This window comes from Dickeya sp. NCPPB 3274 (genome assembly GCF_000406205.1).
GTDB classification, from domain to species: Bacteria; Pseudomonadota; Gammaproteobacteria; order Enterobacterales; family Enterobacteriaceae; genus Dickeya; species Dickeya fangzhongdai.
The window spans coordinates 895,202-951,784 of the sequence record NZ_CM001979.1; the positions used below are offsets into that span (position 1 = coordinate 895,202).

The window sequence follows — 56,583 nt, forward strand, 5'->3', positions numbered from 1 at the left end:
TATCAGCCGGATGAGCTGCGCTGGAGCGGCAGCGTCGGCCCGGACAAGCTGGACGCGCTGTTGCATCTCTATCATGCGATGAATCGGTCGGCCGCTATTGATGAAAACGATATGCGCGACAGCCTGTCGGTGCTGAAGCGGCAGCAGGTTACCCGCGAGCAGAGCGTTGGCTCCCGGCGGGAACGGGAGATCACCGAGTTGCAGTTCGGCAACGCGCCGACGCCTTTCCCGACGCCGACGCAGCTGGATAGCGTCACCACCGAACAATTGGCGGATCAGTGGCGGCAGACCGTGGCGGCGCCGGTGACCTATTACCTGCTGGCGGACCTGCCGGCGGAACAGTTGCGCCCGCTGGTGGAGCGCTATCTGGCTTCACTGCCGCGTCAGGCTGGCGCGGAAAGCCCGCAGCATCTGGCGCTGGCGGGGAAACGCGAGCGCGTCTCCGCCATCAATCTGGAACCAAAGGCGGATATCTACCTGTGGAGCTTCTCGCCGCAGACATGGACGCCGCAGCAGGCGGTGCAGGTGAATATCGCCTCCCGGCTGGCGGCCCGTTATCTCAAGGCCAGCCTGCGTGATGACGCGCAGGGGATTTATAACCTGAAGATGGAAAGCCGTCTGAATGACAAAAGTCAGCGTATTGAGACGTTGCTGCGCTTTACCACCTCGCCGCAGCGAGAGCAGGAACTGAGACGCAGCGCGCAGCAGGTGCTGGAAACGCTGGCGGCGCGCATCACGCCGCAGGATGTGGAGCAGGAGCGCAAGCAGTTTATCCACAGCGAGCGCTCCCGCCAGCAAGACAGCACCACCCTGATGTCGCGGCTGATGCTGAGTTACCGGAACTATCATGATCCCCGCTATCTGACCCAACTGGATAGTCTGGCGCCGGCGATTACGTTTGAAGCGGTGCGCGATGCGGCGTCCCGGCTGTGGCATCCGCAGAATCAGGTGCTGTACGTCACCTTGCCTAAACACACCGCATTGCCTCTGCCGCAGGAGAAAAAATCGTGAAACCGTTCCTGCGGGCGTTTGCCCTGTTGTGTCGTCCGTTCTGGCTTAACCGGCGTTACTGGCAAAGCTGGATGCTGCTGGCCGCTATCGTGGCGATGGGCGGCAGCATTGTTTATCTCAACGTCCGCATCAATGACTGGAGCAAAACCTTTTATGATGCGCTGGGAGCATTCGATAGCGGCCTGCTTTACCGCCTGATCAAGGAATATTGCTTCTATATCCTGATTTATATCGGCGTCTTCGTGTATCAGGAATGGCTGACCAAGCTGCTGATTATTCGCTGGCGCGAACAGATGACGGCGGCGTTTATCGACAGCTGGCTGGCGAAACGCGCCTTTTATCGCCTGTCGCTGAGCGGCCGGGTGGATAACCCGGACCAGCGTATCGCGCAGGATGTCGACCTGTTCGTTACCCAAACGGTGCGGCTGTCGGTATCGTTCATCATCACCTTCGCCCAGTTGTCCTCGTTCCTGCTGATCCTGTGGGACTTGTCCGGCGTGCAGCAGTTCACGCTGTGGGGGCACAGCGTGACCGTCAGCGGTTATCTGGTATGGGTGGCGGTGCTCTATACCTTGCTGGGCAGCCTGATTACCCAGTGGATCGGCAAACGGCTGCATGGCATCAATTACCATAAACAGCAGGCGGAAGCGGATTTCCGCGCCTCGCTGCTGCGCAAGCACGACAGCGCGGAGCAGATCGCGCTGTACGGCGGCGAACGGCAGGAAAAGCGTCAGCTGGGCGGCTATTTTTCGTCGATCGTCAGCAACTGGCGTTCACTGATGAATGCCGAGCGCAACCTGGGCCTGTTTACCGTCGGGTATACCCGCGTCAGCCTGATCGTACCGGTGTTCGCCGCGCTGCCCGCGTTTCTCAGCAAAACCGTCACGCTCGGCGGGCTGATGCAGATTCGCAGCGCGTTCGGGCAGGTACACAGCGCGCTGAGCTGGTTTATTCGGGTGTATTACTCGCTGGTGGAGCTCTCCGCCAGCATGACGCGTCTGGATCAGTTCCGGCGGGAAATCGAGGCGCATCAGGATACGGCGATACCGGTCGTACAGGGTGAACTCCTGCAGGTGGAGCGGCTCAGTTTCTCCACGCCGCAGGGACAACCGCTGCTGCGCAATGTGACGTTCCAGTGCGCGCCCGGCAGTTGGAACCGGCTTTCCGGCCACAGCGGGCTGGGGAAATCGACCCTGCTGCGCACGCTGGCCGGGTTGTGGCCCTATTACAACGGCGCCTGGCAGGCCGGGCGCGGCCATTCGCTGCTGTTGCCGCAGCAAAGCTATCTGGGGCAGGGGGCGCTGGCGGAGGTAATTTGTTATCCGCGCGCGCCGCTGGAAGATGAAGCGGCGTTGCGTCAGGTGTTGGAGCAGGTTGGACTGGGCGACTGGGGCGACCGATTACAGCAGCAGATGAACTGGGATCGGGTGTTCTCCGGCGGCGAGCGGCAGCGGCTGGCGCTGGCGCGGGCGTTGGTCAATCGCCCGGATCACCTGTATCTGGACGAAGCCACCAGCCATCTCGACCAGCATGCGGCCCGGCACCTGTTGGGGGTGATCCGACAGGCATTGCCGGATTGCACCGTGATTGCGGTAACTCACCAGCAGGAACTGGCCGATCTGTTCCATTATCACATCGATCTGGCTGCTTTCCGCTAGCCCTTTTCCCTTCGGCCGGGTGACGTTTTTCTCTGAATGAACGTTTCCCCGGCCCGTCTGAACAATGGTAATCTTGACGGCATGTACGCGCCGCGGATTAACCGGCGCGAATTTTCACGGCACTTTCTGCCGGCGGCGCACTCAAAGAGCCAGCGCTATGGCAGGGTCGGCTCTGTGAGTCGGCGCCGTTTTATGTTGAGGAGTCGAGAGTGACAAAAGTGCGTCCGTTGTTTCTGGCTTTCCCGTTATTGCTGGCAGGGTGCAGCACGCTATCCAGTTTTTCCTGGTCCAGTTTGTCGCCGTTCAACTGGTTCGGCCATCGTCTGACGGTATCGGACGCCGGCGTCGGGGACATTAATGCCAAAACGCCGATGCTGGAGTCGGTGTTAAACGACGCGCTGAACGGCGATTATCGCCTGCGCGGCGGTATGGAAACCCGCAACGGCAAGCTGGTATCGATCTATGAAGCGCTCAAGGATGACAGCGTCAGGTTGGAAATCAGCGGCGAGTCGAAAGGCCAGGTCAAACAGGTGGCGGTGATGGATAAGGCGATCGCCAGCGAGTGGGGCGTGAAAATCGGCGATGAATTCAGTTCGCTTTACAGCAAGGCGTTTGGCCTCTGCCAGCCGGGACAAGGCGCGGATGCCCGTAGCGTCGAATGCGTGGCGCCGCAGGGTAAACACGTCAGCTACCTGTTCTCCGGCGACTGGAGCGGTCCGGAAGGGCTGATGCCGTCCGACGATATTCTCAAGAACTGGAAGGTCAGCAAGATCGTCTGGCATGCGCAGGAACGAGAATAATTCATCAGTATGATTTATTAATGCACGAACCGGGATGAGGTTATCCCGGTTCGTGCCGCCGCCACGTTTGGCGCTGTAATGCAATTTTTTATCAGATTTATTGTTGAAGTTGGTTAAAGAATTTGGTGCTTATTTTGTGCTGAATTACTGAAAAATTCCCTGATGACTCACTGCCTTTATTACCTTTCATCATCGTTCCATCCACTGCTTGCTCCATTGATTTGTCATTTCTTCTGAATATGATCCGGCTCGCATCCGATACTGTATCTACGCTGTCCTGACGCTAACATATAAATCTGCATACAGATTGCCGACATGAGGCGCTGTGTGCGGCTGGCAGCCGACAGCGGTACCGTTGGCTGCGGATATCACCTGTACAGGAAGTCTGGTGTGTGCATTCGCATCGCGTCTGGATCCGCACACCGATAATGATCAATAAGGAGTTTTGATGTCCCACATCCTGATGGCCGCGGTGGCAACGCCGGGGCATGTTTATCCTATGCTGACCATCGCCCGTCATCTGCTGACCAAAGGGCACCGGGTAACCCTGTTCAGCGGCGCGCTGTTTCGCGAGCAGGCGCAGGCCGCTGGCGTCGGGTTTGTCGCGTTCGACGAACAGATCGATTTTGACTACCGTTACCTGGAGCGTCATTTTCCCAAACGCGCCACTCTGCCGCCCGGCAACGCACAGATGGCGCTGGCGTTGCGCGAATTCTTCTCCGCGCCTATCCCGTTGATCGACCGCCAGTTGCGCGCGGTGCTGGCGCAAACCCAGCCGGACGTAGTGATGGCGGAAAACTGTTTCTACGGCATTCTGCCGCTGCTGGCCAGCGAGGATCGTCCGCCGGTGATCGGCATCGGCGTGACGCCGCTGTCTTTCTCTTCCCGCGATTCGATTTTCTACGGGCCGCGTATTCCGCCCGCGCTGTTGCCGCCGGATTTGACCCGCGAGCAACTGATCGACGAAGAAACCCGCGGGCTGATCGCCGGCGTGAAGGAGGCGTTTGATACGGTGATGGTGCAGTCAGGGCAACAGCCGCTCACCGCACCCTTCACCGACGCGCTGATCAGCGGCTGCGACCGCTTCCTGCAACTGTCCACCACCGAACTGGAATATCACCGCGATGATTTGCCGTCGTGCGTCCGTTTTGTGGGGCCGTTGCCGTTGAAGGTGACCGAAGAGCAAACGGAGCAGGCGCTGTGGGAGGAGCAAGATACCCGGCCGCTGGTGATCGTGTCGCAGGGAACGCTGGCGAATGTGGATCTGCAGCAGTTGATTGGCCCGACGTTACGCGCGCTAGCCAATCTGCCCGTTCGGGTGCTGGCGACCACCGGCGGCCGACCGGTGGAAGCGCTGGCCGCTTCGGCGCCGGAAAACGCGCGGGTGTGCCGCTTTGTCTCGCTGGAGCACTGGCTGCCGCGGGCGGCGCTGTTGATTACCAACGGGGGATACGGTTCGCTCAACGCGGCGTTGTCTCACGGCGTGCCGTTGATTGTGGCTGGTACGGGAGAAGACAAACTGGAAACCGCGGCGAGAGTGGTGTTTGCCGGCTGTGGGTTGAATCTCGGCACCAGCACGCCGGGCGAGCAGCAGATTGCCGATGCGGTGATGCGCATCCTCGAACAACCCGGTTATACCCAACGGGCGAGTTGGGTTCAGGCCGATTGCGCGCGTCATCATGCGTTGGAGGCGATCGCGGAAGAAGTGGGGGCGATCGGGTAAGCGCTTGCCTGTGTATACGGCTGGCCTTGATTGACTGATATGTTTGAGTAACTGATATTGACGACAAAACCACCGCCATCCGCGCGGTGGTTTTTTCACCCCGATGCGGCGGTATGGCGAATTATCTCTGTCTGCGTGTCGGCGGATATTCAGGCTGAGGGTTGTGGTTTATTGGCTGAATTGCGCATCAGTTTTTTACGATCAACCCAGGTATTGGTTTGGGGATCATAATAACGGCTCGGCCATATTTCTTCAGGTTTAACGCCTAATGCGTTGGCAATCAATAATTCCCCTTTCGGCCAGGGGCGATATAACGCGTTTGCCAGTGTGCTTGAACTTAACCCTGCTTCTCGTGAGACCGCTGAGAGTGATGTCCCTTTCTTCCTCAATGCAGCAATGATATCGGCGGAATGCCAGTCCATTCTCCTTGATCGCATGACTTATCCTCGATGCTTGTGGCTGATTGCTATTTTGTTTGTGACAGACTTTTACTATTACACACTTTTATAGGTAAAAAATACTCTTGAATTAAATTTCATTTAACAAAATTAGGGATATTATGTGCCCGAACGGGATGATCAGGTAGTTGCTAATTACATTAATGAACCAGGAAATGATGTGTTTGATATGTTTCATGAATAAAAACATGTTGAATGCGACTGGTTGTGAAAATATGAGAGGTGAAATAAATTCAATAATATATATTTAATTTCAAATTAATTATCGAATTAATAATTGGTGTTGCTGAATGCCAATCCCATTATCATGTTTGGCAAATGATGTTTGATAAACAGGATGTCGCTTGTAATGACAGCTAACCACGATTATTTACGCTCGTTTATTCCCTTGCTGAACGGGCTGAATGAGCCATGGGGAATCAAGGATCTGGCGTCTCGTCATGTGTATATGAACACGCCGGCATATAGTTACACCAATACGCCGGTGAATTTTGATATTGAGGGAAAATTCGACGAAGAATTTCCGATCGCCTGGGCGGAATTATCAGGTGATTTTATTGAGCACGATCGTCGAACAGAGACCTGTGCCGAGCGAGTTACCGTCATTGAAACCCATTACTGGTTTGGTAAAGCAGAGCTGTCGCCGTTTATCAGTGAAAAAATTCCTCTTTTTAATCCGGCAAAAGAGTGCGTGGGCATTTTGTGGAATGCCCGTCCGATGACCACATTGTCACCGCTTATTCATGTTGATCGACGTAAACCCACGGTACTGAAAACCGAAATAGCGATCGACCTGTTCACTCGCGCTGAACTGGACACGCTCTTTCTGGTGTTGCGGCGTTTTTCCAGTAAGGAAATAGCAAGGACGTTTAACCTGTCCAGCCGGACGATCGAAAACAGAATACAAAACATGTACCAAAAAGCCGGCGTGCATTCGTTCAATCAGTTTGAAGAGTTCTGTTATCAACAGGGACTGGACGGCTTTATACCTCACTCATTGCTGACCAAAGGCATTTTATTTATCTAGCAAGGGCAAGGTGCAATGGAAAACATTGATGATTATCCGGTAAGCCGGGTGCCGACGTCGGTGCGGCTGCCATTTTTCAATGTGGCTTTGGTTCATATTGGCATGCTCACCGCACTGGACCAGTTTATGTTGGGGGCGGTGCTGGGTCATTCGATGACGCTCGGCGAGGCTTTTCTGGCGATAGCCATCGGCAGCGCGATTTTCGGCGTCGTCACGCTGGGGTTGGGTTACGCGGGCATGAAGGAAGGATTGTCCGGCAGTCTGTTGGCGCGCTGGTGCGGGTTTGGCCGGATGGGCGCGGTGTTTATCGGCGCGATTATCGCCGTCAGCCTGTTGGGCTGGTTTGGTGTACAAAACGCGGTGTTTGCCAAATCGCTTAATTTTGCGTTGGGCGATCGGCTGGGATTTAGCTGGTCGGCGGCGCTTTCCGGCTGCGCGCTGACGCTACTGGTCACCTTCGGTTTCAGTGCCTTACGCTATACCGCCAGAATTGCGGTGCCGCTGTTTATCATGGTGGTCGGCTATATTTCGACCATGACGCTGACCGGGCACAATATTACCGAGTTGCTGCAAAAGAGCGTATCCGGCGAGGCTATTTCGGTGAGCGCCGGTGCGACCATGGTGGTCGGCGGTTGTATTGTGGCAAGTCTGATTACTCCTGACATGACGCGTTATTCTCGCCGCGGGCGGCATGTTTTCTGGATCACGATACTGTCGATCAGTATCGGCGAATTTGTCGTCAATGGGCTGGCGATCCTGATTGCCCGCGCGCTTAATACCGCCGATATCGTGACGATCATGTCGCAAACGGCAGGCGGTATCGGGCTGATTACCGTGATTTTCTCTACCTTGCGCATCAACGATATCAATCTGTATTCATCGTCGCTGGGCATCGCCAATGCGGTGGAAGGCATCACCGGCAGAAAGCTGAGCTACAAGTCCACCACATTGCTGATCGGTTTTATCGGCACTTTTCTGTCGGTTATCGGCATCCTGGATCGGTTTGTGGATTTCCTGACATTGCTGGGGGTGTTCTTCCCGCCGGTTATCGGGGTCATGCTGGTGGATTACTATGTTCTGCGAACCAGCCGAAGGTTGCTGGACGAGAGCCGCCGGCATGGCGAACTGCCGGATGCAGGCAGCACGCCATACATCGGTTGGTCGGCGATTATCGCCAGTCTGGCGGGGAGCGCCGTTGGGTTGTTCACCGAATGGGGGATCCCGGCGCTTAATTCGCTGCTGGCAGCCAGTGTGCTGTACTGGTTGATCAAGGTGACGTTACCGACAGCGAAATCCATTCGCGGCGGGTTGCGATCTCTGCGTTGATCATCCTTGCGAAAACAGTCACCTATGCTTTCCACCGTTATCGGTAAGGTTATCCTGTTATCGTCAACATCGTCTGATATCATGTGATCAGAATTGGGGCGTGGTGGTCACGCCTCATACTTTATTGATATAGCAGCATTGAGATAGCAGCCCGGCATGGCTTGCCGGCGCGAGAGAAACTGCACTGAGTAATGTGAGGAAGCAACAGATGACACAAATTCAAAGCGGTATTTTGCTGGAGCATCGCCGTTTTGCCATCTTCATGGAGGCTATGGTACAGGGAGAATTTGATGCCATCCGCCAGGGGTGTAAGAAGTTCTGTCAGGCGCTGGCCGAGTTGCAGCAACGTTTCCCTGACGCGGGTCTTGGCGCGGTAATCGCCTTTGGCTACGACGTCTGGCGCGAGCTGGATTGCGACAACAGCGCGCAGGAACTTAAACCCTTCACGCCGCTGGGCAACGGGCTGGCGCCAGCTACTCAGCGCGACATGCTGATTCACATCCAGTCGCTGCGTCATGACGTCAACTTTTCGCTGGCGCAGGCGGTGCTGGCGGCGTTCGGCAACACCATCAACATCGAAGAAGAAACCCACGGCTTTCGCTGGGTGGAAGATCGCGATCTGAGCGGCTTTGTCGACGGCACCGAAAACCCGCAGGGCGACGCCCGGCGTGACGTCGCCATCGTGCCGGACGGGCAGGTGGGCGAAGGCGGCAGCTATGTGTTTGTCCAGCGTTGGGAGCACAACCTGCGCCAGTTGAATCGCATGAGCGTGGAACAGCAGGAACAGATGATCGGCCGCACCAAACAGGATAATGAAGAATTGTCGTCCGAGTCGCGCCCGGTGACCTCGCACCTGAGCCGCGTCGACCTCAAGGAAGACGGCAAAGGGCTGAAAATCCTGCGTCAGAGCCTGCCTTACGGCACCGCCAGCGGCAAACACGGCCTGTATTTCACCGCCTACTGCGCTCGTCTCTACAACATTGAACAGCAACTGCTGAGTATGTTTGGCGACCGCGACGGCAAACGCGACGATATGCTGCGCTTTACCCGCGCGGTCAGCGGCAGTTACTTCTTTGCCCCTTCGCTTGATCGTTTGTTATCGCTATAACAGAATCCGGTTTTGCTACAGGCAGGCACTGCATCGCGGTGCCTGTTTTTTTGGCGTCCTCTGACGACCCGGAGAGAGAATGTGACCACGCTTGAGCACTGCGTCGGCAATACGCCGCTGATTAAATTACAACGTCTGGCCCAGCACACCGGCAGCGAAATCTGGCTGAAGCTGGAGGGCAACAATCCGGCCGGCTCGGTGAAGGATCGGGCCGCGCTGTCGATGATCCAGCAGGCGGAGCGCCGGGGCGAGATTGCGCCGGGCGACACGCTGATTGAGGCTACCAGCGGCAACACCGGCATCGCGCTGGCGATGGTGGCGGCGATGAAAGGTTACCGACTGCGTCTGCTGATGCCGGAAAACATGAGCCTGGAGCGGCAGGCGGCAATGCGTGCCTATGGCGCAGACTTGTTGCTGGTCAGCCGACAGCAGGGGATGGAAGGCGCGCGCGATCTGGCCCGACAGATGGCACAGGCGGGCGAAGGCAAGCTGCTCGACCAGTTCAACAACCCGGACAATCCGCTGGCGCACTTCACCACCACCGGCCCGGAAATCTGGCGGCAGACGCAGGGCCGCCTGACGCATTTCGTCTCTTGTATGGGCACCACCGGCACCATCACCGGCGTTAGTCGTTACCTGAAAAGCCAGCGTGAGACGGTTTGCACCGTCGGCCTGCAACCGCAGGACGGCAGCCAGATCCCTGGGATCCGTCGCTGGTCGCCGGACTATATGCCGGGTATCTTTCAGCCGCAGCTGGTGGACCGGATTATGGATATGTCGCAGCAGGAGGCGGAAACCACCATGCAGCAACTGGCGCGGGTAGAAGGGGTATTCTGCGGCGTCAGCTCCGGCGGCGCGGTGGCGGGAGCGCTGCGTATCGCCGCCGAACAGCCCGGCAGCCTGATCGTCACCGTGGTATGCGATCGCGGCGATCGCTATCTTTCCACCGGCGTGTTTGGCTAAGCGCCACGCTCGTGCTTATTCCCGCTCCAGCGCGTGGATCGGTTGCAGACGGGCCGCACGCCGCGCCGGGAAGAAGCCGAAAATCACGCCAATCAGGCTGGAACAGAGAAACGCCGCCACCATCGAGGCGGCGGAATAAAGGAATGTCACGCCGCTGACATGGCTGGCGATCGCGCCCGCCAGCAGCGACAGCATCACGCCCAATACTCCGCCGCACAGGCACACCAACACCGCCTCAATCAAAAATTGCTGCATGATGTCGCCGGTGCGTGCGCCGACCGCCATGCGTACGCCGATCTCCCGCGTGCGCTCGGTCACCGACACCAGCATGATGTTCATGACGCCGATGCCGCCCACAATCAACGAAATCAGCGCGATGGCGGATACCAGCAGCGTCATGGTGGCGGTGGTCTGCCGGATGGTTTGACGGATGCTGTCGGTGTTCATGACGAAGAAATCCTTGTTGCCGTGTTGGCGCGTCAGAATCTGGGTGATGCCCTGTTGCGCTACGCTCAGGTCGATATTGTCTTTAACCCGCACGGTAATGCTGCGCAGGTATGACTGGCCGACCATGCGGCGCATCACGGTGGTATAGGGCAGCCAGATATTCAGGTTTTCATCGCTGCCGAAGCCTGACTGTTTGCGGGTGGCGACGCCGATGATGCGACAGGGCAGGGTGCCGAGAAAAATTACCTGTCCCAGCGGGTTCTCGCCGTTGGGGAACAACTTATTACGGGTGTTCTGATCGATGACCGCCTCCTGCGTCAGGCGTTCAACGCTAAGCGGCGAGAACCCGTTGCCTTCCGACAGGACATAACCGCGCACGGTGAAGAACTGCTCGCCCACGCCGCTGACGCTGACCGATACCGCTTTATTGGCGTAACGCAGCGTCACCGACGTCGAGACGGTGGGGGTGACGCTGTGGATGTAAGGTTGCTGTTCCAGCGGGCGCAGGTCGTTGACGCGCAGCGTCTGAATGGCGGCGGAGCGCATGTCGCCGAAATCCTTGCCGGGAAAGATCTCCAGCGTGCTGGTGCCCATTGCGTTGATGTGTTCCAGCACCTGTTGTTGCGAGCCTTTGCCGAGCGCCACCACCGACACCACCGAGGCGATGCCGATAATAATCCCCAGCATGGTCAGGAAGGTGCGCATCCGTTGGGCGTTCATGGCGCGCAGCGCCATCCTGAAAGCATTCTGTAGCCGGTCGTACCCGCTGGTCAGCGTTTTGGCCGGTAGCGGCGCCGGGGGCGTCGGCGTTGCCGGCGTCATGTCGTCGGCCGTGTTGCGGTCGGCCACGATTTCACCGTCGTGAATCTCGATGATGCGGCTGGCCATTTGGGCGATGCGCATATCGTGGGTGACCAGCACGATGGTATGCCCTTGCCGATGCAACTCATGAAGAATCGACAGTACTTCCTCGCCGCTGGCGCTGTCGAGCGCGCCGGTAGGTTCGTCCGCCAGAATCACCTGGCCGCCGTTAATCAACGCGCGGGCGATGCTGACGCGCTGCTGCTGCCCGCCCGACAGCTGGTTGGGCGAGTCCTGCAGGCGACCGGCGAGACCCAGCCTCGCCAGCAGGGCTGCGGCGCGCTGGCGGCGTTCGTGGCGAGCCTGACCGGCATACACCGCCGGCATTTCCACGTTATCGCCCACGTTCAGGTCATTAAGCAGGTGATAACGCTGGAAGATGAACCCGAAGTGCTCGCGGCGCAACGCGGCAAGCCGGTCGTCATTCAGGGTCAGGGTGGAGACGCCGGCTACCTGATAATCCCCTTGCGTCGGTTTATCCAGACAGCCGAGGATATTCATCAGCGTGGATTTACCGGAGCCGGACGCGCCGACGATCGCCACCATTTCACCGGCATGAATCGTCAGATCGATGTTTTTCAGCACATCGACGCATTGTTCACCGTTGATAAAACTGCGGTGGACCTGGCGCAGCGCTAGCAGAGGCGCGCTCATGGCTTAAAACCCCATCGGCGGCGGCGGCGGGGACGACGCGTCGCTGCCGTCGCTTGCCGTCTGCTGGCTGATCACCACTTCCTCGCCGGGCAGCACGCCGGAAATCAACTGGATATAGGCGTTGTCGCTGATGCCGGTGGTCACTTCGCGCAGCGCCGGCCGACCTTGCGGCTGGGTCACCTGCACAAACAGTTTTCCCTGACGGCTAATCAGCGCGCTGACCGGTACCACGATGGCGCGTTTCGCCTCCGACAACAGAATGTAGACCTGCGCGGTCATGGAAATACGCAGGGTTTCGTCCGGGTTGTCGACATCAAACAGGCCGTTGTAGTAGATGGCGGAGCTGGAGGAACTGCTACTGGTGCTGTTGCTGGTGGTGCCGCTGCCACTGGTGCTGCTGCTTTCGCTGCTGATGGATTCCGGCGCCGGTTCGATGGCGCGCAGCACCGCCTGATAGCGTTTGTTGGGATTGCCGAGAATGGTGAACCACACCGGCATGCCGGTCCTGACGTTGATAACGTCCGCTTCCGAGATTTTGGCTTCGATCGTCATGGTGTCGAGGTTGGCGACCTTGGCGATAGTCGGTGCGCTCTGCACCGCATTGACGGTTTGCCCTTGTTCCACCGGCAGCGCCACCACGGTGCCGTTCATCGGCGAGACGATCTTGGTGTAACCCAGATTGACCTGCGCGGTGTTGACGGCGATTTTCGCCCGTACAATCTGGGCGTCCAGCGCGTCGATGTCGGCCTGCGTGGCTTCCAGCGTGGCTTTGGCGCTGTCGTAATCCGCCCGCACGCCGACGCCTTTTTGCATCAGATTTTGCTGGCGTTGCCAACTGAGCTGGTTATTACGCAGCGTGGCCTGTCTGGAGGCGCGTTGCGCCTGAATGTTATCCAGCGCCGCTTTGCTGTCCCGCAGCGCGTTCTGCTGGGTTAAATCGTCGATTTCGGCCAGCAATTGCCCCTGTTTCACCTTATCGCCCAGCGATACATGCAATGCTTTGATTTGCCCGGAAACCTGCGCGCCGACGCTAACCAGTTTACGCGCGTTGACGGTACCGTCGGCCAGCACAGTTTGTTGCAGATCGCGGACATCCACCGTGGCCGTAATATAATTCGGCGGGGGAGCTGGCCGTGATAAACGAAAAACGACGAACAGGGTAATGGCGGCAAGGCCGGCCAAAAGCCACCAGAAACGGCTGGAGCGGGGGCGGAATCTCATCAAAACAAAAACATCCTTGGCTAAGTAAAACGCCGAAACGAAGAACAGGGACAGAACACGCGGCGTGTTCCTGAATCAGGGAACACAGGCTGCGTATAATTTACCCGTCATCCCGCTTCGAATGCGTTATGTTTTGAACAGTGAAAGGTAAGGATTCCGTAAATGGTGCTGCGTAGATTGCAACCAGCCCTGACAATAGGGGCGGTAACAATGTATGGGAATGAAAGTATGAAAATTTTACTGGTAGACGATGACGCTGAACTGGGGCACATGCTGTGTGAATACCTTACGGCGGAAGGGTTCAGCACTTCACAGGTGATGACCGGCAAGGAAGGAGTGGACGGCGCCATGTCCGATCAGTATACCGCGATGATTTTGGACATCATGCTGCCGGATATGAGCGGAATTGACGTACTGCGGCAAGTGCGTCGCAATCGCTCGATTCCCATCATTATGTTGACGGCCAAGGGCGACAACATCGATCGCGTGATCGGGCTGGAAATGGGCGCGGATGATTATGTCCCGAAGCCCTGCTATCCGCGCGAGCTGGTGGCGCGTTTGCGTGCGGTATTGCGCCGTTATGAAGACAAGGCGGAAAAAAGCGAGGACACCGGGACGGTGAACTATGGCGAGCTGGCGATCTGCCCTTCCACCCGCAGCAGCGAGTGGCGCGGCAAGGCGTTTGATCTTACCGCTTCGGAATTCAACCTGCTGGAGCTGCTGATGCGCTCGTCCGAGCGGGTGGTGACCAAGGATGAGCTGTCGGAGAAATGCCTGGGACGCCGCCGGGAGGCCTATGACCGCAGCGTAGATGTACACATCAGCAATATTCGTCAAAAGCTGGCGGCGCTGGATGGGTGTAACCTGACCATCGAGACGGTGCGCAGCGTCGGATACCGGATCCGTTAATCATGCATGGAAGGCTGTTCTGGAAGATCCTGCTCGGTTTGTGGCTGACGTTTTTCGTCATTTCACAGCTGTTGTGGGTAGGCTTCTCGTTTTACGGCGGGCGTAACGAGCCGCCGGAAGTTCGTCTGGGAAGACACACCATGTCGTTGCAGATGGCGCTGGCGACGCAGGCGTTGCGTCAGGGCGGCATGGCTGAACTGGGTCGTACGCTGGCCGACTGGCCGAAGAGCGAACGTGGTTACATCAATGTCTCGATTATCGGCGACAACGACGACGTGGCCGGGATTGGCGGTGAACCGCCGCCGGAAATGGGGATGCTGGGCGAACCGCCCGGACGCCCGGGGCCGGGGTTCGGACCGGGGCCAATACCTGGGCCGGGCGGAATGCCGGAACGGCCGGACGTAGCGTCGTTACAGGTGGTGGAAGGCCCCGACGGGCAGCGCTACCGGGTGAGTTTCAATACCGTTCGCTGGCGGCAGGATTTGATGCCGGAGAACGGTCCGGTGCCGCTGCCGTTTTTCCTGCATTTGCCGCCGCCGATGATCTGGATTGGCGCGCTGGGCGGGTTGCTGTTCAGCGGTATGCTGGCGTGGAATCTGGCGCGCCCGCTGGGCCGGTTACGGGCCAGCTTCGAGCGCGTCGCGCAGGGCGACCTGTCGGTACGGCTTTATCCGTCGATGCGTCGCCGCCATGATGAGATCGGTGATGTGGCGCGCGACTTTGACGCTATGGTTGGCCGCCTGTCGGTATTGGTGGGCGCCCGCGAGCAACTGCTGCACGACGTCTCTCACGAGTTGCGATCGCCGCTGGCCAGGCTGCAACTGGCGATCGGGCTGGCGCGTCAGAACCCTGACAACGTGGAAAACGCCTTGCAGCGTATCGAACGTGAAGCGGAACGGATGGACAAGATGATCGGCGAAGTGCTGACGCTGTCCCGCGCGGAAAACCACGCGGTCAACAACGAAGAGTATTTCGACCTGCTCGGGCTGGTGAATGCGGTGGTCAACGATGCTCGTTACGAAGCGCAGGTGCCGGGCGTGGACATCGCGCTCAATATTAGCGATTACGATGATTACACCGTCAAAGGCTCGGCGGAGCTGATGCGGCATGCGCTGGATAACATCATTCGCAATGCGCTGCGTTTCTCTTCGCGCGGTCAGCAGGTGCTGGTCACGCTGTCACGAGATGAGAAAGAGTGGTGCGTCGGCGTGGCGGACCGCGGGCCGGGCGTGGAAGAAAGCAAACTCTCCAGCATTTTCGATCCTTTCATGCGCATTGATTCGCCGCAGTCGGGCAAAGGGTACGGGTTGGGGCTGGCCATCGCCCGCAAGGCGGTGGTGGCGCACGGCGGCCGCATCGAAGCGGAGAACCGGGAGCAGGGCGGGTTGCAGATCCGCATTTGCATCCCTCGCTGGCAATAATCGTGTTGGCGTGGTTTTGCTGGAGACCGTCTCGCGTGGTCGCCGGCGGCTTGCTTCAGGGCTGATTACACGGCGCGAAGAAACAAAAACGGCACCCGAAGAAGGTGCCGTTTTTCATGACGGAAAGTCGCTTATTTCTTGATGCGAATAACCGGGGTTTCCCCAACGACAACGGTGCCGCTCAGTTTGGTCAGCTCTTTGATCTCGTCCATATTGGAGATCACGACCGGGGTCAGGGTAGACTTGGCTTTCTCTTCCAGCAACGGCAGATCAAACTCGATCACCACGTCGCCTTTTTTGACGCGCTGCCCTTCTTCCGCGATACGTTTAAAGCCTTCGCCTTTCAGTTCAACGGTATCAATACCGAAGTGAACGAAGAGCTCGATGCCATTGTCTGATTCGATGGAAAAAGCATGGTTGGTTTCGAAGATTTTACCAATGGTGCCGTCCACCGGCGCGACCATTTTGTTACCGCTAGGTTTGATAGCGATGCCATCGCCGACGATTTTCTCTGCGAATACCACATCAGGCACGTCTTCGATGTTGACGATTTCACCGGATAACGGGGCAATGATTTCGATGCTGCCGGTTTCTTTCTTGTCATCAGAAACCAGAGATTTCAGTTTATCGAACAAACCCATGATTTTCTCCTAAGCATTAATATTGGGTCAGCACAGCGGTATCAGCAAAGCGTCTTTTCTTTAATGAACCGGCTTACCAGACTGCTTAACTCTTCTGCTGTCGGCTGGGCTAATGCCTGCTCCGCCAGCGCTTTCGCATCTTCGTAGTTGGCATTGCGAATAATTTTCTTGATGCGAGGAATCGAGATGGCACTCATGCTGAATTCATCCAGACCCATCCCCAGCAGCAGTAGTGTAGCACGTTCGTCGCCCGCGAGTTCACCGCACATGCCTGTCCACTTGCCTTCGGCATGCGAGGCGTCGATCACCTGCTTGATCAGGGTCAACACGGCCGGAGACATCGGGTTATAGAGATGAGAAATCAGCTCGTTCCCACGATCTACCGCCAGAGTATACTGGGTTAAGTCATTTGTCCCAATACTAAAGAAGTCGACTTCCTTCGCCAGATGGTGGGCGATGGCCGCCGCGGCCGGGGTTTCCACCATCACGCCGACTTCGATTGTTTCGTCGAACACTTTGCCTTCCGCACGCAGCTGGCCTTTGAGCATCTCCAGTTCGGCTTTCAGCGTACGCACTTCTTCCACCGAAATGATCATCGGGAACATGATGCGCAGTTTGCCAAACGCGGACGCACGCAGAATAGCGCGCAGCTGCGAATGCAGAATTTCCTTGCGATCAAGGCAGATACGAATAGCGCGCCAGCCAAGGAACGGGTTCTCTTCCTTCGGCAGGTCCATGTACGGCAGGTCTTTGTCGCCGCCGATGTCCATTGTACGCACGATCACCGCCTGGGCGCCCATCGCTTCCGCGACGGCTTTGTAGGCCTGGAACTGCTCTTCTTCGGTCGGCAGGGCATCGCGGTCCATGAACAGGAATTCGGTGCGATACAGACCCACGCCTTCCGCGCCGTTACGCTCAGCGCCGGCGACGTCGCGCACGGTACCGATGTTGGCGCACACTTCCACCTGATGACCGTCCAGCGAGATGGCCGGCAGATCCTTCAGTTTGGCGAGTTCGTATTTCTCGGTGTTGTACTGTTCCTGAACGGCCTTGAGCTGGTCAATGGTAGCCTGATCGGGATTCTGGTAAATCTTGTTGTTTACCCCGTCCAGAATGATGAAATCGCCGTTCTTGATTTTCTGGGTGGCGTCGGTGGTGCCCACGATGGCCGGCAGCTCCAGAGAGCGCGCCATGATCGAGGTATGGGACGTACGTCCGCCGATATCGGTAATGAAACCCAGCACCTTGTTCAGGTTCAGCTGCGCGGTTTCGGACGGGGTCAGATCCTTGGCAATCAGAATCACTTCGTCCTGGATGTCGCCCAGGTCAACGATGTGCAGGCCCAGAATGTTTTTCAGCAGGCGCTTGCCGATGTCGCGCATGTCTGCGGCGCGCTCTTTCAGGTATTCGTCATCCAGCTCTTCCAGCGCTTTCGCCTGGGTCTCGATGACGGAAAACGCCGCCGCGTCCGCGGACGCGTGGTCGTCTTTAATCAGGGAGATGATTTCCTGCTCGAATTCCTCATCTTCCAGCAGCATGATATGCCCTTCGAAGATGGCTTCTTTCTCTGGCCCCAGCGTTTCAGCCGCTTTTTGCTTGATCGCTTCCAGCTGCTTTGAGGCTTTGGCGCGACCCGTCAGGAAGAGTTCGATTTCCTGATCGACCTGGTCTGCAGAGATTTTTTTCCGGTTGACGACAATCTCGTCATCTTTCAGTAGCAGCGCCTTACCAAAAGCAATTCCCGGTGATACTAATATGCCTGAAATCATAACCCTACCTTACTTGATTCTGATGTTCACTAAAGAGAGCGGGCCGTTTACTCAAGCTCAGCCATCAGTTTAACCAGATGCTCAACGGCTTGCTGCTCGTCTTCACCTTCGGCGGAAATGGTGACCACGGTACCCTGGGTCAGACCGAGGGTCTGCAGTTTGAACAGGCTCTTGGCGCTGGCGCTTTTGCCGTTGGAGGTAACGGTGATTTCAGAGGTGAATCCTTTGGCTTCTTTCACGAACTGTGCGGCGGGACGAGTGTGCAGGCCATTCGGCGCGGTAATCGTTACTTCTTGCTGGAACATTCTGTTTTCCCCAACTTGTTGGATTAGGTTCATGTTGTGGAACTAAAGTTTAGTGTATGTACTGAACTTTAGCCTGTTTGGGCGCCCTGAGTGGTTCAGGACAGGCCGGGATGCGGTTGAGGAAAACGGTGTGCGCTTACCCCTGGTTAACGTCGACATGCCCCGTGTTGTTGATCCTGCGATGATGAAGCGTCCGGCCGAGCTGCTCCATGTCGCTGGGATGATATCCGTATGTGGGGGCCTCGACGGATATTAATTTCACGCATCAAAATAATTGTTCGGTTAAATACTAAACCTGACCGTGAAAAGCAATGTGTAAGTAACAGAAAGTTTGAACTCGGCCACAAAAAAGCACCCCGCAGGGTGCTTTTTTAACTTTTAAATCACATTTGCGACCAGGGGAAACCTACTGCTGCAGTTCCTGTTCGGTGAACAGATCGGCAAACAACGCCGTACTGAGGTAACGTTCGCCGGAAGAAGGCAGGATCACCACGATGGTTTTGTTGGCGAATTCCTCTTCCTTCAGCAGGTTCAGGGCAGCCGCTACCGCGGCGCCCGAAGAAATGCCCGCCAGAATGCCTTCTTCTTCCATCAAACGACGCGCGGTGTGGATAGCGTCTTCGTTGGTGACGCGCTCAACGCGATCGACCAGCTTCAGGTCCAGGTTGGCGGGAATGAAACCGGCGCCGATCCCCTGGATCTTGTGCGGGCCGGGTTTGATTTCTTCGCCGGCCAGCGCCTGGGTGATGACCGGCGAGTCGGTTGGCTCAACGGCGACAGAGATGATGGCTTTACCCTTGGTGTTCTTGATGTAACGGCTAACGCCGGTCAGCGTGCCGCCGGTGCCCACGCCGGCAATAAAGACGTCTACTTCGCCGTCGGTATCTTCCCAGATTTCCGGGCCGGTGGTTTTTTCGTGAATTTCCGGGTTGGCCGGGTTACTGAACTGCTGCAGCAGCAGGTAGCGTTGCGGGTCGCTGGCCACGATTTCTTCAGCTTTGGCAATCGCGCCTTTCATGCCCTTGGCGCCTTCGGTCAGCACCAGATTGGCGCCCAGCGCCTTGAGCAGCTTGCGACGTTCAATACTCATGGTTTCCGGCATGGTCAGCGTCAGTTTATAACCGCGCGCCGCCGCCACATACGCCAGTGCAATACCGGTATTACCGCTGGTCGGTTCTACGAGTTCGATGCCGGGTTTCAGCACGCCGCGCTTTTCGGCATCCCAAATCAGGTTGGCGCCGATGCGGCATTTCACGCTGAAGCTCGGGTTACGTGACTCCACCTTAGCCAGAATACGCCCATTGCCGATGCGATTCAGACGAACCAGCGGCGTATGGCCGATAGTGAAAGAATTGTCTTCGTAGATCTTACTCATAGCCCGTCCTTAATAACTGTATGAAATTTTTGCGAACCTTAGAGAGAATACTCGTTCGGGACAGCCAGTGAAGTAAAGAATCGCTATATCGATATGTTCTGAAGAAATATATTTTCATCAATATCCAGTTATAGAACAGGTTACTGTTGTCGCCTTGATCAGGACCGACGCAGCGTAGCGGAAATATGACGGTAACGATCCACCCACAAGGCCGTAGCGCCGCAGACGGCTACCGGCATGATCAACAGATTCAGCAACGGCACCATGGTGCACAGGCTGACCAGCGCACCAAACTGCAGATTGGTCAGCTTGTTCTGCCGCAGCGCCTGGCGCATGGCTGAAAAACCGACTTTATGGTTGTCGAACGGGTAATCGCAATACTGAATCGCCAGCATCCAGGCGCCAAACAGGAACCACACCACCGGCACCACCGTCTGGCCGATGCCGGGCACGAAATACAGCAACAGCAACACCAGCATCCGCGGTAAATAATAGGCCAGTTTTTGAATTTCGCGCCGCATGATGCGGGGGACGTCTTTGGCGATATCGAGGATGCCGCTGGCCGGCAGCGGCTGACCGGTCAGCCTGGCTTCCAGCTGTTCCGCCAGCAGGCCGTTGAACGGCGCGGCAATCAGGTTGGTGATAGTGCTGAAGAAATAGCTGAACACCAGCAGCACGGAGAGGGTCACCAGCGGCCAGAGCAGGTAACTTAGCCACTGCAGCCAATCCGGCACATGGGTCATCAACTGCGGTATCCAGGTGCCGAGCTGGCGGAACAACCACCAGAAGGCGCCGCCCATCAGCAGGATATTAACCAGCATGGGAAGAATGACAAAACGGCGGATGCCGGGCAGTGAGAGAAGTTGCCAGCCTTTCAGAAAGTAATGCAGGCCGCTGTGTTTGGGATCAAGGTGTTGCGTATAAGACATGGTGCTGTTCTCACCCTATGTTATGCAGGTTACGGCATCATATCGGGATGATTTTCAGCTGGCTAGTTGCGATTTGCATGAAAAAACGGCAAAAAAATGCCCGCTGTCGATCTTTATTATCATAAACTAGCGCCCAGACTTGCACTTGGGTACACAGGCAAATACAGTTAGAGGTATGTGTATTTGCCGTAGTGGCAACGTATTGGAATAACTGGGATAGCAATGATGCAGGACCTGCGTCTGATCTTGATTGTTGTTGGCGCGATCGCAATTATAGCACTGTTACTGCATGGTCTTTGGACAAGCCGTAAGGAGCGCTCGTCCCTTTTCCGCGATCGTCCGGTAAAACGCCTGAAGCCAAAGCGTGATGACGCCCCGCTGGAAGAGCTTGACGAAGGGGTCGGCGAGGTGCGGGTAACGCATTCCCGCGGCCAGCAGAATCCTTCGCCCGGCAACTATGCGCCTTCGGGCGAGCGTTCAGCGCCGTCCTTCGGGCAGGAACCGGCGGCCTATGATCCATTGCTGGATGACGTCGAGCCGCAAGCGCCGTTGCGTCAACCCGTTCAGCCTGCGGCGCCGCGCGCAGAGCCTCAGTCCGCCCCCCAGTATCAGCAACCGCAGCCGGTATCCGAACCGGCGGCACGCATTGTCGACGAGACCGCGCCGGAAACGTATGACCGGCAACCCGAACCGGCGGTGCCTGAAGCGCCTGCTGCCGCACAACATGAACCGCAGCAGGAGGCCGTGCTGGTGCTGCATGTGGCGGCTCATCAGGGCGGCGTGATCGGCGGCGAATTGTTGTTGCAAAGCGTATTGCAGTCCGGTTTCCAGTTCGGCGAAATGAACATTTTCCACCGTCACGTCAATCCGGCGGGCAGCGGCCCGGTGCTGTTCAGCCTGGCCAACATGGTCAAACCCGGCTCTTTCAATGTGGAAGCGATGTCCGAGTTCACTACGCCGGGCGTGTCGATTTTCATGATGGTGCCGTCTTACGGCGACGCCAGCCAGAATTTCAAGCTGATGCTGCAGTCGGCTCAGCGCATCGCCGATGATGTGGGCGGCGTGGTGCTGGACGACGAGCGCCGTCTGATGACGCCGCAGAAAGTGGAAGCCTATAAAGCCCGTATTCGTGCAGTACTCAAGGCTAATGATACCCAAGGCCAATAGTTCTCGGAATGAATAGTATCCAGAGCGAATAGTACCTGGAACGAATAGTGACTGGGACGAATAGCACTCAAGGCGAATAACGGCGAATGTGTTGTTAATTCTTATATTTTTCAGAAGCCTCCGTTCGCGGGGGCTTTTTACTTTTATTGTGATTTTACTTTCATTGTGATTTTTCTTTCCCCGTGATCGTCCTGGCGGCGTTCATATTCAGTGTGTCGGCGCAGGGCGAGATGCGCGCCGGCCGGCGACAAGGTGCAAACAGTGAGCGGCAGTAATACGTTAAAACAGGAATTGGGGCTGGTTCAGGGCATCGGGTTGTTGTCGACCTCGTTGCTGGGGACCGGCGTGTTTGCCGTCCCCGCGCTGGTGGCGGAGCAGGCGCGGGGCGATAGCCTGTGGGCCTGGCCGTTGCTGATTGCGCTGGTATTTCCGATCGCCATCGCTTTTGCGTCGCTTGGCCGGCACTTTCCGAATGCCGGCGGTGCGGCGCATTTTGTTCGGCTGGCGTTTGGCCCCCGGCTGGCCAGGGTCACCGGTTGGTTGTTTTTGTCCGTCATCCCGGTCGGTTTGCCTGCGGCGATGCAAATCGCGGCCGGTTTCTGGCAGGCGGCCTTTGGCTTCAATGCCGGCGGCTTGCTGTTGGTGCAATTGCTGACGCTGGCCGTGATTTGGCTGCTGGGAATGCGCAGCGCCGGCTCCAGCGCCACGGTACAGACGCTGATTGCGCTGCTGGTGGTCTTGCTGGTGGCGGCGATCTGGTGGCAGGGCCGGATTACGCCGTCCCAGATTCCGTGGCCTGCGCTGGCGGACATTAACGGAGCGAAGATGCTGGATGCGCTGGCGGTGATGTTCTGGTGTTTCGTCGGGCTGGAGGCCTTTGCCCATCTGGCGACGGAGTTCAAATCACCAGAGCGGGATTTTCCGCGTGCGTTGCTGATCGGCATGCTGCTGGCGGGCGCCGTTTACTGGGGATGTACTGTCGCGGTGCTGCATTTCGGGGCTTATGGCCCTCATCAGGCGGCTACCGCATCTTTGCCCGGTATTGTGGTGCGTTTGTTCGGCGATCATGCATTGTGGCTGGCCTGCATCGTGGGTTATCTCGCCTGTTTCGCCAGCGTGAATATCTATACTCAGGGCTTTGCCCGGCTGGTGTGGTCGCAGGCGCCTGAAGAAAGCCGTCTGGCCCAGCTATCGGCATCGCGTACACCGGTGAATGCGTTGTCGCTGGTGGTGGCTTGCTGTCTGATCTGCTGTCTGATCATTTACTGGCTGAACCTGCCGCTGTCCGAACTGATTGTTTACGCCAACGGTATTTTCATTTTGATTTATCTGTTGTGCATGCTGGCGGGGTGGCGTCTGTTGCGCGGGCGTTCCCGCGTAATGGCTATCATCGGCGGCGTACTGTGCGCGGCGCTGTTGTTGACGCTCGGTTGGAAGTCGTTGTATGCGCTGGGGATGCTGGCGGCGTTATGGCTGATGCTGCCAGCCAGACGCGAAGCGGTGACGGCTGACTAAAAGCAGACAGGGCGACAAACCCTGTCTGGCGTCGCACTGGCGGGAATTATTGCGGATCGGCTGGCGGCTGTTGCGCCGGTTCGTTGCCGGCGGCTTTTGCTTCCAGCGCGCTCAGACGCTGTTCCAGCAGCGCCAGTTTCTCGCGGGTTCGCAGCAATACCTGGGTTTGCACGTCAAACTCTTCGCGGCTGACCAAATCCAGCTTGCCCAGCTGTGATTGCAGAATCTGACGGATTTTCTTCTCTACATCCTCGCCAAATTCCCGGATGCCTTTCGGCATGGATTCCTGCACCTGACGGGCAATCTGTTCTAACTTTTTCGGGTCAATCATGACGCTTTCCTGAACTGTTTGACGAATAGCGAATATAACCCAAGTGTAATGCCAGACTCGCGTTGTATAAACAAAAAGTGATTTTCATGCGATGAATTTTGCGATCCATAAGCGGTGTTAGAGATTGCCCGCCCCTGCGGTTAGCGCTATAGTAACCCTGCTTATTCTCAGGGCGGGGCGTAATTCCCCACCGGCGGTAAACCAGTTTGCGCCATCAGGCCGGCTGGAAGCCCGCGAGCGCTCAGACGATATCGTTTGAGGTCAGCAGATCCGGTGCAATTCCGGGGCCGACGGTAATAGTCCGGATGGGAGAGAGTAACGGTTTCTGACAGGCTTGCGCCTGCACGCGTTATTTTTGCGTTTTTGCTGCTGTTTTTTAGCGCGAAAGCGACTCCTCAAGTTCGCCCTGATTCTGGTAATCCATATTAATAATGAGGTTTTTTTACCATGAATCAGACTTTACTTTCCGAATTTGGTACTCCCGCTGAACGTGTTGAACGTGCGCTGGATGCGTTGCGTCACGGCCGTGGCGTAATGGTGTTAGACGATGAAGACAGGGAAAACGAAGGTGACATGATTTTCCCGGCCGAAACCATGACCGTTGAGCAGATGGCGCTGACTATTCGTCACGGCAGCGGCATCGTGTGCCTGTGCCTCACCGAAGAACGCCGCCAAAAGCTGGAACTGCCGATGATGGTGGAACACAACTCCAGCCATTATCAGACTGCGTTCACTATTACGATTGAAGCCGCCGAAGGCGTTACCACCGGCGTATCCGCCGCTGACCGTCTGACCACGGTTCGCGCGGCGACTGCCGATGATGCCCGCCCGAGCGACCTGAACCGCCCCGGTCATGTGTTCCCGTTGCGTGCGCAGCCGGGCGGCGTGCTGGCGCGCGGCGGTCATACCGAAGCCACTGTGGATTTGATGCGTCTGGCTGGGTTCAAACCGTTCGGCGTGCTGTGCGAACTGACCAATGACGATGGCTCTATGGCCCGCGCGCCGGAAGTGATCGCATTTGCGAAACAGCACGATATGCCGGTACTGACCATCGAGGATTTGGTGGCCTACCGCCAGGCGGCTGAGCGTAAAGCCAGCTGATTATCAGACGGTGCGCCGTTGACTCTTCTTCCTGCAGGGCCGGTTTTCCGGCCCTGATTGTTTCAGGCGTCAGATTCAGGCTGGTTTGCGTGCCAGCAGCGTGGCAAAGCGCAGTTTGATGCGGTTGCCGTTGGCGTCGGTTTTGTGCAGTTCTCCCACATCCTCGTTGTATTTCACGATTTCCCAGTCACGGTAATAGTCGTGCAACTCGTTGTGCCCGAAGGTGAATGAGAACGGCATCGGGCAGGGGAAATCGTCGGTGGACATGGCGGCGACAATCAGGTTATAGCCCCCGGCGACGGTGTGCTCCTGCATATTGCTGATAATCGCCGGGATGCGCGCTCGCTCCAGAAACATGAACACCACTGTCGACAGGATGAAGTCGTACTGGTGACGAATATCGGCCAGATTGATGTCGTGGACGAACGCCTCAATCCGGCTGAGCGGCTCATCGGCGATGATGTGATTGAGCGTATCAATGCTCATGACGTTCTTGTCGCAGGCGGTGACGTCAAACCCTTTCAGGTTCAGGTAGAGCGCGTTGCGCCCGCCGCCACAGCCCAGATCCAGCGCTTTTCCCGGCTGCACATAACGCACGGCGTTGATCACTTCCGAGTGGGTGCGCGTCAGCTCATATTTTTTGTGGTAATAGTCTTCTGCCGTGCAGTAGAACCCCAACTGGCATTCCAGATCGTCTGAAAACGAGACGATGCGATGCCAGCACTGTGGTTCAATGTAGGGCGGTTGCTGTTGTGGCGAGAAGTGGAAGCGTTCTTTGGTGTCGCCCTGTTCTGTCAGCAGGTCGAAAGTCAGCTCGCCTTTTAAAATATGGAGCTTTGCCCAGGTGCCTTCTTTGGTGTTGTGTTTTTCCTGGAATGCCGCTGGCAGCGTGCTGCTGTTCCATACCGGCATGTGTTTATAGCAAATCAGTTCTTGCATAAAGACCTCGTGCGTCCGCGTATCCCGCTATATCCGTCATACTTCACGTTGCAGATGCGTTGGCGATGTTCAAACCGGCGTAAGCCGATTTATCGTTCACCCCAGTCGTCGCCGCCTTTCTGCAACCCGAATTATTTGGGGTACATTCTATTAATCACACGATGGTGTGACCAGAAATATGTATTATAAATACATGAAATAACGCCGCTGCCTGCATGGCGGTCGTTGCCATCGGCATGATGCGGCTCATGATGACAATTGCCGTAACAGCGGAAAGGCGTCTTTCATGCGATCGCCACCCACGACGAACCCCCGCAGTTGCTCTCCTGCCATACCTTTTGCCACCATCCCGCCATGATCGGCGATGATGTGCCAGACCAGTTCCGGATTCTGCGTTTCGCCGGCCAGCTGTAATGGAAACAGCGGGGTTTTCACTTTAATCAGCATCGCGGGCAGGGTGAGGGAACCGTTTCCTTCCGGTACATGCTCGGCCGCCCGATTATTGGTGCTGGCCGCAATACTGTCGGCTGTGGTAATACTGCTGGCTGCGATGCTGGCGCTCAACTGAATCGGTTGCAAAAAGGGCAGCAGCTTGCCGTTGATTTCAGCGCAGTCTCCCAGCGCGTAAATATGCGGATCAGAGCTACGCAGCCGGCTGTCGGTAACAATGCCGCGATTAACCACCAGTCCGGCGGCAGTGGCCAGCGAGGTATTGGCGCGCAATCCGATGGCGGAGATCACTTCGTCGACTTCCAGCGTGCGCCCGGACATCAACGTGACTTTCAGGCCGGCATCGGTTTTTTCCAGCTGTTGAAGTCCGGTATTGAGCATCAGCTCCACGCCTTGTTGCAGCAAGGCGGCTTGCAACCGGGCGCTGATTTCGACGGGCAGCAGCGCAGAAAGCAGGTGCGATGCCCGATCCACCAGGGTTATCTGCTTACCGGCCTGTGCCATATCCATCGCCAGTTCGCTGCCGATCAAACCCGCCCCCAGTATCAGAATGCGGGTTGCCTGCGTCAGGCGCGTTTCCGCCCGGCGATACTCCTGCTGACTGTTGAGCGTCAGCATCCACTCGTGGCCGGGAATCGGCGGTATCACGGCGCTGGCCCCCGTCGCCAGCGCCAGCGTGTGGTAATCGTAGCGCCGGGTATCGCATATGACCTGCCGCCGCCCGGCATCAATGCCGGTGACGGCGGTGTGCGCCAACAGCGTAATCCGTTGTTCTTCGGCAAATTGCGCCGCGCTCATGCGCGTCAGATCGTCGGCGCGGCGATGCTGACTGAGCACATGGCTCAGCTCCGGTTTGTTGTATTCGTCACCGCTGTCGGCGGTGATCAGGCGAATCGGGCGTTGGCTATCCTGCTTACGCAGGCTTTTAATCAACTGCCGGGCGGCGAAACCCGCTCCGATAACAATGATTTCGTCAGACATAGCCGTTCCTTAGTGGATAGGATTCTTAATTGATAGGGTTCTTAGTTGATAGGGTTAAACACGTCTTTGCCCAAGCCGCATTCGGGGCACAGGAAGCTGTCGGGCACATCAGACCAGGGAGTGCCCGGCGTGACCTCCTGCATGGGCTCGCCGATGGCGGGGTCGTAAATCCACTGGCATACGCTGCACTGCATCCGGTTGCTATCTTGCGGTGCTGACGAGCCGTTGCCGGCGCAGGCCGGTGCCGCCGCCATGAGCGCCAGTGTTTCAGCCATTTCAGCCGTTTGGGGGGCTTCGACGGTGGCGGCGGGCGATGCGGTTAACGGATGCAAGGCCCATTGTCGGGCAATTTCACGGCCGTGTTGCCGGCAGATTGCCAGCGCAGACCCGTCCGGGCGCCACTTGGTTTTCAACGACAGCGTAGTCTCAAAGCCGGCATCCATCAGCCGGGTCTGGATGCGGTCAACCGCGCCGCCGTTCCAGCCGTAGCTGCCAAAGGCGGAGGCTTTCTTGTTCTGGAAACGCAGACCGGTGATTTCCTCCAGCATGGCGGCCACTTTTGGCATCATCACGTTATTCATGGTGGAGGAACCGACCAGCACGCCTTTGGAACGGAAGACCTGCGTCAGAATTTCGTTTTTATCGTGGCGGGCCACATTGTAGATTTTCACGGCGACGCCCGGATCGACATCGTGGATGCCTTGCGCGATGGCGTCAGCCATCATGCGGGTGTTGTTGGACATGGTGTCGTAGAACAGCGTGATGCGATCTTCCTGATAGCTGTCGGCCCAGCGCAAATAGTGATGAATAATCTGCGCTGGGTCGTCGCGCCACACCACACCGTGGGAGGTGGCGATCATCGACAACGGCAGGTTAAACCCCAGCACTTCGTTGATCTTGGCGGTGACCAGACGGCTGAACGGCGTCAGGATATTGGCGAAATAACGCTGGCATTGTTCAAACAGTTCACCCTGATCGACCTCATCATTGAACAGATGCTCATCGCAGTAATGCTGGCCGAAAGCGTCATTGCTGAACAGGACTGCGTCGCCGCTCAGGTAGGTCATCATGCTGTCTGGCCAGTGCAGCATCGGGGTTTCGATGAATACCAACTGCTTGCCGTTGCCGATATCCAGCGAATCGCCGGTTTTGACGGTGTGGAAAGGCCATTCCGGATGATGGTGATGGCCGGTAATGGAGTCGATGGCGTTATGGGTGCAGTAGATCGGCGTATCGGGGATGTGAGCCATCAGTTCGCTCAGCGCCCCGGCGTGGTCTTCTTCGGCATGGTTGATGACGATGTAGTCGATCTGCGCCAGATCGATCTCCGCCATCAGGTTCTGTACAAAATCACGGCTGAACTTGTGGTCAACGGTGTCGATCAGCACCGTTTTTTCTTCCCGGATCAGGTAGCTGTTATAGCTGCTGCCTTTCAGCGTTTTGTATTCGGTTCCGTGGAAGTCGCGCACTTCCCAATCCCGCTGCCCGACCCAGTGAATATTATTCTTAACATGAATAGACATCGTAACACTCCCATTAGCGTATTAAGGTGGATACGAGGTATTTGCACAAGCCGTGCCAGATTTTATTTATTTGATTTTTAAGTACTTTAAAAATAAACATTGTCATTATGACAATGACTGGGTAATGTCTTTTTGACACTCATTTGTGAAAAAGACACACCATGCCGCTATCGATAGATTCCTTTGCGCACATTGCCATTGAACTGCAACAAGGGCTTTCAACCCGGGACCGTTTTCAGCGTTTGCTCAACAGTTTGCGCCAGTTGTTATGCTGCGATGCGGCAGCGTTGCTGCGTTATGAAAGCCAGCTGTTGCGCCCGCTGGCGACCGATGGACTGGCACCGGACGTGCTGGGACGACGTTTCCGGTTGTCCGAGCATCCCCGGCTGGAGGCGATAGCCCGGGCAGGCGACGTGGTGCGTTTCCCGGCGGACAGCCAGCTTGCGGATCCTTACGATGGCCTGATTCCCGGTCAGGAAGCGTTGAAAGTCCATGCCTGCGTTGGTCTGCCGCTGTTTGCTCACCACACGTTGATCGGCGTGCTGACCATTGATGGTATGGATCCCCACCAGTTCGATCATTTCAGCGATGAAGAACTGCGGCTGATTGGCGCGATGGCGTCCGTTGCCTTGAGCAATGCGCTGCTGATGGAGCAACTGGAACGACAAACGCTGGCGCCGCTGCCAGACGCCGCTGCCATGACGGAGGTGGATGCTGACGAGATGGTGGGATTGTCTGCGCCCATGCAGCAGCTGAAAAAAGAAGTGGCTATCGTGGCCGACAGCGATCTTAACGTGCTGATCATGGGCGAAACCGGGGTCGGTAAGGAGCTGGTGGCGCGGGCCATCCATCAGGGGTCGCGGCGTGCGGACCGTCCGCTGGTGTATCTGAACTGTGCCGCACTGCCGGAGTCGGTGGCGGAAAGCGAGCTGTTTGGTCACGTGAAAGGGGCGTTTACCGGCGCGATCCACCATCGTACCGGCAAGTTCGAACTGGCGGACAACGGCACGCTGTTTCTGGATGAAATTGGCGAGTTGTCGCTGACGTTGCAGGCCAAGCTGTTGCGGGTGTTGCAGTACGGCGATTTGCAGCGCGTAGGCGACGACAGTAGCCTGAAAGTGGATGTGCGCGTGCTGGCGGCCACCAATCGGGATTTAAAACAGTCGGTGCAGGAAGGCGCTTTTCGCGCCGATTTGTTCCATCGCCTGAGCGTGTTTCCGCTGTCGGTGCCGCCGCTGCGGGCGCGCGGTCAGGATATTGCCTTGTTGGCCGGTTTTTTCTGCGAACGCAGCCGGGCCAGGCTGGGGTTGCAGCGTCTGGCGTTGTCGCCGGAAGCGACCTATTTGCTGGCGCGTTATCCGTGGCCGGGGAATGTGCGCGAGCTGGAACATGTGATTTACCGGGCGGCCATTGTGGCGCGGGCCGGTGGGGCGACCGGCGATCTGACATTGCGCCCGGAACATTTGAATCTGGACGGCGTCTTGCCTGACGCGCCTCGCCCGGCCGCCGTCGATACCGTGCCGCCGTGGCGCGGCATCAGTCTGCGGGACGCGACGGAGCATTATCAGCGGCAGGTGATTAGCGACACGCTGGCGCGACATCAGGGCAACTGGTCGTCTTGTGCCCGCGAGCTGGCGGTGGATAGCGGCAACCTGCACCGAATGGCAAAACGGCTGGGAATAAAATAACAAACCCCGGCAGCGCCGGGGTTTGAAGGACAAGCTAACGGATAATCAACCGCAGCGGGTGCATTTCTGCGACTGGATCACCTGGAAGAAGTCGTTGCCCTTGTCATCCACCAGAATGAAGGCCGGGAAGTCTTCCACTTCGATTTTCCAGATAGCTTCCATACCCAGTTCCGGGTATTCCACGCATTCCAGGCTCTTGATGCTGTTTTGCGCCAGAATCGCCGCCGGGCCGCCGATGCTGCCGAGGTAGAAACCGCCGTGTTTATTACAGGCGTCGGTCACCTGCTGGCTGCGGTTGCCCTTGGCCAGCATGATCATGCTGCCGCCGTGGGATTGCAGCAGATCAACGTAGGAGTCCATGCGGCCGGCGGTGGTGGGGCCGAGCGAACCGGAGGCATAACCTTCCGGCGTTTTGGCCGGTCCGGCGTAATAGATCGGGTGATCTTTCACGTATTGCGGCAGTTCGCCGCCGTTGTCCAGCAGCTCTTTCAGCTTGGCGTGCGCAATGTCGCGCGCCACGATGATGGTGCCGTTGAGCGACAGGCGGGTGGACACCGGGTACTGCGACAGCGTCTTGAGAATGTCGGCCATCGGACGGTTCAGGTCGATGCGCACCACTTCGCCTTCGCCGGCCTGACGCAGGTGTTCCGGAATGTATTTGCCGGGGTTGGTTTCCAACTGCTCCAGCCAGATACCCTGACGGTTGATCTTGGCTTTGATGTTGCGGTCCGCCGAGCAGGACACGCCCATGCCGATCGGGCAGGAGGCGCCATGACGCGGCAGGCGAATCACGCGCACGTCGTGGGCGAAGTATTTGCCGCCGAACTGGGCGCCGAGCCCCAGATTACGGGCTTCTTCCAGCAGTTCCTGTTCCAGCGCCACATCGCGGAACGCCTGACCGTGCTCGTTGCCTTCGGTCGGCAGTTCGTCATAGTAGCGGGTGGAGGCCAGCTTGACGGTTTTCAGGTTGGTTTCCGCCGAGGTGCCGCCGATGACGAAGGCAATGTGGTACGGCGGGCAGGCCGCGGTACCCAGCGTACGCATTTTTTCCACCAGATAGTTTGTCAGCTTGCCCGGCGACAGCAGCGCTTTGGTTTCCTGATACAGATAGGTCTTGTTGGCGGAACCGCCGCCTTTGGTGACGAACAGGAATTTATACTCATCGCCTTCGGTGCTGTAGAGATCGATCTGCGCCGGCAGGTTGGTGCCGGTGTTGACCTCTTGGTACATGTCCAGCGCCGCGTTCTGGGAGTAACGCAGGTTATCTTCGATAAAGGTGTTGTACACCCCGCGCGACAGCGCTTCGGCATCGTTGCCGCCGGTCCATACGCGCTGGCCTTTCTTGCCGACGATAATGGCGGTGCCGGTATCCTGACAGGTAGGCAGGATGCCTTTGGCGGCGATTTCGGAGTTACGCAGGAACTGCAGGGCGACATAACGGTCGTTTTCGCTGGCTTCCGGGTCGAGCAGGATATCGGCGACCTGTTGCTGGTGGGAAGGGCGCAGCAGGAAAGAGGCATCGTGGAATGCCTGCTGGGCCAACAGCGTCAGCCCCTGCGGGTCGACTTTGAGAATATCCTGGCCTTCGAACTGGCTAACGGAAACAAAATCGCTGCTGATTAAGCGATATTCGGTTTTATCCTTCGCTAATGGAAACGGATCTTGGTAATAGAACGGTTTATTCGACATTTTCTTCTCACTTGCAGCCGCATAATTGAGTGATACATCGGGTCTTATTTTCCGTCTAGGGCTTTTGTGCCGGTCTTATTGTTGTGTCAATCGCCTCGGGCACGACGACAAAAGCAATAAACGTCGGGTGATATTCCTTAACTTGCGCCACTACCGCGCCCCTTGAGGGATACCGCCTCACATACTATGGCTTTATGACAGGGAGTACCACGCCAACAAGTCACATTATTTTTATCTCTGTCATGTTTTCGTTGAAAATATATCTCAGACCGAAACGTAACGAGGTTGCCGGCAAAAATGACCGCTGGGCGCGCCATATTAAGTCATTTATTTAAATTAATTAAGTGCGGCGTGCGACAACTTAATATCCATTAAATAAATAAGGTTTATTGATGGCCGAATTGAATAGGGCATCCGGCCTGACGAGCGGATATTCAGTCACGCTGTTCCAGCAAAGTATCGATTAGCCACAGGCCGGCCGGGCCGGGTGGAAAAGGGCGCGACCAGGCGATGTCCACCTCGATTTTCCGCGGCCAGCCGGGCAGCGCCAGTTCCACCAGCCGGTTGCGCGCGTATTCGTTCACCAGCCAGCGCGGCAGGATACTCCAGCCAAAACCCTGTTCCGCCATTTCCAGCAGCATCAGGTACGACGGCGTCGACCAGGTAGCACCTTCGGACTGCGGCCGCTCCCGCTGGCTATAGGTGTGAAGGCACAACTGACGCGCCGTGGCGAGCTGTTCCTGCGTCACCGGTGCGTGCTGCGCCAACGGATGGCTGTGGGCCGCGTAGATCGCCATTTCGGTTTTCACCTGCAGCCGGGATACCGCAATGTCGATGGGGTAATGCGCCTGCGCCTGCAACACGCCGACATGGGCGCGCTGCGACTGCAGCAGGTCCACGACGTCCTCGTCTTCCGCAATCAGACACTCGAACTCCACATCAGGAAAACGTTCGGCGAAACGCTGCAATACCGGGTAGTAGTGGCGGCACTGCCAGGTGTCCGACAGTACAAAGGTCAGTCGCGGCTCCACTTTGTCCGCCAGCCGGATCGCCAGTTCGTCCAGCGCTTCGCTGGCGGACAAAATCGCTTTGACGTGGCTGAGTACCTTGCGCCCTTCATCGGTCAGCACCGGCTGATGACCGCGCCTGTCGAATAGCGTCAGGCCCAGATCCGCCTCCAGATTCGCCACCGCGGTACTGACGGTGGACTGGCTTTTTTGCAGATGACGGGCTGCCGCGGAAAAAGAACCGGTATTCACGGTGGCGATAAACGCCAGCAGGGATTCGGGAGAATAACGCATCGCCGACTCTATCGCTTTTTTAGATGGAAACTAATTTAACACTATTGATTATTTCGATGAGAATAGCAACCCGCAATCGCAGTCATGCAGGCAGAAGGAACAAAACATGCAACAGCAAGTCCAGCGCAAAGCGCGCCATGAACAAAAAACACTCGGTGAGCGGATGGCGCATGCCGTCGGCTTCGAGGTGATGGCGTTACTGATTTGCGCCCCGCTCGGCGCCTGGGTGCTCGGGCGTTCGATCCTGCAGGTTGGCGCGCTGTCGATAATGCTGTCCAGCGTGGCGATGGTCTGGAACGTGGCGTACAACAGCCTGTTTGATCGCCTGTGGCCGGTCAGCCGGGTCAGACGCGGCCTGTGGGTGCGCATGGGGCACGCGCTGGGTTTCGAAGGCGGCTTTATCCTTATTGGCTTGCCGCTGGCGGCATGGATGCTGGATATCACCCTGTGGCAGGCGCTGATGGTAGAGATTGGTTTTTTCCTGTTCTTCCTGCCGTATACCGTGGCCTACAACTGGCTGTACGACCTGCTGCGCGAGCGGCTGTTGGCGACCGCCGTACAAGGGCGCTAGTCGCGCGGCAAAGGAGAGCGGCGCTGTCGCCTCTCCTTGTCGGCTGGCCGTTTGCGTTACTGACGCAGCGACGCCCGGTATTCAGCGTAATCCGGCATATGGGGAATACGCCACAGGTACCAGGCGGCCAGCGTGCGGTAAGGGCGGCAGGGTTCGCTCATCTCCAGCATCGCTTTGCGCGTCGGGTCCTGCGGTAGGCGGTACAGGTAACGAAAGCCCTGTTTGATGCCGAGATCGTCCACCGGCATGATGTCCATCCGCTCCAGCGTGGAGATCAGCAGCATTTCCACCGTCCAGCGGCCGATGCCTTTCAGCGTGCAAAGCCGTTCGATCAACGTTTCGTCATCCAGATGTCTCGCCTCCGCCCGGCCTGGCACCAGCCCGCTCAACACCCCCTGGGCAATCCCTTTGACCGTGTCGATTTTGCGGGCGGAAAAGCCGCACTGGCGCAGGACCTCCGGTTCGCATGCCGTCAGTTGCTCGGCGGAGGGAAAGCCGCCTTCACCGACCTCGAAGCGCAACTGCAATTTACCGATGATGGCCGCGGCGGCGCGGTTGCTGAGTTGCTGGCTGGCGACCGCCCTGATTAGCGCGTCGTAAGGTTCCCGCGCCGGGCGGCTTTCAAAACGAATATGTCCGACGCCGTCGATTAGCCGCGCCCAGTGCGCATCGATGGCGGCAAGATGGGCGAGGGCCCGGGGTTCGTCGAACGGGAGCGGCGATGGCGTCATCCGGTGGCATCCTTATTTTTGTGATTGATTCGGGAAGGCAAGTCTTCGCTAACAAGATATACCCGTCATACTTCAAGTTGCAGGTGCGTTGGCTGCTCTCACTCACCCCAGTCACTTACTTATGTAAGCTCCTGGGGATTCACTCGGTTGCCGCCTTCCTGCAACTCGAATTATTTAGGGTATATACTGAATGGTACTGGTTATTTGAACAGGTGTCTGCATGAATTTCGAACTGTTTGCCGATGAGCCGCCGGAGCGCCGAAATGAAACGCTGGCGCCCGGCGCGATGCTGCTGCGCGGTTTCGCCTGGCGACAGGCCGGAGCACTGCTGGCCGCGCTGGAACAGGTGACGCAGCAGTCGCCGTTTCGTCACATGGTGACGCCGGGCGGGCATACCATGTCGGTGGCGATGAGTAACTGCGGGCCGCTGGGCTGGGTAAGCGACGAGCGGGGGTATCGCTACAGCGCTCAGGATCCGCTGACCGGTCGGCCGTGGCCCGCGATGCCAGCCTGCTTTTGGCACCTGTCGCAGGCGGCGGCCAGCGCCGCCGGGTATCACGATTTTGCGCCGGATGCCTGCCTGATCAACCGGTACGCGGTGGGGGCCAAACTGTCGTTGCATCAGGACAGGGACGAGCAGGACCTACGCCAGCCGATTGTCTCCGTCTCGCTGGGGTTAAGCGCGGTGTTTCTGTTTGGCGGGGAAAAACGCAGCGATCCGTGTCAGCGGCTGGCGCTGATGCATGGCGATGTGGTGGTGTGGGGCGGTCCTTCGCGGCTGTATTACCATGCCATTTTGCCGCTCAGGAACGGGCCGTTGCCGGTGGAAATGTCGGATGAGGTTCGCTTCAATCTAACCTTTCGGAAAGTGTGAAAGTCCCCCACGCCGTGGGGGACGAAAAGCATTACTTTTTGGTGAAGTGGAGGTAATCGAGGGCGTTTTCTGCCGCCATGCGACCTGAGTTGAGCGCAAAGCCAAAGGTGCCGCCGCCCAGCAGCAGGTCGTAGGTGTCGCCGTACATACCGGCGGCATCGTTACCGGTGACGTACAGCCCCGGCACCGCATTGCCTGCCGGTGATATCGCTTCCATCTTCTCGTTGATTTTCACGCCGCCCAGCGTGCCGAGCGCGGCCGGCAGCATTTTCACCGCGTAGAACGGACCGGTTTTCATCGGGCGCAGGTAATCCATGTTCTTGTTGAACACGTCGTCCCGTTTCTGTGCGGCGAAGCGGTTGTTTTCGTCAACGGTGTGTTTCAACACGCTGGCGTCGACGCCCATCTGTTTCGCCAGCTCGTCCAGCGTTGCGGCTTTGAACACAAAGCCCCGGTTTTTCTGGCTCTCTTTAGTGAACTCATCGTCGAATTTCACCAGCTTGGTGTTGGCGATCACCCATTCGCCGATCGGTACGTCGATGCCGTCGTTGACGAAGTGTTTGCGGGCGTCTTCATCAAACACCGAATACATCACCCCGCCGGCTTTGGCCAGCGCGTTGCCGGCGTGCGGCCAGATAATGACGATGGATTCGTCGGTGAAACGGCGGCCGTGTTGATCCACCCACAGATAAGGCTGACGGGCGGCGGCCAGCAACTGGGAGTTGGGGGCATAGTCCGGCAGGCCTGGACGATAGGACTGTACTACGCCCATCCCTTCTTCTTTGGCCCCGGCTTTCCAGGCCATTTTGATGCCGTCGCCGTCTTTGCCGATGTTGCCCACCATGATGGTGTCCGGCACCGCCACGTATTTCTGCAACATCTCTTTGTTGTTGGCGTAGCCGCCGGTGGCGATGATTACCGCTTTGGCGTCGATCTGGAACGGTTTGCCGTCGCTGCCTTCGGCGATCACCCCGGCGACTTTGCCGTCCTTCATCACCAGATCTTTACCGGCGGTTTTCACCAGCGTGGTGACCGGCATGGTTTTGAACTGTTCGTGGAAGGTTTTGATCAGGTGGCGACCGTGGCCGGGGCCGTCGATCACGTGCCAGGTCAACATCCCACCCGGCCCGCCGGGGCCGATGTATTCAAACTTGATGCCTTTGGATTTGACCCACTCGATGGTGTCGGCGGAGCGGTTGACGAAGGCGCGCACCACAAACGGGTTCGCCATCCAGTGGCTGTATTCCATGATGGTTTTGAACGCCATGTCCGGCGTCACCACGATGCCCTGACGTTTCTGCATGGCGCTGTTGGCGGCGAAAATACCCTCGGCGAAGTTGCCGGTGCCGCCGACCACGCCCTGTTTTTCCAGCAACACCACGCTGGCGCCTTTCTCGGCCGCCGCCATGGTAGCGGCGGTGCCGGCCGCTCCCGCGCCGATGATCACCACGTCAGCGCTTTTGGGGATCGCCGCCGGTTTGGCCGGTTCCGCGTTAGCGGCGGGTTGCGGCGCCGCCTGCTCCGCATTGGCGGAGGTTATCCCCAGCATTGACAGACACAGGGCGGCAAGGATTGTTCTTCGGTATTGAGCCATCTTGTTTTCCTTTTATTGTTCTCACAAACATTGTTCTCACAAACATTGTTCTCGCAAATACTGTTCTCACGGAATAACACACGGCAAACCGGGCAGCGCCCGGCCGTCATGAATCAGTGCTGGCGGGCTTTTTCGTACGCCTCCTGCGCGGCGTCATGCACGGCGCCGCTGGTCATGGTGGCGCCGGAAACGCCGTCGACATTGATGGTCTTTTTCTCGGTCATGGTTTTCGCCAGCTCTTTGGCCGCCTCGCCGCCCACTTCCGGCGTTTCCGACGGGGCGTCGATGCTGGCTTTGTTGACCGTACCGCTCGCGTCCACTTCCAGGGTGACGGTCACGTCGCCGCCGATGCCCTGTTTGGTGGCGGAGTAGGAGCCGGCCTTAAATTGACCGCTTTCCGCCACGGCGGTGGTACTGGCGGCGCAAAGCAGGCTGATGAGTAATGTGATTGAACTTCTCTTCATACGTGATTTCACTCTGTTGATTAACGACATGTTGATTAATGAAAAAACCGGGCCGCCCGCTCAGGAAGAGGGCGACAGCAATACGTTTCCGTCCTCATGGCCGAGATGGCGAAACAGCAGGCAGCTCAGCGCCAGCCCGACCCCGAGCAGCGCGAACAGCAGGCTGAACGGGCCGATGTGCAGCCACGGCGACAGGCGCGATAGCGCCCGCAGCGCCGGAAAGGTCAGCGCCATGCTCAGCATCACCGCCAGCAGTTGGCTAAGCAGCAGGATGTTGTTGCCGCTATTGCAGGCGTCGTTTTCCAGATGGCAGCAGGCGAGCGTGCTTTCCGCCGAGTGCAGCAGCGCCGTTAGCACGCCGAGCAGGCCGGACAGCGCGCCGATGCACGGCAGCGACCGGTGCTGGATGGCGGCGCCGAGCGCCAGCACCGCGATGGCCGCCAGCAGCGTAGTTGCGATCAGCAACTGGCGATAACCGGCGCGACGCACCAGCGGTTCAAACAGCAGCTTGGCGAGCAGGGCGCCGGCGGAAAACAGCAGCATGATGATCCCGGCGGTAGCCGGCGTCAGACCCAGCGTGGTCTGGGTCACCAGCGAAATCAGCACCGGTATCGACGCCAGCAGCAGCCGGGTCAGCACACCGCCCCACACGCCGACATAAAAGGTGCGGATGCCGAACAGCGAGGCGGGCAGCAGCGCTTCGCGCGCATGACGATCGCCGCGCAGATACAGCCAGCCACAGCCGCTGCCCGCCAGCGTAATCAGCGCCAACACTGGCAGCGGCAGCAGATTTTTGGGGGCGGCGACCAGCAACAATGCGAACAACGACAGCGCGGTGGTCAGCAGCAGCAGGCTACGTAGTGGAATACGGCGCGCCGACGGCGCGACGCCATCCGGAATGGCGTATCCGGTCAGCCACAGGCACACCAGCGACAGCGGGATCGGCGCGAGGAAAATAGCGCGCCAGCTTAAGGCATCGGTCAGCAGGCTGCCCGCCAGCGGACCGCTCAGGGTGCCAAGCAGGCCGAGCAGCGTCATGCGGTTAAGAAAAGGCAGTTTTTGCTCGGGCGTAGTGGCGCGCAGCGCCTGAGTGCGGAGCACCGGCAGCAACAACGCCCCGCCGGCGCCTTGCAGGCAGCGGCAGAGCGCCAGTACGGCGGCCGATGCGGCCTGGCTGCACAACAGCGCGCCGGCGATGAACGTCAGCAGTGCCAACTGGCAGGTGCGCCGTTCTCCCAGTCGCTGGCTCAGCCAGCTGTTGAGCGGGGTGAACGCCACCACGGCGACGAGGTAAGCCATCACGACCGGCTCCATGCGCAGTACCGGCTGGTGCAGCGTGCGCGCTATCGCCGGAATGGCGACATACAGCATGGTGGTATCCAGCGATTGCATGAAGAACGCCACCGACGCCAGCCAGAACAGCGCGCGTGAGCCAGGCATGATCAGGCCACCGTCATCTGTCCGGCGTACAGCACGAACAGTCGCAGTAAAAATACGCCGATCAGGCTAAGTGTGGCCGTAGTCAGCGTCAGTCGGCCGCCGGCATGACGCCACGCCGGCACGGCGCCGGCCGCCATCGGAACGAGAATGCCGGCTCCCAGAATCCCCAGCCAGAACACCGCGCCCCAGAAGCCGCTCAACGCCGCCTGCGCCGCGACGGTTTTCTGTCCGCCGCCCAGCAGCAGGCCGATGAAAAAGGCGAACAGCAGACACAGTTCGATAATCGCCACCGGTTTTTCCAACTGGTGCAAAAAGTGCAGCGTTTGCGGGCAGGCGTCGCGCCAGCGCGACGATGACGCCACCAACAGCATCACGGCGATGCCGGAGGTCACGCCGGATACCAGAAACAGCACCGGCAGCAGCGGGTTGTTCAGCAGCGGGAACGACTTCAGCGCCGAGAGCAGAAAGCCGGTATAACAGCCCAGTAGCAGCGCCAGCGCCAGCAGCAGGTTTTCCAGCAGGCGGATACGGCGAACGAAGACGTTCAGCAGGCTGGCGAACCTCTGATGCAGGCGAGCGGACAGGCGGTTTTCGCACCAGCCCAGCAATGGCTGGCGATACAGCGCGAGCAGCCACAGCAGCATCACCAGCAAGTACACCTGAAACAGCATTACACCCAGCGACATGATGGACGTCGGGTTGTAGAACAGCAGCAGATACCAGAAGGTCAGCGGCCTGGCCAGATGGAAAATCAGAATCAGCAATCCCAGCATGACCGACAGCGGCGCCACGATAGCGGTGGCGACGACCAGCGGATTGGCGTGTTGATACTCCTGCGGCACATAGCGGCGAAACAGCAGGGTGAGCGTCATCATCCCGGATGAGATCCCCACCAGCAGCAGGTACACCGCAATCGGCCAGTCCCACACCAGCGAGTGAAAGTGAAAAGCGTCATGCATGGTCGCTCTCTCCGTATTTACCGGGGATGCGGTAGAGGTTGGGGCCGGTGCCCAGATAGACTTTGCTGCGGTAGATCGGATTGTTTTTGATCATTTTCGAGATCTCGCTATCCGGATCGTTGAGATCGCCGAACACCAGCGCTTTGGTCGGGCAGATCTCGACGCAGGCCGGTCTTTTGCCCGCCGCCAGATTGGTTTCCCGACAGAAGTTGCACTTATCCGCGGTGTGGGTCTGTGGATTGATAAAGCGCACGTGGTACGGGCAGGCGGCGATACAGTAGCGGCAGCCGACGCAACGCTTGTCGTTGACATCGACAATGCCGGTCAGCGCGTCCTTGAACGACGCGCCGGTCGGGCAGACCGATACGCAGGGCGGGTTATCGCAGTGCTGGCAGGACTGGCGGAAGAACTGTTTGATCGGTTTACTGCTGTCGGTGGCGGGGATATCGACGGTTTGCAGAATGTCCAGCCGGGTGACGCCCTCCGGCACCTGATTGGTTTTGCGGCAGGCGCTCATGCAGGCTTTGCAGCCGATACAGCGTAGCTCGTTATGCAGTATGCCGTATTTAACGGGGCGCGGGCCGCTGGGCGTTGCCGTGTCCTGCGCGACCGCCGGCAAACCGCTGCCGGAGACGGCCAGCGCGCTGCCCATGATGGCAATAAAGCGGCGTCGGGTGTAATTTTCCATAAAATAACCTTTCAGAGGTAGATATCGGATCTGGCGCAACCGATATCTGCTCAGCAATAAATCAATTTTTAATTTTCTTACTCATCTGTATTCAGTGAGCGCGATAAATAGCGACAAAGCCCGTGTGTCGGGAAATAAAACCTGTTGGTGTGAATAATTGGAACATGCGTACCTGGCGGGATATGTGGCACGCTTCACATTTAATTTTTTGTATATCCGGATAAAAATAATTGCAAAATACGATAACTGGCGTGGTGATGTTATTATTGTCTCGTTTTTTATTCTTGCTGTTATTTTATTGTTTCACGTTGTTATTGAAATGTCTTTTTTGACTTGCGAGAGAAAAGTCTATTTTGGTGAAAATAAATGAAAATGATTTGGCGCAAGAATTAACGTTCGAAGCAGGTTTTTTTATCCGGGAATATAAAAGTTAAGAAAATAAAAACGCCTCCAGCGAGGCGTTTCAGATGGCAGACAAATTTTTTAAATACAATGCGACGGTTTTTCCCAGCGTTAAAAACTGTGCCTGGCTGTCTGTTAACCGCCATGACCATCAGCCATTATGGTTTCAAATGACGATCAAGGAACTGGATCACTTTCTGCATAATCTCTGGTTGCAGCCAGTAAACGCCGCCATGCTCGGCGCCTTTCACCACGTAGTAGGTGCTGTCGATGCCGTGGGCTATCAGCGCCCGGTGCAGGATTTCGGTCTGACGCGGTGAAACCAGCGTATCGGCGCTGCCGTGCATGATCAAAAACGGCGGGGTATGCTGGCCGATGTAGGTGATGGGGTTGGCGGCGGCGGTTTTCTCCGGGAAGCGGGTAATCGGGCCGCCCTCATTGAACACCGAAGTGCCGTTGACCCAGATAGCTTCGGTGGAGGACGGCGAGGCGTGTTTCTGCACTACCTCGTCCGGGAAACCTTCGCCGACGCGGGTCAGGTCCGACAGGCCGTAGAAATCGATCACCGCCTGTACCTGGCTGCTCTGGTCGAGGTGTTCGCCGCGGTCAAACTGCTTGTTGCCGTTGGTGGTGCCGGCAAACGCCGCCAGATAGCCGCCGGCGGAAGCGCCGAATACCGCCACATGCGAGGCATCGATGCCGAATTTATTCGCGTTGGCGCGCAGGTAGCGAATGGCGGATTTGACGTCTTCCAGCGGCGCCGGGAACAGCACGGTCGGCGCCACGCGGTACTCCATACTGGCGACCACGTAGCCGGCTTCCGCCAGCTTCAGCCGCTGCTGGATGTAGCTGTCTTTATTGGCGTTGATGAAGCCGCCGCCGGTGATGAACAGTACGGCGGGCTGCGGTGATTTCGCTTCCGGCTGCAGAATGTCCATTTTCAATGCCACGTTGGCATAACCGCGCATCGGCACCTGGGAGTAAACCACGTCGGAAATCAGTTTAACCACTGGCTGACGGGGCGTCAGGGTTAATTCATGAATGTTGTCTGCGGCCATGGCGCTTGTCACTTGTGCGGCTCCGGTAATGGTAACAGCGGACAACAGTATCATTTTTAGCGGGAGGGTACGCATGAAGTATTCCTTAAAATTATTATTTAGCCAATGCTTGTCGTATCAATACAGGAAGGAAAAAATCAGGACGCAGGCTATCACGGCTGGGATTAATACAAATGTGCTTAATCTCACATTAGTATTTTTGTAATTTAATATAATTAATATTCGTTAAGGTTATAAATAAATATAATCATGATAAGTATCAAGCGAGCACTTTATTACCATGAGCTGGTGCGGAAAGGGAGTTTTACCCGTGCAGCCAAATCACTCAATATCTCACAGGCGTTTCTTTCCCAGGAAATATCCCGGCTGGAGCAGGAGCTGGAAAGGAAACTGATTAATCGCACCACCCGGCAATTCGCGTTGACGCCATTCGGCGAAGCGTTTGATGACAAAATCAAACCGCTGATCCGGGAATATTATGACGTCGAGCAATTTGTGCAGTCGTACGAAGACAGTCAGGACGGTGCCCTAATGGTGGGGGTGATTCCGATTTTCAACCGGCTAAAATATTACGATGTCTTCACGCTGTTTCAAAAACAGCACCCGAATATCGAGCTGTCTTTTATCGACGGCGTCAGCAGCGACCTGCTGGAAAAGGTGAGAAACGCCGAGATCCACGTGTCGCTCTCTACGCCGTTCGACGACTATCTGCAGGACCCGTTGTTCAGCCATACCATTTTCCTGGACGATAATCTGGTGGCGGTGATGGCGGCCGACCATCCGCTGGCGGCTCAACCGAGCCTGACGCTCCATCAGCTGGCGCAGGAGCGGCCGATCGTGCCGCAGAAAGGCACCGGCGAGCATGCGGCGGTGTCGACGGCGTTCAGCCGCGCCGGGTTGGAAGACACCTGCTTTCGGGAATGCAGCAATCTCGACATCATAATGGATCTGGTGATGCATCACGGCGGGGTGGTGTTTCTGTGCACCTCGGTGGCGAGCAGCCTGAAGGGCTACGATATCGTGATTCGTCCGGTGGCGACGCCGATCACTCGCACGTTTGCGGTGAGTTATCTTAAACGCAGCGCCGGCATTCCGATGGTGCGCCGCTTTCTGGATTTTATGGAACGGCATCATCCGATGTTGCGTGATCCAACCTTGCGCGATCCAATGTCGCGTGACCCGATGCCGCGTGGATAACGGCTTATGGAAAAGGAAAACAGCAATCGGGCGACGACCATCGCCCGATTGCAGCCTGAGCGCGGTACGCGGCTCATTCGTGATTTGGCTACATGCGGTTAACGAACGATCAGCGTCGGTTTAATACGGACGGTTTCCCCTTTCTGCGCTTCGCCGCTCAGCACCTGTTGCAGGTGGCGCATGACCTGCTCCACCAACAGCTCCACCGGCTGGCGGACGGTGGTCAGGCGGTATCCTTCCCAGGCCGCCTGCGGGGTATCGTCGCAGCCCACCACCTTGCACGTCGGGCCGCTGGTCAGGCGCAGGGCGTCAAGGGCGCCGAAGGCCAGCGCGTCGCAGGCGCAGAACACGCCTTCGACCATCGGATGCTGTTGCTGCAATCGGCACATGGCGTGATAGCCGCTGTGGTAGGCGTAGTCCGGGTTATCCGTCACGACAGGATCCGGCAGGCCGCGATGGGCCAACCGCTGACGAAACCCCGCCAGTCGTTCCAGCGACGCCTGCCCGTCCTGCCGGCCGCCGATATAAGCCAGCCGGGTCAGCCCCAGCGAGATCAGGTGGTCCGCCGCCAGTTCGCCCGCCAGCCGGTTGTCGGACAGCACCGCGGTGACGGTTTCACGCTGGTCCTCCCGACCCATCAGCACCATCGGCAGCGACAGTTCCAGACAGCGTTCGGTAGCTTCCCGCGACAGGCTGCCGGCGGAGATGATCGCCGCTTCCACCTGCCACGACTGCGCCTGCTGTAGCCGGGCGCGGATGTCGCATTGTTCGGTGACGCTGACCAGCATCGGCACCAGTCCGTGTTGTTGCAACGCCTGCGTCAGCAGGCTGAACAGCCAGGGCTGGAACGGGTTGTCGAATTCGCCCATCACCACCGCCACGATGCCGGATCCTTGTCGCCCGGAATTGACCAGCGCCCGCGCCAGCGCATTGGGGCGATAGCCCAGTTCATTCGCCGCCGCCAGCACCCGTGAGCGGGTCGCCTGACTGACCTTACCCGGCGCGGAATAGGTGCGTGATACCGCCGATGCCGAAACGCCGGCGCAGCGGGCGACATCAATCGAGGTGATGCGTTTCTTATTCATGTCCTGCTCCCCTGATGACGTGCCAGCTCCCGTTGCGGCATTGCGCCCGGTCGCCCTGTTCCGGTAGAAACACGCCGGGCGAGGCGGCGATAACCTGTTGCAGCGCCGTTTTTTGCGACTGCTGCACGTGGTACAGACCTAACGGCGCGCCCGGTTTACGCGCCAGCGTCTGCACCTGCGGCCAGTTGCCGTGGTAGGCATTGTCCGCCGCCTGCGGCGAAAAACACTCCACCAGCGCCAGATCCGAGCGGGCCAGTAACGCGGCGCCCGCGGGCGTCAGCTGACCGTCGCCGCTATAGAATAGCGACCCCTGTTCGCCGTCGAGCCACAGGGAACGGTTGGGCACCGAGTGGCGGGTCGGCGCGGTCTGGCAGCGCCACGGCCCCAATTCGCTCAGGTCTTCGCTGTCCTGCCAGCTAAGGGTAAACAGCGGCCGGCCGGCGGGCCAGAAGGCGAAATCCGCCAGACGCTGCAACTGCGGCAGTTGCTGACGCGGCGCGATAATCGTCAGCGGCGCGGTACGCCCACAGGATTCGCACCAGTTAAGCCAGGTGGTCAGGCCGAGCGCGTGGTCGGGATGCGCATGGGTAATGTAGATGGCGTGAATGTCGTCCGGCGCGGTTTGGCGCTGCCACAGCGCCTGCGGTACGGTCGGGCCGCAATCCACCAGCAACTGGAATCCGCCTTCGCTGACCCGTATCGCGGCGTTGACCCGTTGGCTGTCATAGGCTTCGCCGCTGCCGAGAATTTCAAGTTCCATGCTGGCTCTCCTGCCCGGCGGTAAGCGGGGGCTGCGGCAAACGCTGACCGGCCGCGTCAAACCAGTGACAACGTTCCGGCGCAACCTGCAACGCCAGCTCCTGGCCGATGCGCGCCGGGTGGCGGCCTTCCACCACCAATGTCAGACAAGGCTCGTGGATGAAGTGGCCGTGCAGGTGATACTGCGCGCCCAGATTTTCCACCAGATCGACCTTAAAGGTCGGAATGCCTTCGGTGATGTCAAAGGCGTCCGGGCGAACGCCGAGGGTGGCGGCGCGTTCATCACGCGCCAGCCGTTGCAGCCACGGCGACAGCATTTGATCGGGCGACAGCACTTGGCCGGGCGACAGCATTTTGCCGGGCGGCAACGGGAAAAAGTTCATTTCCGGCGTGCCGATAAACCCGGCGACGAAGGTATTGGCGGGCTGGTGGTACAGCTCCTCCGGCGTACCCACCTGGGCGATGCGGCCTTCATGCAGCACCACGATGCGGTCGGCCAGCGTCATCGCTTCCACCTGATCGTGGGTGACGTAAATCATGGTGGCGGCCAGTTGCTGGTGCAGCGCTTTCAGTTGCACCCGGGTGTGAGTGCGGAGTTTGGCGTCCAGATTGGACAGCGGTTCGTCAAACAGAAACAGGCGTGGTTTACGCACGATAGCGCGGCCAATCGCCACCCGCTGACGCTGGCCGCCGGAGAGCGCGCCGGGTTTGCGGTGCAGCAACGGCGTCAGTTGCAGCATCTCCGCCACCTGCGCCACTTTCTCTTCAATCGCCTGACGCCGTTCGCCGGCCATTTTCAGCGCGAAACCCATGTTTTCCGCCACGGTCATGTGCGGGTAGAGCGCGTAGGACTGAAACACCATCGCCATTTCCCGCTGGCCCGGCGGCTGGCGTGAAATGTCCTCGTCGCCCAGCAGGATCTGGCCGCTGTCCTGCTCTTCCAGCCCGGCGATGGTGCGCAGCAGGGTTGACTTACCGCAGCCGGACGGGCCGACGAACACCACCAGTTCTCCCTGCCGGATATGCAGATCGATGCCGTGCAGCACCGGCTGACGACCGTAACGCTTGGCGACCTGATGTAACCGTAATTCACTCATCTGCGAGTCCTATTTCTGGCTGACGGCAAAGCCGCGCAGCAAATAACGTTGAACAAAGCCCGCCATCAGCAGCACCGGCAGCGAAGACAGCAGCCCGATGCTCATCAGTTCTCCCCAGTAGATCTGGTTTTCGGTCATGAAGTTGGCGATAAACAGCGGCAGCGTGAACTGCTGTGGGGTTTGCAGGTACAGCAGAGCGAACAAAAATTCGTTCCACGCCATGATCAGGGTGAAGATCGCCGTGGCGACCAGACCGGGGGCGCACACCGGCAGCACGATGTAGCGCAGCCGCCGCCATAGCCCGGCGCCGTCCATCGCCGCGGCTTCTTCCAGCGACAGCGGCACGTCGCGGATAAAACTGAGCAGCATCCAGATGCAGAACGGCAAGGTGTAAACCTGATAAGCCAGCATCAGCCCGGTCAGGCTGTTGAGCAGGTGCAGCGATTTGAGCAGCGAATAGAGCGGGATCGCCACCACCATCGGCGGCATCATCTTGATCAGCAGCACCAGCAGCAGGAACAGGCTGTCGAGCCGCGTCGGAAAGCGGTGGCGCGCCAGCGTGTAGGCGGCCAGAAACCCGGTCAGCAGCGATAACGCGGTGGCGCCGGCGGCCACCCACAAGGTATTAAACAGCCGCTCGCCGACGCCGTTATTCAGCAGGCTCTTCAGGTGAGTGAGCGTCCACTGCTGCGGCCAGAACGGGCTGCTCAGGCTGGAGAATTCAGCGGTGGATTTAAACGCCGCCGCCACCATCCACAGGATCGGCAGGGTAAAAAACAGCAGCGCGACGGTCAGCGCCAGCGCACGCAGCGCCATCAGCCAGTAGGGGAGTCTCATGCGTTTTTCCCTCCGCGCATCAATTGCCAGGCGTAGACCAGGCTCATTGCCGCGGCGAACAGCAGCATGATCACCGCGCCGGCGCTGGCGAGCCCCAGATTGAAGAACTTGAAGCCCTGCTGATAGATATAGAGCGACAGGGTTTCGGTGGCGTAACCGGGGCCGCCGCCGGTCAGGGCGTACACTTTGTCGAACAGCTTGAAGGTGTCGATGGAACGCAGCAGCAGCGCCAGCATGACAGGCTGGCGGATCAGCGGCAGCGTGACGTACCACAGCCGTCTCCAGCCGTTGGCGCCGTCGCTTTGCGCGGCTTCCAGCACGTCTTTGGGAATCGCCTGCAACCCGGCAAGGATTATCAGGCAGGCCATCGGCGTCCACTGCCAGATATCCACCAGCATCAGCGACCACAACGCCAGATGCGGGCTGGATAGCCACGGCTGCGGCATCAGGCCCAGCGCGGTCAGGCAGTTGTTGAGCAGGCCGAAATCGTAATGAAACCAGACGCGCCAGATAGCCGAGCACACCAGCGTGGAGATCATCATCGGGTAGATGAGCAGGCTCAGCACCCACTGGCGGCCGGGAAAATGGCGATATAGCAACAACGCCAGCGCCAGCCCCAGCAGCACCTGCAACAGCGAACTGCCGAACGAGAACAGCAGGGTGTTTTTCAGACTGGTGGTGAAGAACCAGTCGGCGAACAACTGGCGGTAGTTTTCCAGCCCGACCCAACTGCGGCTGGCGGCGGCGTAATCCACCTTGCTGAAGGAGTAAAGCAGCATCTGGCCGATGGGATAGAGCGTCAGCAGCAACAGCAGCGCGGCGGCGGGCATCAGCAGCAGCCAGCGTTGCCAGCGGGAGTCAAAATGCATGGGATGTCCTTGAATGAGCGGGCCGTGGCCCGCCCGACAGCGGTTATTTCAGTACCTGCGCGATCTTCTGATTGGCCTGTTGCAACGCTACCTGCGCCGGCATCTGATCCATCAGCGCCAATTGCAGGTAGTCGCCGAGGATGCTTTCCACTTCCTGCCAGTTGCGGATGCGCGGACGCGCTTTGCCTGCTTCCAGCGCGGCCAGTTGCGCCGGGTACCAGCGGTACTTCTGCACCACCTGCGCATCCTGATACACGCTGCGGCGGGTTGGCGGCAGACCCAGTTCCAGCGCCAGCGCTTTCTGGTTTTCGGCGCTGGTCAGGTAGCTCAGGAATTGCTGCGCCAGTTCGCTGTGCTGGCTGTTTTTGGCGACGGCCATCTGCCAGATGCCGAGCATAGGCGACGGACCGGCGGTCTGCCCCGGCGCCGGTTGCAGCGTCATGTTGCCGACCACTTTGGATTTGGCGGCGTCGTCCAGCGTGGACGCCCAGGCCGGCCACACTTCGATCGCCATCGCCGCTTTACCCTGCTCCATTGCCTGACGCACGTCGGCGGCGTTGTACACTTCCACCCCGGTGGGAGCGAATGCCTTCAGCGCCTTCAGGGTATTGAGCGCCTGCAACGCCTGCGGCGAATCCAGCGACGCTTTGCCGTTAGTGATCACGTTGCCGCCGTAGGCCCACAGCATCGGCATAAAGCCGGAAACAATCGGGTTGCCCTTCATGCCGCGGAACACCACGCCGGAGACGCCCGGTTCCTGCTGTTGCAGGGTTTTTGCATCGCTCAGCACCGCGTCCCAACTGGCGGGCGCTTTGAGCTGGTGTTTGTCGAACAGGTCCTGACGGTAGGCGAACATCGCTACGTTGCCGACCACCGGCAGGCTATAGACCGGACCGCCGTTTTCCGGCACGCGCGAAACGTTCAGCACCGCCGGAATGAAGTCGCTGCTTTGCAGGCTGTCCGGCAGCGGCTGGATCCAGCCGTTACCGGCGAATTCCGGGCTCCAGCTGTCGTCCATCAACATCAAATCGTAGGCTGAGGCGTTTTCCCGCAGGGAAATCACCAGTTTTTCATACAGGTTGGCGTAGGGCAGCTTCAGCAGTTCGATCTGCTTGCCGGGATGCTGTTGCTGAAAGCGGGCCAGCGTACTGTCGAGCGCCTTGCCGTAAACGTCATCGCGCCCGGCAATCACCAGGTCGGCGGCTTGCGACGCCATGCTGCACGCCAGACCGGCGGCGAGCAGCAGGCGGGAAAGGGTTTTCTTGCTGTGCGGTTTTGCTGTCAGAGTGGTGTTGCCAAACGGTTTTTGGCTAAACGTGTTTTTGCCAAACATGGTTCTTTTGCCAAACATAGTGAGCGCCTTTTGTCAGGAGTGCATACGTTTGCACAGGCGCTATCTTTGGCGACGAGGATGACAGAAACATGAAAGCAGGATGAACAATCCAAGATGCGGAGGTGACAATCGGAAGCCGGATACCGGCTTCCGTGATGATGTCAGCCTTTTTTCGGCATGCGGGCAAAGCTCACCATCAACTGGACGCCGTTAATCAGCACCAATAGCGCGGTGACCAGGAACACCCAGCGGTAACCCAGCGTGGCGGAAACGGTGGAACCGAGCAGCGGCCCGACCACGTTGCCGAGATACATGCAGGATTGGTTATAACCAAAAATACGCCCGGTCACCTGCTGGCTGCTGTATTTCACCAGCAGCGCCTGCACCGCCGGCATCAGCGCGCCGTCGGCGAAACCCAGCGCGAAGCGCAGGATGCCGAGCTGGACCGAACTTTGCACCGCCGACATCAGGAAGAACAGCAACGCGCACAGAAACAGCGCCACGATCAGCACTCTCTGAGAGCCGATGCGATCGCCGAGACGTCCGAGGCGCGGTGCGGACAACAGCGCCGAGACGCCGGGCACGGCGGCGATGACGCCGCTGATAAACGCGATGTTTTCGATGTTGGGAGAGAGGTCGCGGATGAACAGCGTCAGTATCGGGCTGATGGAACCGTTCGCCATCTGGATCATCATGGTGGTGAAACACAGGCTGACAATCAGCAGCGGATAAGGCAGCGAGGCGAATACCGCCCGGCCGCTGAGCTGCGCTTTTTTGCTGACGGTAATGGCGTTTTCACGGATGGCGAACAGCGTAATGAGAAAGCAGATAAACAGCATGGCGGAGGTGACGAAAAACACCATGCGCAGACCGATGGTATCAGCCATGAAGCCGCCGAGCAGCGGGCCGATCAGCACTCCCGCCACCTGCCCGGTGGACAGCGTACCAAGCGCCCAGCCGCTGCGGCTGCGCGGCACCTGCGAGGCAATCAGCGCCATGGCGTTGGGAATGTAGCCGGAGGTCAGCCCCATCAGCGCGCGCAGAAAAAACAGCTGCCAGACGTTGGTGGCCATGCCTTGCAGCCCCATGACCAGCGACATGCCGAGCGCGGCGCGCAGCAGCATCAGCTTGCGGCCTTTACGGTCGGCCAGGCTGCCCCACAGCGGCGCGACAATCGCCGAAATCAGAAACGAGGAGCTGAACACCAGCCCGGACCACAGATTGAGCGCGGTGTGATCGCTAACGCCCAGATGTTCGATGTAGAGCGGCAGGAACGGCAGTATCTGGCTCATGGCCATGCCGGTAAAAAAACATCCCAGCCAGGCGGAGAAAAGGTTGAGTTTCCAGGTTTCCATAGGGCAGGTTTTTACGTCGTCAGTGAAAGGCCGGGTCGCTCCCGCGCCAGTGCCACGCTGAATTACGCGACACCGCTAGTATGGCCGCTTTTGTCTTAGCCGGGAAATAATTTTATATATCAAAGAATAATCCAACCCCGGTGATTGATGTGTTTTTGGTTGCAAGGAAATGATGTTAATTCAGACGGTTGAACGGGGCGTGTTATCCGGCTGGATTGGAAAAGCAAAACGCCATTCTGAATTTTTTGTGATTTGAGTCACAAAAGTATTGCGTCCGAATTCAACAAAACGTACAATCTTTTACCAGAAAGTTCACAAATCATTCATTAACCAAGGTGATCGACGTGCGTAAATTCCTGAAAAAACTTCTGGTCGCTTACATCAATGCTTACAAAGACATCCCGCCGGGTGCCATGCATTAATTGCCCTTGAGCAGATCAGAATTAATAAGAAGGCCGCTATGACAGCGGCCTTTTTCATGTCTTCGTTTTTTGCTTCGTCGCTTTTACTTCAACTCATGTGTGGTAAAGGCTCATCGTTTTCGCGAATCATCGTCTTACCGACTCAGCGCCTGCGCTATTGCTTCGCCCAACGCGGTCGTATTGCCGCTGCCGCCGAGATCCCGCGTCAACGGCGCCTTTTCCGGCCCCTGTTCCAGCACGCGTTCAATGGCGCTGAGCACCGCCGCGCCGGCGTCGTCATGGCCGAGGTGCTCCAGCATCATCGCCCCGCACCAGATTTGGCCGATCGGGTTGGCGATGCCTTTGCCGGCGATATCCGGCGCCGAGCCGTGTACCGGTTCAAACAGGCTGGGGAAGGTGCGATCCGGATTGATGTTGGCCGACGGCGCGATGCCGATGGTGCCGGTGCAGGCCGGGCCGAGGTCGGACAGAATATCGCCGAACAGGTTGCTGGCGACCACCACGTCAAACCAGTCCGGGTGCAGCACGAAGTTGGCGGTAAGAATATCGATGTGGTATTTGTCCACCTTCACCTCCGGATAGCGCGTACCCATTTCGGCGACGCGGCTGTCCCAGTACGGCATGGTGATGGCGATGCCGTTGGATTTGGTGGCTGAGGTCAGGTGTTTTTTCGGGCGTTTCATCGCCAGCTCGTAGGCGAATTTGAGGATGCGATCGACGCCGACGCGGGTCATCACCGTTTCCTGAATCACCACTTCGCGATCGGTGCCGGCGAACATGGCGCCACCCACGCTGGAATACTCGCCTTCGGTGTTTTCGCGCACGATGTAGAAGTCGATATCGCCGGGTTTGCGCCCGGCCAGCGGCGCTTTCACGCCCGGCATCAGGCGGCAGGGGCGCAGGTTGACGTATTGGTCGAATTCGCGGCGGAACAACAGCAGCGATTGCCACAGCGACACGTGATCCGGCACCACGTCCGGCCAGCCGACCGCGCCGAAATAAATCGCGTCGAAGCCCTTAAGCAGTGAGAACCAGTTGTCCGGCATCATCTTGCCGTGCTGGAGGTAGTAATCGGCGCTGGCGAAATCAAACCATTCCCACTCCAGCCGGATATCAAACAGTTCGGCGGCACGGGCGATCACCCGTACCCCTTCCGGCATCACTTCCTTGCCGATGCCGTCGCCGGGGATGACGGCAATGCGGTAGCGTGGTTGAGACATGGCAACTCCTGAACGGTTTTTCTGATCGATTGCACTTGGGTAACAGAGAGTGTATTTACTCTGTTCGATGTAAACAATTTCGCTTCCGGTAAAGGCATTGTTGAATAAAAGAGAAGAATGAATGAGTGCAATCGACGATTTGCTGTTCTTCAGCCGTATCGCCGCGCTCGGCAGCCTGACGGCGGTAGCGCGCGAAAGCGGGCTGTCGCTGCCGGCCGTCAGCAAACGCTTGACGCAACTGGAGCAACGGCTGGGGGTACAGTTAATCAGGCGTACCACCCGGCGGCTGGATTTGACGCCGGAAGGGCAGTTGTACGCCGACGGCGCGTTGCCGATTCTGCATGAAATCGAGGAACTGGAAAGTCAGGTACGCCGCAACCAGCTAACGCTACGCGGGCGGCTGACCGTCAACGCGTCGTTCGGTTTCGGCCGTCGCCATATCGCGCCGCTGATTTCCGCTTTCGCCCGCCAGCACGGCGAGCTGGAAGTGCAGCTACAGCTTACCAGTCAGCCGCTCAACATGCTGGACGCCGGCGTGGATATCGATATTCGTTTCGGCGCGCCGCCGGACTCCCGGCTGGTGGCGCATCGGTTGATGGAAAATCCGCGCGTGCTGTGCGCAGCGCCGGCGTATCTGACGCGCTGCGGTACGCCGCAGACGGTGGCGGAGCTGGCCGGGCACAACTGTCTGGTGTTGCGTCAGTACGAGAGTGATTACGGCCTATGGCGTTTCTACCGCGACGGCCGTGAGTTTACCCATCGCGCTTTCGGCAATCTTTCCGCCAACGACGGCGAGGTGATCATGCGCTACGCGCTGGACGGGCACGGCATTATCCTGCGTTCGCTGTGGGATGTGCGCCCCTGGCTGGCCAGTGGTGAATTAGTGGCGCTGTTGCCGGACTACATCATGCCGGAAGCGGACATTTACGCGGTCTACCAGCAGCGTCGGCATGTGCCGGCGCGCATTTCGGCGTTTATCGCCTGGCTGAAACAGCAGTTGCTGCAAGGGGAAGCGGAAAACAGTTAACGCCTCCCCGGCGGGGAGGCGAAAGGCATTACTGGCGCACCAGACGGCCGGTAGCGGCTTCGGTTTCGAAATCGCTGCGGAACGGGTTGATGTCCAGGCCGCCGCGGCGGGTATAGCGGGCGAACACGGTCAGTTTCTCCGGCCGGCAGTAGCGTTTGAGGTCATTGAAGATACGCTCGACGCACTGTTCGTGGAATTCGTTGTGCTGGCGGAATGAAATCAGGTAACGCAGCAGCGCTTCCCGGTCGATTTGCCGGCCTTCGTATTTGATCACCACGCTGCCCCAGTCCGGCTGGTAGGTGACCAGACAGTTGGATTTCAACAGGTTGGAGCACAGGGTTTCCGCAACCAGAGGCGCGTTGTCGCGCACCGCGTGCTGCAGATAATCCGGGTTGAAGCCGTAATCGTTCACTTCGATGTCCAGCTCGTCGATGTTGATGCCGGGCAGGGTATCGATCTGCGCCGGATAACCGGTCAGGCCCGGGTACAGGGTGACCTTGACGTCGCCGTTGGCGGCGGCGGACAGATCCTTGATCAAGGTGGCGTGCACTTCGCCGATATCGCGAAAGCGGGTCTGGTTGAAGCTGTTAAGGTACAGCTTGAACGATTTGGACTCGATCAGGTTTTCCGAACTGGCCGGGATGATGAATTCGGCGATGCCCACCAGCGGCTTTCCTTTGTGATTGAGCCACGACAGCTCGAAGGCGGTCCACAGATCGTAGCCGTCAAACGGCAGGTCCGCCCCGGTCAGACCGACCAGATCGCGCCCACGAGCGCGCGGCAGCGCTTCCAGTAGCGCCGGGTCGTATTTGTCCGGGTAGCTGGAGCGCACCCCCAGATGGGTAATGCTATCGTTTTCTGTAATATGCATATCGCTCAGTTCCTTGCTGGTACGGCATGAATGTATTTTCTGAACAGCCTGCGGGTACCGTAAATAGGGCCGACGCCCAACACCGCATAGACCACTTTGATCAGAAATTGCGACAGGATCATGGTGCGGATCACGTCAAAACTCAGCACATTATAAAACGCGATGGTGCAGAAAATCACACTGTCGACGGCGGAGGCGGTGACCGTACTGGTGATCACGCGGATAAACAGGTAGCGGGACTTGGTCAGAATCTTGATTTTGTGCAGCACCCAGGCATTGATGTTTTCGGAGATCAGGTAGGCCAGCGATGAGGCCACCAGCACCGCCATCATGCTTTCCACGATGCCGCTGTAGGTCTTGCTGTATTCCCATTCCGGCAGGCCGGGGATCAGGCTGGTGACCCACAGCCCGAGTACAAACGCCAGATGGAAGAAAAATGCGATGAGGATGGTGCGGCGCGCCAGCCGCAGCCCATAAAATTCATTCAGGATATCCACCAGAATAAAGGTCAGCGGATAGACGAAAACGGCAGGCGGCACCACCAGATTCAGGGCCGGAATAAATATCGGTTTGACGCCGCTGACGGTGGAAAAAATATAGATAACGCAAAGCGCGGCGGTAATGATGAGGTACGCCAGCCAGGATCGTTCGTTTCTGTCGCTGATGTCGTAGGCGGTGGTGATGTCTTTGCCGGAATAGAGTTTTTTGTACAGGGCGTTGAGTTCGTGCCGGCTCAGATCATCGGATATTTCACTGTCGACCAGTTCCTTGAGATCCATGTGGATCATCTTGCCGGTCGATAACACCATGATATTCGCTGATAATTCGCCGCTGTGGTTAAACCCCAGCAGCTTGAATTTCCTGTTTGCATCCATTTATATCCTTTCCTCTATGATATATCCCAGCAGGACTGTGTCCTCGGGGCGTTTTCTGTCCGCCATGTCCGGCGAATCCGGGATGTCGACAAAAAATCCCGTGGCAGGAGAGTGACAGAGTATCGGCGTATTCGGCACCAGCGCAGGCGGCCGTCGGATGATGAGCAGCGCGCCGGGGGAGAAGGCGTCGCCAATCGGCGACTCGATCTGTACCGCCACCATGTTGGCTTCTTCTCCGAAGAAATAGGTCAACGGATACTGAACCGATAACTGACCAATCTTATGCTGCCGTGCCAACAACAGTTGCGACTGCGGAATGATGGGAATCGCCGCCGGGTTTTTGTTGCCTTCAAAAGAAACGGTATTGTTCAGGCGCTCGACCTTTTCCAGATCGTAATCTTCGATTTCCTCACAGGACACGCCGAAGAAATCGGAAATGCGATTGATGGTGGATTGCTGAACCTTGTTTACCCTACCTTCAAGAATTTTGTAGATAGTGGTACGCGTTACCCCGGTACGGTTAGAAAACGAGGCTTTGGTTTCGCCTCTGGTACGCATCAGATATTCAATATTTTTAATGATATTAGTTTTGCGCTGAGCATTCGTTGTTTTCATGGTCATCCCTTCTCAGGTCAGTTCTCAGACAGGTTCATCTTACGATAAAGCCTTACGTTCACCTATCCCGCCGGCAAGAAAAAAATCGGCAACCACGGCGCGTAGCGAGCATTTACGACGGAAAAAACGGGCGGGGTAGTGTGAACTTATTCAATTAATTGGTGGTTGTTGTAATGGCGCCATTAAAAATAGACACTAAAGATCATAATATGTCCATTAATCTGTTGACTTGACTGTTTTTATTGCTATAACGTTTAGAAAAATTAATTAATCTGTGTGATACAGACAATTTACTATAAACATAAAATATAGTTAACAAACTAATTGGTTGTTTCTGACGTCGCTGACGCAGACTGCCATCTATCCGACACCAGGGAACCCAGAACGGACGCTAGCAGAGAGGTGAGAAAATAAGGGAGCGTCATTATCGATGACACACGCCGACGACGCTGCGCTTTGACGCAGCGTTGGCGTTTCTGAGGCTGTTTGCCTCCAGCCAAATCAATCACACGTCCGGTCACATCGCTGGCTGGAGTAGGTTGTAACAGGCTTTATCCGACTGCCGCCCGACAATGGCGCTGGCTATTTCCCCCTTGATGACCCGCCAACCCGATTCGACACTCCGCTCTCGGTATAAATATCGGTATTCGGTATATCGGCATAAAGAACGACGAGGAGGTCCGCGCCGACCTGATGCCGGCGCGGAACGAGGCGTTATTATCGTTGGGAGATTATTGCGGCGTTTCCGTCAGCGTAATCGCGTCGTACATCACCATGCCGCCCAGCAGCTCCAGCGTGATGCGGTTGCCGCCCTGCTGCAGCGCGCCCGCGGGCAGCGGTATATGCGCTTCATGGTAGCGACCGCTTTGCATCGCGCCCCTGTAGATGGCCTTGTCGTTGTCGTACTTCAGCGTAGTCAGCAACTGACCATTGAGTTTCACCGCCAGTT

General features: G+C 58.0%; 52 protein-coding genes and 1 riboswitch (2 of these 53 only partly in view). Of the genes, 19 read left to right on the forward strand and 33 right to left on the reverse strand.

The features are described from left to right. From DXX3274_RS04790 to DXX3274_RS04805, 4 genes are all read left to right on the forward strand, one after another. Positions 1-1,011, forward strand: partial view of a pitrilysin family protein gene (locus DXX3274_RS04790; RefSeq protein ID WP_042858857.1) — the end only. It extends 1,788 nt beyond the left edge of the window; the window shows 1,011 of its 2,799 coding nt (coding positions 1,789-2,799); its start codon lies beyond the left edge, outside the window; it ends in the stop codon at positions 1,009-1,011. After that, a complete protein-coding gene (locus tag DXX3274_RS04795) occupies positions 1,008-2,669 on the forward strand; it encodes an ABC transporter ATP-binding protein/permease (protein ID WP_042858858.1) in 1,662 nt (553 codons plus the stop codon). Before DXX3274_RS04790 ends, DXX3274_RS04795 begins: the two co-directional genes overlap by 4 nt. Before the next feature lie 209 nt (positions 2,670-2,878). After that, positions 2,879-3,469, forward strand: coding sequence for an RpoE-regulated lipoprotein (locus DXX3274_RS04800; protein ID WP_042858860.1), 591 nt, complete (start codon positions 2,879-2,881; stop codon positions 3,467-3,469). A gap of 448 nt (positions 3,470-3,917) precedes the next feature. Next, positions 3,918-5,192: a glycosyltransferase gene (locus tag DXX3274_RS04805; protein ID WP_152495225.1), complete on the forward strand. Its 1,275-nt coding sequence runs from the start codon at positions 3,918-3,920 to the stop codon at positions 5,190-5,192. A 149-nt stretch (positions 5,193-5,341) separates the two neighbouring features. Here the strand turns inward: DXX3274_RS04805 and DXX3274_RS22655 are convergent, their stop codons facing one another. Then, positions 5,342-5,629: a helix-turn-helix transcriptional regulator gene (locus tag DXX3274_RS22655; RefSeq protein ID WP_071603909.1), complete on the reverse strand. Its 288-nt coding sequence runs from the start codon at positions 5,627-5,629 to the stop codon at positions 5,342-5,344. Between the two features lie 370 nt (positions 5,630-5,999). Between DXX3274_RS22655 and DXX3274_RS04810 the strand changes: the two genes are divergently transcribed. From DXX3274_RS04810 to cysM, 4 genes are all read left to right on the forward strand, one after another. Beyond that, complete coding sequence (locus DXX3274_RS04810; RefSeq protein WP_371206836.1) at positions 6,000-6,677, forward strand: helix-turn-helix transcriptional regulator; 678 nt, start codon at positions 6,000-6,002, stop codon at positions 6,675-6,677. Positions 6,678-6,692: 15 nt separating this feature from the next. Further along, positions 6,693-8,003 (forward strand): cytosine permease, encoded by a 1,311-nt coding sequence (locus DXX3274_RS04815; RefSeq protein WP_042858862.1) that lies wholly within the window; start codon positions 6,693-6,695, stop codon positions 8,001-8,003. Positions 8,004-8,211: 208 nt separating this feature from the next. Then, positions 8,212-9,111, forward strand: a complete 900-nt coding sequence (locus DXX3274_RS04820; RefSeq protein WP_042858864.1) for a Dyp-type peroxidase — start codon at positions 8,212-8,214, stop codon at positions 9,109-9,111. Between the two features lie 81 nt (positions 9,112-9,192). Further along, the gene (gene cysM, locus DXX3274_RS04825; RefSeq protein WP_042858865.1) at positions 9,193-10,074 is read left to right on the forward strand and encodes a cysteine synthase CysM; all 882 of its coding nucleotides are present in this window, start codon (positions 9,193-9,195) and stop codon (positions 10,072-10,074) included. Positions 10,075-10,089: 15 nt separating this feature from the next. Here the strand turns inward: cysM and DXX3274_RS04830 are convergent, their stop codons facing one another. Continuing rightward, positions 10,090-12,036, reverse strand: a complete 1,947-nt coding sequence (locus DXX3274_RS04830; RefSeq protein ID WP_042858867.1) for a MacB family efflux pump subunit — start codon at positions 12,034-12,036, stop codon at positions 10,090-10,092. A gap of 3 nt (positions 12,037-12,039) precedes the next feature. Beyond that, positions 12,040-13,257 (reverse strand): efflux RND transporter periplasmic adaptor subunit, encoded by a 1,218-nt coding sequence (locus tag DXX3274_RS04835; RefSeq protein ID WP_042858868.1) that lies wholly within the window; start codon positions 13,255-13,257, stop codon positions 12,040-12,042. 228 nt (positions 13,258-13,485) lie between these two features. On the opposite strand from DXX3274_RS04835, the gene DXX3274_RS04840 reads away from it, so the two are divergent. Together DXX3274_RS04840 and DXX3274_RS04845 are read left to right on the forward strand one after the other, a co-directional pair. Further along, positions 13,486-14,166 (forward strand): response regulator transcription factor, encoded by a 681-nt coding sequence (locus DXX3274_RS04840; protein ID WP_038661845.1) that lies wholly within the window; start codon positions 13,486-13,488, stop codon positions 14,164-14,166. 2 nt (positions 14,167-14,168) lie between these two features. Then, on the forward strand, positions 14,169-15,587 hold the full coding sequence (locus DXX3274_RS04845; protein ID WP_042858869.1) for an ATP-binding protein: 1,419 nt from the start codon (positions 14,169-14,171) through the stop codon (positions 15,585-15,587). 131 nt (positions 15,588-15,718) lie between these two features. On the opposite strand, the gene crr is transcribed toward DXX3274_RS04845, so the two are convergent. From crr to cysZ, 5 genes are all read right to left on the reverse strand, one after another. Then, positions 15,719-16,228, reverse strand: coding sequence for a PTS glucose transporter subunit IIA (gene crr / locus DXX3274_RS04850; protein ID WP_022632320.1), 510 nt, complete (start codon positions 16,226-16,228; stop codon positions 15,719-15,721). A gap of 41 nt (positions 16,229-16,269) precedes the next feature. After that, positions 16,270-17,997 carry a phosphoenolpyruvate-protein phosphotransferase PtsI gene (ptsI, locus tag DXX3274_RS04855; protein ID WP_038661836.1) on the reverse strand — a complete coding sequence of 576 codons (1,728 nt, stop codon included), beginning with the start codon at positions 17,995-17,997 and terminating at the stop codon, positions 16,270-16,272. 47 nt (positions 17,998-18,044) lie between these two features. Further along, on the reverse strand, positions 18,045-18,302 hold the full coding sequence (gene ptsH, locus DXX3274_RS04860; RefSeq protein WP_013316619.1) for a phosphocarrier protein Hpr: 258 nt from the start codon (positions 18,300-18,302) through the stop codon (positions 18,045-18,047). Between the two features lie 406 nt (positions 18,303-18,708). Then, positions 18,709-19,677, reverse strand: a complete 969-nt coding sequence (cysK, locus tag DXX3274_RS04870) for a cysteine synthase A (RefSeq protein ID WP_042858872.1) — start codon at positions 19,675-19,677, stop codon at positions 18,709-18,711. 158 nt (positions 19,678-19,835) lie between these two features. After that, positions 19,836-20,606, reverse strand: coding sequence for a sulfate transporter CysZ (gene cysZ, locus DXX3274_RS04875; RefSeq protein ID WP_042858874.1), 771 nt, complete (start codon positions 20,604-20,606; stop codon positions 19,836-19,838). 222 nt (positions 20,607-20,828) lie between these two features. Between cysZ and zipA the strand changes: the two genes are divergently transcribed. Both zipA and yjeH read left to right on the forward strand, forming a co-directional pair. Next, positions 20,829-21,773 (forward strand): cell division protein ZipA, encoded by a 945-nt coding sequence (gene zipA / locus DXX3274_RS04880; RefSeq protein ID WP_042858876.1) that lies wholly within the window; start codon positions 20,829-20,831, stop codon positions 21,771-21,773. 261 nt (positions 21,774-22,034) lie between these two features. Then, positions 22,035-23,288, forward strand: coding sequence for an L-methionine/branched-chain amino acid transporter (yjeH, locus tag DXX3274_RS04885; RefSeq protein ID WP_042858877.1), 1,254 nt, complete (start codon positions 22,035-22,037; stop codon positions 23,286-23,288). A 46-nt stretch (positions 23,289-23,334) separates the two neighbouring features. Here the strand turns inward: yjeH and DXX3274_RS04890 are convergent, their stop codons facing one another. Then, entirely contained in the window at positions 23,335-23,619 is a 285-nt protein-coding gene (locus DXX3274_RS04890; protein ID WP_033570374.1) for an accessory factor UbiK family protein, read from the reverse strand. Between the two features lie 159 nt (positions 23,620-23,778). After that, positions 23,779-23,940: riboswitch (FMN riboswitch) on the forward strand. A gap of 126 nt (positions 23,941-24,066) precedes the next feature. On the opposite strand from DXX3274_RS04890, the gene ribB reads away from it, so the two are divergent. Then, complete coding sequence (ribB, locus tag DXX3274_RS04895; RefSeq protein ID WP_042858878.1) at positions 24,067-24,720, forward strand: 3,4-dihydroxy-2-butanone-4-phosphate synthase; 654 nt, start codon at positions 24,067-24,069, stop codon at positions 24,718-24,720. 75 nt (positions 24,721-24,795) lie between these two features. Here ribB and tehB read toward each other — a convergent pair whose 3' ends face one another. The 3 genes from tehB to norV all read right to left on the reverse strand — a co-directional run bounded on the left by tehB (position 24,796) and on the right by norV (position 28,613). Continuing rightward, complete coding sequence (tehB, locus tag DXX3274_RS04900; protein ID WP_042858880.1) at positions 24,796-25,659, reverse strand: SAM-dependent methyltransferase TehB; 864 nt, start codon at positions 25,657-25,659, stop codon at positions 24,796-24,798. A 246-nt stretch (positions 25,660-25,905) separates the two neighbouring features. Beyond that, entirely contained in the window at positions 25,906-27,090 is a 1,185-nt protein-coding gene (norW, locus tag DXX3274_RS04905; protein ID WP_042858882.1) for an NADH:flavorubredoxin reductase NorW, read from the reverse strand. A gap of 41 nt (positions 27,091-27,131) precedes the next feature. Beyond that, positions 27,132-28,613 (reverse strand): anaerobic nitric oxide reductase flavorubredoxin, encoded by a 1,482-nt coding sequence (gene norV / locus DXX3274_RS04910; RefSeq protein WP_042858883.1) that lies wholly within the window; start codon positions 28,611-28,613, stop codon positions 27,132-27,134. 161 nt (positions 28,614-28,774) lie between these two features. On the opposite strand from norV, the gene norR reads away from it, so the two are divergent. After that, positions 28,775-30,301 (forward strand): nitric oxide reductase transcriptional regulator NorR, encoded by a 1,527-nt coding sequence (gene norR, locus DXX3274_RS04915; protein WP_042858884.1) that lies wholly within the window; start codon positions 28,775-28,777, stop codon positions 30,299-30,301. 45 nt (positions 30,302-30,346) lie between these two features. On the opposite strand, the gene fumA is transcribed toward norR, so the two are convergent. Together fumA and DXX3274_RS04925 are read right to left on the reverse strand one after the other, a co-directional pair. Further along, positions 30,347-31,990 carry a class I fumarate hydratase FumA gene (fumA, locus tag DXX3274_RS04920; protein ID WP_042858885.1) on the reverse strand — a complete coding sequence of 548 codons (1,644 nt, stop codon included), beginning with the start codon at positions 31,988-31,990 and terminating at the stop codon, positions 30,347-30,349. Between the two features lie 434 nt (positions 31,991-32,424). Next, the gene (locus DXX3274_RS04925; RefSeq protein ID WP_042858886.1) at positions 32,425-33,291 is read right to left on the reverse strand and encodes a LysR family transcriptional regulator; all 867 of its coding nucleotides are present in this window, start codon (positions 33,289-33,291) and stop codon (positions 32,425-32,427) included. A 106-nt stretch (positions 33,292-33,397) separates the two neighbouring features. Between DXX3274_RS04925 and DXX3274_RS04930 the strand changes: the two genes are divergently transcribed. Beyond that, on the forward strand, positions 33,398-33,862 hold the full coding sequence (locus DXX3274_RS04930; RefSeq protein ID WP_042858887.1) for a multidrug/biocide efflux PACE transporter: 465 nt from the start codon (positions 33,398-33,400) through the stop codon (positions 33,860-33,862). Between the two features lie 56 nt (positions 33,863-33,918). On the opposite strand, the gene DXX3274_RS04935 is transcribed toward DXX3274_RS04930, so the two are convergent. After that, positions 33,919-34,593: a DNA-3-methyladenine glycosylase gene (locus DXX3274_RS04935; protein ID WP_042858888.1), complete on the reverse strand. Its 675-nt coding sequence runs from the start codon at positions 34,591-34,593 to the stop codon at positions 33,919-33,921. A 220-nt stretch (positions 34,594-34,813) separates the two neighbouring features. Here DXX3274_RS04935 and alkB point away from each other — a divergent pair, with 220 nt between their 5' ends. Further along, positions 34,814-35,467, forward strand: a complete 654-nt coding sequence (gene alkB, locus DXX3274_RS04940) for a DNA oxidative demethylase AlkB (protein WP_042858889.1) — start codon at positions 34,814-34,816, stop codon at positions 35,465-35,467. Between the two features lie 31 nt (positions 35,468-35,498). On the opposite strand, the gene DXX3274_RS04945 is transcribed toward alkB, so the two are convergent. The 6 genes from DXX3274_RS04945 to DXX3274_RS04970 all read right to left on the reverse strand — a co-directional run bounded on the left by DXX3274_RS04945 (position 35,499) and on the right by DXX3274_RS04970 (position 42,147). Next, entirely contained in the window at positions 35,499-37,061 is a 1,563-nt protein-coding gene (locus DXX3274_RS04945) for an FAD-dependent oxidoreductase (protein ID WP_042858890.1), read from the reverse strand. A gap of 113 nt (positions 37,062-37,174) precedes the next feature. Beyond that, the gene (locus DXX3274_RS04950) at positions 37,175-37,525 is read right to left on the reverse strand and encodes a TonB family protein (protein WP_042858892.1); all 351 of its coding nucleotides are present in this window, start codon (positions 37,523-37,525) and stop codon (positions 37,175-37,177) included. 60 nt (positions 37,526-37,585) lie between these two features. Next, complete coding sequence (locus DXX3274_RS04955; RefSeq protein ID WP_042858894.1) at positions 37,586-38,965, reverse strand: MFS transporter; 1,380 nt, start codon at positions 38,963-38,965, stop codon at positions 37,586-37,588. 2 nt (positions 38,966-38,967) lie between these two features. After that, complete coding sequence (gene nrfD, locus DXX3274_RS04960; protein WP_042858895.1) at positions 38,968-39,924, reverse strand: cytochrome c nitrite reductase subunit NrfD; 957 nt, start codon at positions 39,922-39,924, stop codon at positions 38,968-38,970. Continuing rightward, on the reverse strand, positions 39,917-40,612 hold the full coding sequence (locus DXX3274_RS04965; protein ID WP_042858896.1) for a 4Fe-4S dicluster domain-containing protein: 696 nt from the start codon (positions 40,610-40,612) through the stop codon (positions 39,917-39,919). The genes nrfD and DXX3274_RS04965 overlap by 8 nt, the downstream gene beginning before the upstream one ends. Positions 40,613-41,172: 560 nt before the next feature. Continuing rightward, entirely contained in the window at positions 41,173-42,147 is a 975-nt protein-coding gene (locus DXX3274_RS04970) for an alpha/beta hydrolase (RefSeq protein ID WP_042858897.1), read from the reverse strand. Between the two features lie 174 nt (positions 42,148-42,321). Here DXX3274_RS04970 and DXX3274_RS04975 point away from each other — a divergent pair, with 174 nt between their 5' ends. Continuing rightward, complete coding sequence (locus DXX3274_RS04975; protein WP_050569811.1) at positions 42,322-43,269, forward strand: LysR family transcriptional regulator; 948 nt, start codon at positions 42,322-42,324, stop codon at positions 43,267-43,269. Positions 43,270-43,367: 98 nt separating this feature from the next. Here the strand turns inward: DXX3274_RS04975 and DXX3274_RS04980 are convergent, their stop codons facing one another. The 7 genes from DXX3274_RS04980 to DXX3274_RS05010 all read right to left on the reverse strand — a co-directional run bounded on the left by DXX3274_RS04980 (position 43,368) and on the right by DXX3274_RS05010 (position 50,604). Next, complete coding sequence (locus DXX3274_RS04980) at positions 43,368-44,354, reverse strand: LacI family DNA-binding transcriptional regulator (protein ID WP_042858898.1); 987 nt, start codon at positions 44,352-44,354, stop codon at positions 43,368-43,370. Next, the gene (locus tag DXX3274_RS04985; RefSeq protein ID WP_042858899.1) at positions 44,347-45,114 is read right to left on the reverse strand and encodes an MBL fold metallo-hydrolase; all 768 of its coding nucleotides are present in this window, start codon (positions 45,112-45,114) and stop codon (positions 44,347-44,349) included. Before DXX3274_RS04985 ends, DXX3274_RS04980 begins: the two co-directional genes overlap by 8 nt. Beyond that, on the reverse strand, positions 45,104-46,210 hold the full coding sequence (locus DXX3274_RS04990) for an ABC transporter ATP-binding protein (RefSeq protein ID WP_042858901.1): 1,107 nt from the start codon (positions 46,208-46,210) through the stop codon (positions 45,104-45,106). The genes DXX3274_RS04985 and DXX3274_RS04990 overlap by 11 nt, the downstream gene beginning before the upstream one ends. 9 nt (positions 46,211-46,219) lie before the next feature. Then, on the reverse strand, positions 46,220-47,047 hold the full coding sequence (locus DXX3274_RS04995; RefSeq protein ID WP_042858902.1) for a carbohydrate ABC transporter permease: 828 nt from the start codon (positions 47,045-47,047) through the stop codon (positions 46,220-46,222). Next, positions 47,044-47,916, reverse strand: a complete 873-nt coding sequence (locus DXX3274_RS05000; RefSeq protein WP_042858904.1) for a carbohydrate ABC transporter permease — start codon at positions 47,914-47,916, stop codon at positions 47,044-47,046. The genes DXX3274_RS04995 and DXX3274_RS05000 overlap by 4 nt, the downstream gene beginning before the upstream one ends. 43 nt (positions 47,917-47,959) lie before the next feature. Next, positions 47,960-49,249 carry an ABC transporter substrate-binding protein gene (locus tag DXX3274_RS05005; RefSeq protein ID WP_050569936.1) on the reverse strand — a complete coding sequence of 430 codons (1,290 nt, stop codon included), beginning with the start codon at positions 49,247-49,249 and terminating at the stop codon, positions 47,960-47,962. A gap of 161 nt (positions 49,250-49,410) precedes the next feature. Further along, complete coding sequence (locus DXX3274_RS05010) at positions 49,411-50,604, reverse strand: multidrug efflux MFS transporter (RefSeq protein ID WP_042858905.1); 1,194 nt, start codon at positions 50,602-50,604, stop codon at positions 49,411-49,413. A gap of 344 nt (positions 50,605-50,948) precedes the next feature. Here DXX3274_RS05010 and azuC point away from each other — a divergent pair, with 344 nt between their 5' ends. Then, the gene (gene azuC / locus DXX3274_RS24515) at positions 50,949-51,026 is read left to right on the forward strand and encodes a stress response protein AzuC (protein WP_224063015.1); all 78 of its coding nucleotides are present in this window, start codon (positions 50,949-50,951) and stop codon (positions 51,024-51,026) included. Between the two features lie 134 nt (positions 51,027-51,160). Here azuC and DXX3274_RS05015 read toward each other — a convergent pair whose 3' ends face one another. Continuing rightward, on the reverse strand, positions 51,161-52,246 hold the full coding sequence (locus tag DXX3274_RS05015) for a tartrate dehydrogenase (RefSeq protein ID WP_042858906.1): 1,086 nt from the start codon (positions 52,244-52,246) through the stop codon (positions 51,161-51,163). Positions 52,247-52,367: 121 nt separating this feature from the next. Between DXX3274_RS05015 and DXX3274_RS05020 the strand changes: the two genes are divergently transcribed. Further along, positions 52,368-53,273: a LysR family transcriptional regulator gene (locus tag DXX3274_RS05020; RefSeq protein ID WP_042858907.1), complete on the forward strand. Its 906-nt coding sequence runs from the start codon at positions 52,368-52,370 to the stop codon at positions 53,271-53,273. 28 nt (positions 53,274-53,301) lie between these two features. Here the strand turns inward: DXX3274_RS05020 and queF are convergent, their stop codons facing one another. The 4 genes from queF to DXX3274_RS05040 form a co-directional block, all read right to left on the reverse strand. Next, the gene (gene queF, locus DXX3274_RS05025; RefSeq protein WP_042858908.1) at positions 53,302-54,144 is read right to left on the reverse strand and encodes an NADPH-dependent 7-cyano-7-deazaguanine reductase QueF; all 843 of its coding nucleotides are present in this window, start codon (positions 54,142-54,144) and stop codon (positions 53,302-53,304) included. 5 nt (positions 54,145-54,149) lie between these two features. After that, positions 54,150-55,019: a queuosine precursor transporter gene (locus tag DXX3274_RS05030; protein ID WP_042858909.1), complete on the reverse strand. Its 870-nt coding sequence runs from the start codon at positions 55,017-55,019 to the stop codon at positions 54,150-54,152. Continuing rightward, positions 55,020-55,634: a helix-turn-helix transcriptional regulator gene (locus DXX3274_RS05035; RefSeq protein ID WP_042858911.1), complete on the reverse strand. Its 615-nt coding sequence runs from the start codon at positions 55,632-55,634 to the stop codon at positions 55,020-55,022. A gap of 731 nt (positions 55,635-56,365) precedes the next feature. Beyond that, positions 56,366-56,583, reverse strand: partial view of a polysaccharide lyase family protein gene (locus tag DXX3274_RS05040; RefSeq protein ID WP_071603911.1) — the 3' end only. 1,513 nt of this gene lie beyond the right edge of the window; the window shows 218 of its 1,731 coding nt (coding positions 1,514-1,731); its start codon lies beyond the right edge, outside the window; its stop codon occupies positions 56,366-56,368.

What these genes read in the sequence shown, in the direction of transcription:
- DXX3274_RS04930 (WP_042858887.1), top strand. Translation starts at nt 33,398, where the DNA reads ATGCAACAGCAAGTCCAGCGCAAAGCGCGCCATGAACAAAAAACACTC.
- ptsH (WP_013316619.1), bottom strand. Translation starts at nt 18,302, where the DNA reads ATGTTCCAGCAAGAAGTAACGATTACCGCGCCGAATGGCCTGCACACT.
- DXX3274_RS04970 (WP_042858897.1), bottom strand. Translation starts at nt 42,147, where the DNA reads ATGCGTACCCTCCCGCTAAAAATGATACTGTTGTCCGCTGTTACCATT.
- norR (WP_042858884.1), top strand. Translation starts at nt 28,775, where the DNA reads ATGCCGCTATCGATAGATTCCTTTGCGCACATTGCCATTGAACTGCAA.
- norV (WP_042858883.1), bottom strand. Translation starts at nt 28,613, where the DNA reads ATGTCTATTCATGTTAAGAATAATATTCACTGGGTCGGGCAGCGGGAT.
- DXX3274_RS04830 (WP_042858867.1), bottom strand. Translation starts at nt 12,036, where the DNA reads ATGAGCGCGCCTCTGCTAGCGCTGCGCCAGGTCCACCGCAGTTTTATC.
- norW (WP_042858882.1), bottom strand. Translation starts at nt 27,090, where the DNA reads ATGTCTGACGAAATCATTGTTATCGGAGCGGGTTTCGCCGCCCGGCAG.
- DXX3274_RS22655 (WP_071603909.1), bottom strand. Translation starts at nt 5,629, where the DNA reads ATGCGATCAAGGAGAATGGACTGGCATTCCGCCGATATCATTGCTGCA.
- DXX3274_RS05010 (WP_042858905.1), bottom strand. Translation starts at nt 50,604, where the DNA reads ATGGAAACCTGGAAACTCAACCTTTTCTCCGCCTGGCTGGGATGTTTT.
- DXX3274_RS05030 (WP_042858909.1), bottom strand. Translation starts at nt 55,019, where the DNA reads ATGGATGCAAACAGGAAATTCAAGCTGCTGGGGTTTAACCACAGCGGC.
- ptsI (WP_038661836.1), bottom strand. Translation starts at nt 17,997, where the DNA reads ATGATTTCAGGCATATTAGTATCACCGGGAATTGCTTTTGGTAAGGCG.
- alkB (WP_042858889.1), top strand. Translation starts at nt 34,814, where the DNA reads ATGAATTTCGAACTGTTTGCCGATGAGCCGCCGGAGCGCCGAAATGAA.
- tehB (WP_042858880.1), bottom strand. Translation starts at nt 25,659, where the DNA reads ATGCAAGAACTGATTTGCTATAAACACATGCCGGTATGGAACAGCAGC.
- DXX3274_RS04980 (WP_042858898.1), bottom strand. Translation starts at nt 44,354, where the DNA reads ATGAATAAGAAACGCATCACCTCGATTGATGTCGCCCGCTGCGCCGGC.
- DXX3274_RS04890 (WP_033570374.1), bottom strand. Translation starts at nt 23,619, where the DNA reads ATGATTGACCCGAAAAAGTTAGAACAGATTGCCCGTCAGGTGCAGGAA.
- DXX3274_RS04815 (WP_042858862.1), top strand. Translation starts at nt 6,693, where the DNA reads ATGGAAAACATTGATGATTATCCGGTAAGCCGGGTGCCGACGTCGGTG.
- DXX3274_RS04820 (WP_042858864.1), top strand. Translation starts at nt 8,212, where the DNA reads ATGACACAAATTCAAAGCGGTATTTTGCTGGAGCATCGCCGTTTTGCC.
- DXX3274_RS04835 (WP_042858868.1), bottom strand. Translation starts at nt 13,257, where the DNA reads ATGAGATTCCGCCCCCGCTCCAGCCGTTTCTGGTGGCTTTTGGCCGGC.
- cysK (WP_042858872.1), bottom strand. Translation starts at nt 19,677, where the DNA reads ATGAGTAAGATCTACGAAGACAATTCTTTCACTATCGGCCATACGCCG.
- DXX3274_RS05000 (WP_042858904.1), bottom strand. Translation starts at nt 47,916, where the DNA reads ATGCATTTTGACTCCCGCTGGCAACGCTGGCTGCTGCTGATGCCCGCC.
- DXX3274_RS04950 (WP_042858892.1), bottom strand. Translation starts at nt 37,525, where the DNA reads ATGAAGAGAAGTTCAATCACATTACTCATCAGCCTGCTTTGCGCCGCC.
- cysZ (WP_042858874.1), bottom strand. Translation starts at nt 20,606, where the DNA reads ATGTCTTATACGCAACACCTTGATCCCAAACACAGCGGCCTGCATTAC.
- ribB (WP_042858878.1), top strand. Translation starts at nt 24,067, where the DNA reads ATGAATCAGACTTTACTTTCCGAATTTGGTACTCCCGCTGAACGTGTT.
- zipA (WP_042858876.1), top strand. Translation starts at nt 20,829, where the DNA reads ATGATGCAGGACCTGCGTCTGATCTTGATTGTTGTTGGCGCGATCGCA.
- DXX3274_RS04840 (WP_038661845.1), top strand. Translation starts at nt 13,486, where the DNA reads ATGAAAATTTTACTGGTAGACGATGACGCTGAACTGGGGCACATGCTG.
- DXX3274_RS05020 (WP_042858907.1), top strand. Translation starts at nt 52,368, where the DNA reads ATGAGTGCAATCGACGATTTGCTGTTCTTCAGCCGTATCGCCGCGCTC.
- DXX3274_RS04955 (WP_042858894.1), bottom strand. Translation starts at nt 38,965, where the DNA reads ATGCCTGGCTCACGCGCGCTGTTCTGGCTGGCGTCGGTGGCGTTCTTC.
- DXX3274_RS04945 (WP_042858890.1), bottom strand. Translation starts at nt 37,061, where the DNA reads ATGGCTCAATACCGAAGAACAATCCTTGCCGCCCTGTGTCTGTCAATG.
- DXX3274_RS04925 (WP_042858886.1), bottom strand. Translation starts at nt 33,291, where the DNA reads ATGCGTTATTCTCCCGAATCCCTGCTGGCGTTTATCGCCACCGTGAAT.
- queF (WP_042858908.1), bottom strand. Translation starts at nt 54,144, where the DNA reads ATGCATATTACAGAAAACGATAGCATTACCCATCTGGGGGTGCGCTCC.
- DXX3274_RS04965 (WP_042858896.1), bottom strand. Translation starts at nt 40,612, where the DNA reads ATGGAAAATTACACCCGACGCCGCTTTATTGCCATCATGGGCAGCGCG.
- DXX3274_RS04935 (WP_042858888.1), bottom strand. Translation starts at nt 34,593, where the DNA reads ATGACGCCATCGCCGCTCCCGTTCGACGAACCCCGGGCCCTCGCCCAT.
- DXX3274_RS04810 (WP_371206836.1), top strand. Translation starts at nt 6,000, where the DNA reads ATGACAGCTAACCACGATTATTTACGCTCGTTTATTCCCTTGCTGAAC.
- DXX3274_RS04985 (WP_042858899.1), bottom strand. Translation starts at nt 45,114, where the DNA reads ATGGAACTTGAAATTCTCGGCAGCGGCGAAGCCTATGACAGCCAACGG.
- DXX3274_RS04990 (WP_042858901.1), bottom strand. Translation starts at nt 46,210, where the DNA reads ATGAGTGAATTACGGTTACATCAGGTCGCCAAGCGTTACGGTCGTCAG.
- DXX3274_RS04995 (WP_042858902.1), bottom strand. Translation starts at nt 47,047, where the DNA reads ATGAGACTCCCCTACTGGCTGATGGCGCTGCGTGCGCTGGCGCTGACC.
- DXX3274_RS04845 (WP_042858869.1), top strand. Translation starts at nt 14,169, where the DNA reads ATGCATGGAAGGCTGTTCTGGAAGATCCTGCTCGGTTTGTGGCTGACG.
- crr (WP_022632320.1), bottom strand. Translation starts at nt 16,228, where the DNA reads ATGGGTTTGTTCGATAAACTGAAATCTCTGGTTTCTGATGACAAGAAA.
- DXX3274_RS04805 (WP_152495225.1), top strand. Translation starts at nt 3,918, where the DNA reads ATGTCCCACATCCTGATGGCCGCGGTGGCAACGCCGGGGCATGTTTAT.
- DXX3274_RS04975 (WP_050569811.1), top strand. Translation starts at nt 42,322, where the DNA reads ATGATAAGTATCAAGCGAGCACTTTATTACCATGAGCTGGTGCGGAAA.
- DXX3274_RS05005 (WP_050569936.1), bottom strand. Translation starts at nt 49,249, where the DNA reads ATGTTTGGCAAAAACACGTTTAGCCAAAAACCGTTTGGCAACACCACT.
- fumA (WP_042858885.1), bottom strand. Translation starts at nt 31,990, where the DNA reads ATGTCGAATAAACCGTTCTATTACCAAGATCCGTTTCCATTAGCGAAG.
- DXX3274_RS05015 (WP_042858906.1), bottom strand. Translation starts at nt 52,246, where the DNA reads ATGTCTCAACCACGCTACCGCATTGCCGTCATCCCCGGCGACGGCATC.
- DXX3274_RS05035 (WP_042858911.1), bottom strand. Translation starts at nt 55,634, where the DNA reads ATGAAAACAACGAATGCTCAGCGCAAAACTAATATCATTAAAAATATT.
- nrfD (WP_042858895.1), bottom strand. Translation starts at nt 39,924, where the DNA reads ATGCATGACGCTTTTCACTTTCACTCGCTGGTGTGGGACTGGCCGATT.